Annotated in this window: 61 protein-coding genes and 1 pseudogene (1 of these 62 only partly in view); 26 read left to right on the top strand and 36 right to left on the bottom strand. The window is 73.4% G+C overall.

Annotation, left to right across the window (positions count from 1 at the left end; translation table 11 throughout):
* Positions 1–92: 92 nt before the first annotated feature.
* From ACN26Y_RS10490 to ACN26Y_RS10460, 7 genes are all read right to left on the bottom strand, one after another.
* The gene (locus ACN26Y_RS10490; RefSeq protein ID WP_422734665.1) at positions 93–1,277 is read right to left on the bottom strand and encodes an ABC transporter permease; all 1,185 of its coding nucleotides are present in this window, start codon (positions 1,275–1,277) and stop codon (positions 93–95) included.
* Positions 1,274–2,173: an ABC transporter ATP-binding protein gene (locus ACN26Y_RS10485; protein WP_422734664.1), complete on the bottom strand. Its 900-nt coding sequence runs from the start codon at positions 2,171–2,173 to the stop codon at positions 1,274–1,276. Before ACN26Y_RS10485 ends, ACN26Y_RS10490 begins: the two co-directional genes overlap by 4 nt.
* A complete protein-coding gene (locus tag ACN26Y_RS10480) occupies positions 2,170–3,570 on the bottom strand; it encodes an efflux RND transporter periplasmic adaptor subunit (RefSeq protein ID WP_422734662.1) in 1,401 nt (466 codons plus the stop codon). Before ACN26Y_RS10480 ends, ACN26Y_RS10485 begins: the two co-directional genes overlap by 4 nt.
* 34 nt (positions 3,571–3,604) lie before the next feature.
* On the bottom strand, positions 3,605–5,029 hold the full coding sequence (locus ACN26Y_RS10475) for a hypothetical protein (protein WP_422734661.1): 1,425 nt from the start codon (positions 5,027–5,029) through the stop codon (positions 3,605–3,607).
* Positions 5,030–5,249: 220 nt separating this feature from the next.
* Positions 5,250–5,819, bottom strand: a complete 570-nt coding sequence (locus ACN26Y_RS10470; protein WP_155330112.1) for a TetR/AcrR family transcriptional regulator — start codon at positions 5,817–5,819, stop codon at positions 5,250–5,252.
* On the bottom strand, positions 5,812–6,612 hold the full coding sequence (locus tag ACN26Y_RS10465; RefSeq protein WP_155330111.1) for an alpha/beta fold hydrolase: 801 nt from the start codon (positions 6,610–6,612) through the stop codon (positions 5,812–5,814). The genes ACN26Y_RS10470 and ACN26Y_RS10465 overlap by 8 nt, the downstream gene beginning before the upstream one ends.
* 111 nt (positions 6,613–6,723) lie before the next feature.
* The gene (locus tag ACN26Y_RS10460; RefSeq protein WP_155330110.1) at positions 6,724–7,644 is read right to left on the bottom strand and encodes a proline dehydrogenase family protein; all 921 of its coding nucleotides are present in this window, start codon (positions 7,642–7,644) and stop codon (positions 6,724–6,726) included.
* Positions 7,645–7,864: 220 nt separating this feature from the next.
* Between ACN26Y_RS10460 and ACN26Y_RS10455 the strand changes: the two genes are divergently transcribed.
* Entirely contained in the window at positions 7,865–8,452 is a 588-nt protein-coding gene (locus ACN26Y_RS10455) for a CGNR zinc finger domain-containing protein (protein WP_155330109.1), read from the top strand.
* A gap of 48 nt (positions 8,453–8,500) precedes the next feature.
* On the opposite strand, the gene ACN26Y_RS10450 is transcribed toward ACN26Y_RS10455, so the two are convergent.
* Positions 8,501–9,307 (bottom strand): sugar phosphate isomerase/epimerase family protein, encoded by an 807-nt coding sequence (locus ACN26Y_RS10450; RefSeq protein ID WP_155330108.1) that lies wholly within the window; start codon positions 9,305–9,307, stop codon positions 8,501–8,503.
* A gap of 74 nt (positions 9,308–9,381) precedes the next feature.
* Entirely contained in the window at positions 9,382–10,326 is a 945-nt protein-coding gene (locus tag ACN26Y_RS10445) for a Ppx/GppA phosphatase family protein (protein ID WP_155330107.1), read from the bottom strand.
* A gap of 74 nt (positions 10,327–10,400) precedes the next feature.
* On the opposite strand from ACN26Y_RS10445, the gene ACN26Y_RS10440 reads away from it, so the two are divergent.
* From ACN26Y_RS10440 to ACN26Y_RS10430, 3 genes are read left to right on the top strand one after another with little or no spacing between them, the layout of a single operon-like run.
* On the top strand, positions 10,401–11,210 hold the full coding sequence (locus tag ACN26Y_RS10440) for a hypothetical protein (protein ID WP_155330106.1): 810 nt from the start codon (positions 10,401–10,403) through the stop codon (positions 11,208–11,210).
* Between the two features lie 45 nt (positions 11,211–11,255).
* Positions 11,256–11,456: a CopG family transcriptional regulator gene (locus tag ACN26Y_RS10435; protein WP_155330105.1), complete on the top strand. Its 201-nt coding sequence runs from the start codon at positions 11,256–11,258 to the stop codon at positions 11,454–11,456.
* On the top strand, positions 11,456–11,839 hold the full coding sequence (locus ACN26Y_RS10430) for a type II toxin-antitoxin system death-on-curing family toxin (RefSeq protein WP_155334023.1): 384 nt from the start codon (positions 11,456–11,458) through the stop codon (positions 11,837–11,839). The genes ACN26Y_RS10435 and ACN26Y_RS10430 overlap by 1 nt, the downstream gene beginning before the upstream one ends.
* 94 nt (positions 11,840–11,933) lie before the next feature.
* Here the strand turns inward: ACN26Y_RS10430 and ACN26Y_RS10425 are convergent, their stop codons facing one another.
* Entirely contained in the window at positions 11,934–12,617 is a 684-nt protein-coding gene (locus tag ACN26Y_RS10425; protein ID WP_155330104.1) for a response regulator transcription factor, read from the bottom strand.
* Between the two features lie 22 nt (positions 12,618–12,639).
* Positions 12,640–13,929 (bottom strand): sensor histidine kinase, encoded by a 1,290-nt coding sequence (locus ACN26Y_RS10420; RefSeq protein WP_155330103.1) that lies wholly within the window; start codon positions 13,927–13,929, stop codon positions 12,640–12,642.
* 201 nt (positions 13,930–14,130) lie between these two features.
* Here ACN26Y_RS10420 and phoU point away from each other — a divergent pair, with 201 nt between their 5' ends.
* Positions 14,131–14,781, top strand: a complete 651-nt coding sequence (gene phoU / locus ACN26Y_RS10415; RefSeq protein WP_155330102.1) for a phosphate signaling complex protein PhoU — start codon at positions 14,131–14,133, stop codon at positions 14,779–14,781.
* A 68-nt stretch (positions 14,782–14,849) separates the two neighbouring features.
* On the opposite strand, the gene ACN26Y_RS10410 is transcribed toward phoU, so the two are convergent.
* Positions 14,850–15,617, bottom strand: a complete 768-nt coding sequence (locus ACN26Y_RS10410) for a phosphoglyceromutase (protein ID WP_155330101.1) — start codon at positions 15,615–15,617, stop codon at positions 14,850–14,852.
* 150 nt (positions 15,618–15,767) lie between these two features.
* Between ACN26Y_RS10410 and ACN26Y_RS10405 the strand changes: the two genes are divergently transcribed.
* Positions 15,768–17,123 (top strand): MDR family MFS transporter, encoded by a 1,356-nt coding sequence (locus ACN26Y_RS10405; protein WP_155330100.1) that lies wholly within the window; start codon positions 15,768–15,770, stop codon positions 17,121–17,123.
* A 93-nt stretch (positions 17,124–17,216) separates the two neighbouring features.
* Entirely contained in the window at positions 17,217–18,515 is a 1,299-nt protein-coding gene (locus tag ACN26Y_RS10400) for an MFS transporter (RefSeq protein ID WP_155334022.1), read from the top strand.
* 513 nt (positions 18,516–19,028) lie between these two features.
* Here ACN26Y_RS10400 and ACN26Y_RS10395 read toward each other — a convergent pair.
* From ACN26Y_RS10395 to mshA, 4 genes and pseudogenes are all read right to left on the bottom strand, one after another.
* Entirely contained in the window at positions 19,029–19,397 is a 369-nt protein-coding gene (locus tag ACN26Y_RS10395) for a hypothetical protein (RefSeq protein WP_422735007.1), read from the bottom strand.
* 552 nt (positions 19,398–19,949) lie between these two features.
* Positions 19,950–20,246 (bottom strand): annotated as a pseudogene (locus tag ACN26Y_RS10390) (hypothetical protein); the annotation flags it as partial.
* An 80-nt stretch (positions 20,247–20,326) separates the two neighbouring features.
* Entirely contained in the window at positions 20,327–20,905 is a 579-nt protein-coding gene (locus ACN26Y_RS10385; RefSeq protein WP_155330098.1) for a YbjN domain-containing protein, read from the bottom strand.
* 44 nt (positions 20,906–20,949) lie between these two features.
* Entirely contained in the window at positions 20,950–22,299 is a 1,350-nt protein-coding gene (mshA, locus tag ACN26Y_RS10380) for a D-inositol-3-phosphate glycosyltransferase (RefSeq protein WP_422734660.1), read from the bottom strand.
* A gap of 171 nt (positions 22,300–22,470) precedes the next feature.
* On the opposite strand from mshA, the gene ACN26Y_RS10375 reads away from it, so the two are divergent.
* Together ACN26Y_RS10375 and ACN26Y_RS10370 are read left to right on the top strand one after the other, a co-directional pair.
* Positions 22,471–23,235: an SDR family NAD(P)-dependent oxidoreductase gene (locus ACN26Y_RS10375; RefSeq protein WP_422734659.1), complete on the top strand. Its 765-nt coding sequence runs from the start codon at positions 22,471–22,473 to the stop codon at positions 23,233–23,235.
* A complete protein-coding gene (locus ACN26Y_RS10370) occupies positions 23,235–24,029 on the top strand; it encodes a class I SAM-dependent methyltransferase (RefSeq protein ID WP_422734658.1) in 795 nt (264 codons plus the stop codon). The genes ACN26Y_RS10375 and ACN26Y_RS10370 overlap by 1 nt, the downstream gene beginning before the upstream one ends.
* A 4-nt stretch (positions 24,030–24,033) precedes the next feature.
* Here ACN26Y_RS10370 and ACN26Y_RS10365 read toward each other — a convergent pair whose 3' ends face one another.
* A complete protein-coding gene (locus ACN26Y_RS10365) occupies positions 24,034–25,128 on the bottom strand; it encodes a UDP-N-acetylmuramate dehydrogenase (protein ID WP_422734657.1) in 1,095 nt (364 codons plus the stop codon).
* A 70-nt stretch (positions 25,129–25,198) separates the two neighbouring features.
* On the opposite strand from ACN26Y_RS10365, the gene ACN26Y_RS10360 reads away from it, so the two are divergent.
* The 8 genes from ACN26Y_RS10360 (at position 25,199) to ACN26Y_RS10325 (ending at position 33,181) form a co-directional block, all read left to right on the top strand.
* Complete coding sequence (locus ACN26Y_RS10360) at positions 25,199–25,960, top strand: maleylpyruvate isomerase family mycothiol-dependent enzyme (RefSeq protein ID WP_422734656.1); 762 nt, start codon at positions 25,199–25,201, stop codon at positions 25,958–25,960.
* A gap of 217 nt (positions 25,961–26,177) precedes the next feature.
* Positions 26,178–27,485: an extracellular solute-binding protein gene (locus ACN26Y_RS10355; protein WP_155330092.1), complete on the top strand. Its 1,308-nt coding sequence runs from the start codon at positions 26,178–26,180 to the stop codon at positions 27,483–27,485.
* A gap of 72 nt (positions 27,486–27,557) precedes the next feature.
* Positions 27,558–28,562 (top strand): carbohydrate ABC transporter permease, encoded by a 1,005-nt coding sequence (locus tag ACN26Y_RS10350; protein WP_155330091.1) that lies wholly within the window; start codon positions 27,558–27,560, stop codon positions 28,560–28,562.
* Complete coding sequence (locus ACN26Y_RS10345; protein ID WP_155330090.1) at positions 28,559–29,392, top strand: carbohydrate ABC transporter permease; 834 nt, start codon at positions 28,559–28,561, stop codon at positions 29,390–29,392. The genes ACN26Y_RS10350 and ACN26Y_RS10345 overlap by 4 nt, the downstream gene beginning before the upstream one ends.
* On the top strand, positions 29,389–30,759 hold the full coding sequence (locus ACN26Y_RS10340; protein WP_422734655.1) for a GH1 family beta-glucosidase: 1,371 nt from the start codon (positions 29,389–29,391) through the stop codon (positions 30,757–30,759). Before ACN26Y_RS10345 ends, ACN26Y_RS10340 begins: the two co-directional genes overlap by 4 nt.
* Before the next feature lie 17 nt (positions 30,760–30,776).
* On the top strand, positions 30,777–31,784 hold the full coding sequence (locus ACN26Y_RS10335) for a LacI family DNA-binding transcriptional regulator (RefSeq protein WP_422734654.1): 1,008 nt from the start codon (positions 30,777–30,779) through the stop codon (positions 31,782–31,784).
* Between the two features lie 101 nt (positions 31,785–31,885).
* Entirely contained in the window at positions 31,886–32,287 is a 402-nt protein-coding gene (locus ACN26Y_RS10330) for a RidA family protein (RefSeq protein ID WP_155330087.1), read from the top strand.
* Positions 32,288–33,181, top strand: a complete 894-nt coding sequence (locus tag ACN26Y_RS10325; protein WP_155330086.1) for a GNAT family N-acetyltransferase — start codon at positions 32,288–32,290, stop codon at positions 33,179–33,181.
* A gap of 1 nt (position 33,182) precedes the next feature.
* Here the strand turns inward: ACN26Y_RS10325 and ACN26Y_RS10320 are convergent, their stop codons facing one another.
* Together ACN26Y_RS10320 and ACN26Y_RS10315 are read right to left on the bottom strand one after the other, a co-directional pair.
* Positions 33,183–33,428 (bottom strand): flavin reductase, encoded by a 246-nt coding sequence (locus tag ACN26Y_RS10320; protein WP_155330085.1) that lies wholly within the window; start codon positions 33,426–33,428, stop codon positions 33,183–33,185.
* Positions 33,425–33,664 carry a hypothetical protein gene (locus ACN26Y_RS10315; RefSeq protein ID WP_155330084.1) on the bottom strand — a complete coding sequence of 80 codons (240 nt, stop codon included), beginning with the start codon at positions 33,662–33,664 and terminating at the stop codon, positions 33,425–33,427. Before ACN26Y_RS10315 ends, ACN26Y_RS10320 begins: the two co-directional genes overlap by 4 nt.
* Positions 33,665–33,895: 231 nt before the next feature.
* Here ACN26Y_RS10315 and ACN26Y_RS10310 point away from each other — a divergent pair, with 231 nt between their 5' ends.
* Positions 33,896–34,090, top strand: a complete 195-nt coding sequence (locus ACN26Y_RS10310) for a helix-turn-helix transcriptional regulator (protein WP_422734653.1) — start codon at positions 33,896–33,898, stop codon at positions 34,088–34,090.
* A gap of 6 nt (positions 34,091–34,096) precedes the next feature.
* Here the strand turns inward: ACN26Y_RS10310 and ACN26Y_RS10305 are convergent, their stop codons facing one another.
* Positions 34,097–34,612: an O-acetyl-ADP-ribose deacetylase gene (locus tag ACN26Y_RS10305; RefSeq protein WP_155330082.1), complete on the bottom strand. Its 516-nt coding sequence runs from the start codon at positions 34,610–34,612 to the stop codon at positions 34,097–34,099.
* A 1-nt stretch (position 34,613) separates the two neighbouring features.
* Complete coding sequence (locus ACN26Y_RS10300; protein ID WP_155330081.1) at positions 34,614–35,405, bottom strand: EI24 domain-containing protein; 792 nt, start codon at positions 35,403–35,405, stop codon at positions 34,614–34,616.
* Positions 35,406–35,515: 110 nt separating this feature from the next.
* Here ACN26Y_RS10300 and ACN26Y_RS10295 point away from each other — a divergent pair, with 110 nt between their 5' ends.
* Entirely contained in the window at positions 35,516–36,514 is a 999-nt protein-coding gene (locus ACN26Y_RS10295) for a helix-turn-helix transcriptional regulator (RefSeq protein WP_422734652.1), read from the top strand.
* Positions 36,515–36,538: 24 nt separating this feature from the next.
* On the opposite strand, the gene ACN26Y_RS10290 is transcribed toward ACN26Y_RS10295, so the two are convergent.
* The gene (locus tag ACN26Y_RS10290; RefSeq protein WP_155330079.1) at positions 36,539–37,459 is read right to left on the bottom strand and encodes an SDR family oxidoreductase; all 921 of its coding nucleotides are present in this window, start codon (positions 37,457–37,459) and stop codon (positions 36,539–36,541) included.
* A gap of 76 nt (positions 37,460–37,535) precedes the next feature.
* Here ACN26Y_RS10290 and ACN26Y_RS10285 point away from each other — a divergent pair, with 76 nt between their 5' ends.
* Positions 37,536–38,228, top strand: a complete 693-nt coding sequence (locus tag ACN26Y_RS10285) for a nucleotidyltransferase domain-containing protein (protein ID WP_155330078.1) — start codon at positions 37,536–37,538, stop codon at positions 38,226–38,228.
* 42 nt (positions 38,229–38,270) lie between these two features.
* On the opposite strand, the gene ACN26Y_RS10280 is transcribed toward ACN26Y_RS10285, so the two are convergent.
* The 6 genes from ACN26Y_RS10280 to ACN26Y_RS10255 all read right to left on the bottom strand — a co-directional run bounded on the left by ACN26Y_RS10280 (position 38,271) and on the right by ACN26Y_RS10255 (position 43,183).
* The gene (locus tag ACN26Y_RS10280; protein ID WP_155330077.1) at positions 38,271–39,746 is read right to left on the bottom strand and encodes a PhoX family protein; all 1,476 of its coding nucleotides are present in this window, start codon (positions 39,744–39,746) and stop codon (positions 38,271–38,273) included.
* A 122-nt stretch (positions 39,747–39,868) separates the two neighbouring features.
* On the bottom strand, positions 39,869–40,606 hold the full coding sequence (locus tag ACN26Y_RS10275; protein ID WP_422734651.1) for an alanyl-tRNA editing protein: 738 nt from the start codon (positions 40,604–40,606) through the stop codon (positions 39,869–39,871).
* Positions 40,607–40,617: 11 nt separating this feature from the next.
* Positions 40,618–41,505, bottom strand: a complete 888-nt coding sequence (locus ACN26Y_RS10270; protein WP_155330075.1) for an alpha/beta fold hydrolase — start codon at positions 41,503–41,505, stop codon at positions 40,618–40,620.
* A complete protein-coding gene (locus tag ACN26Y_RS10265) occupies positions 41,502–41,816 on the bottom strand; it encodes a DUF2516 family protein (RefSeq protein ID WP_155330074.1) in 315 nt (104 codons plus the stop codon). The genes ACN26Y_RS10270 and ACN26Y_RS10265 overlap by 4 nt, the downstream gene beginning before the upstream one ends.
* A gap of 69 nt (positions 41,817–41,885) precedes the next feature.
* Positions 41,886–42,575: a hypothetical protein gene (locus tag ACN26Y_RS10260; RefSeq protein WP_155330073.1), complete on the bottom strand. Its 690-nt coding sequence runs from the start codon at positions 42,573–42,575 to the stop codon at positions 41,886–41,888.
* The gene (locus ACN26Y_RS10255; protein ID WP_155330072.1) at positions 42,572–43,183 is read right to left on the bottom strand and encodes a helix-turn-helix domain-containing protein; all 612 of its coding nucleotides are present in this window, start codon (positions 43,181–43,183) and stop codon (positions 42,572–42,574) included. Before ACN26Y_RS10255 ends, ACN26Y_RS10260 begins: the two co-directional genes overlap by 4 nt.
* A 113-nt stretch (positions 43,184–43,296) precedes the next feature.
* Here ACN26Y_RS10255 and ACN26Y_RS10250 point away from each other — a divergent pair, with 113 nt between their 5' ends.
* Entirely contained in the window at positions 43,297–44,094 is a 798-nt protein-coding gene (locus tag ACN26Y_RS10250) for an alpha/beta fold hydrolase (RefSeq protein WP_155330071.1), read from the top strand.
* 161 nt (positions 44,095–44,255) lie between these two features.
* Here ACN26Y_RS10250 and ACN26Y_RS10245 read toward each other — a convergent pair whose 3' ends face one another.
* The 4 genes from ACN26Y_RS10245 to ACN26Y_RS10230 all read right to left on the bottom strand — a co-directional run bounded on the left by ACN26Y_RS10245 (position 44,256) and on the right by ACN26Y_RS10230 (position 47,800).
* Positions 44,256–45,215, bottom strand: a complete 960-nt coding sequence (locus ACN26Y_RS10245) for an asparaginase (RefSeq protein WP_155330070.1) — start codon at positions 45,213–45,215, stop codon at positions 44,256–44,258.
* A 93-nt stretch (positions 45,216–45,308) separates the two neighbouring features.
* Positions 45,309–46,151: a 3-keto-5-aminohexanoate cleavage protein gene (locus ACN26Y_RS10240; protein WP_155330069.1), complete on the bottom strand. Its 843-nt coding sequence runs from the start codon at positions 46,149–46,151 to the stop codon at positions 45,309–45,311.
* Positions 46,152–46,262: 111 nt separating this feature from the next.
* Positions 46,263–47,375, bottom strand: a complete 1,113-nt coding sequence (locus ACN26Y_RS10235) for a YgfZ/GcvT domain-containing protein (protein ID WP_155330068.1) — start codon at positions 47,373–47,375, stop codon at positions 46,263–46,265.
* The gene (locus ACN26Y_RS10230; protein WP_155330067.1) at positions 47,372–47,800 is read right to left on the bottom strand and encodes a Fur family transcriptional regulator; all 429 of its coding nucleotides are present in this window, start codon (positions 47,798–47,800) and stop codon (positions 47,372–47,374) included. Before ACN26Y_RS10230 ends, ACN26Y_RS10235 begins: the two co-directional genes overlap by 4 nt.
* A gap of 68 nt (positions 47,801–47,868) precedes the next feature.
* Here ACN26Y_RS10230 and ACN26Y_RS10225 point away from each other — a divergent pair, with 68 nt between their 5' ends.
* Positions 47,869–48,723: an aminotransferase class IV gene (locus ACN26Y_RS10225; protein ID WP_422734649.1), complete on the top strand. Its 855-nt coding sequence runs from the start codon at positions 47,869–47,871 to the stop codon at positions 48,721–48,723.
* A 33-nt stretch (positions 48,724–48,756) separates the two neighbouring features.
* On the opposite strand, the gene ACN26Y_RS10220 is transcribed toward ACN26Y_RS10225, so the two are convergent.
* Complete coding sequence (locus tag ACN26Y_RS10220; RefSeq protein WP_155330065.1) at positions 48,757–49,350, bottom strand: FABP family protein; 594 nt, start codon at positions 49,348–49,350, stop codon at positions 48,757–48,759.
* A 34-nt stretch (positions 49,351–49,384) separates the two neighbouring features.
* Complete coding sequence (gene mtfM / locus ACN26Y_RS10215; RefSeq protein WP_267897534.1) at positions 49,385–49,489, bottom strand: small membrane protein MtfM; 105 nt, start codon at positions 49,487–49,489, stop codon at positions 49,385–49,387.
* Positions 49,490–49,513: 24 nt separating this feature from the next.
* On the opposite strand from mtfM, the gene ACN26Y_RS10210 reads away from it, so the two are divergent.
* From ACN26Y_RS10210 to ACN26Y_RS10200, 3 genes are all read left to right on the top strand, one after another.
* Positions 49,514–49,876 carry a DsrE family protein gene (locus ACN26Y_RS10210; RefSeq protein WP_155330064.1) on the top strand — a complete coding sequence of 121 codons (363 nt, stop codon included), beginning with the start codon at positions 49,514–49,516 and terminating at the stop codon, positions 49,874–49,876.
* 83 nt (positions 49,877–49,959) lie between these two features.
* Positions 49,960–50,340, top strand: a complete 381-nt coding sequence (locus ACN26Y_RS10205; protein ID WP_422734648.1) for an SCP2 sterol-binding domain-containing protein — start codon at positions 49,960–49,962, stop codon at positions 50,338–50,340.
* Positions 50,337–52,394: a glycogen debranching N-terminal domain-containing protein gene (locus ACN26Y_RS10200; protein ID WP_155330062.1), complete on the top strand. Its 2,058-nt coding sequence runs from the start codon at positions 50,337–50,339 to the stop codon at positions 52,392–52,394. Before ACN26Y_RS10205 ends, ACN26Y_RS10200 begins: the two co-directional genes overlap by 4 nt.
* Before the next feature lie 58 nt (positions 52,395–52,452).
* Here the strand turns inward: ACN26Y_RS10200 and ACN26Y_RS10195 are convergent, their stop codons facing one another.
* Entirely contained in the window at positions 52,453–53,310 is an 858-nt protein-coding gene (locus tag ACN26Y_RS10195) for a hypothetical protein (RefSeq protein WP_422734647.1), read from the bottom strand.
* A gap of 149 nt (positions 53,311–53,459) precedes the next feature.
* The gene (locus tag ACN26Y_RS10190) at positions 53,460–53,939 is read right to left on the bottom strand and encodes a winged helix-turn-helix domain-containing protein (RefSeq protein ID WP_422734646.1); all 480 of its coding nucleotides are present in this window, start codon (positions 53,937–53,939) and stop codon (positions 53,460–53,462) included.
* A 252-nt stretch (positions 53,940–54,191) separates the two neighbouring features.
* On the opposite strand from ACN26Y_RS10190, the gene ACN26Y_RS10185 reads away from it, so the two are divergent.
* Positions 54,192–54,660: the beginning of a S8 family serine peptidase gene (locus ACN26Y_RS10185; RefSeq protein WP_422734645.1), read on the top strand. Its footprint extends 3,902 nt past the window's final position; only the first 469 of its 4,371 coding nucleotides appear in the window; the start codon lies at positions 54,192–54,194; its stop codon lies beyond the right edge, outside the window.

The raw sequence follows: 54,660 nt of genomic DNA, 5'->3' as shown, positions 1-54,660 counted from the left end.
AATTCGCACGGGTGTCCGACCGCCTGTTACATCGTTTACCGGCTTCGCGGGCCGCTCGTCCCGGATCGCGGCACCTTGTCCGGGTCGCGGAGTCACTCTGAGCGCAGGGCCACCACGGGATCGAGCCGCCCGGCGCGTTGGGCCGGCACCACGCCGAACACGATCCCCACCGCCGCCGAGACGCCGAACGCCAGCGCCAGCGACCACCACGTCACCGCGGCCGGGATCGGCGACACGGCGGCCACGGTCAGGGCCGTACCGACCCCGAGGGCCATGCCGGTCAGACCGCCGATCGAGGTGAGCAGCACCGCCTCCAGCAGGAACTGCACGCCGATGTCGCGCGGCCGGGCGCCGACCGCCTTCCGCAGCCCGATCTCCCTCGTCCGCTCGCGGACCGAGACCAGCATGATGTTGGAGACACCGACGCCGCCGACCAGCAGCGAGATGCCGGCGATCGCGGCCAGCACCCCGGTGAGGATGCCCAGGATGTCGCCGAGGACACCGAGGATCTGCTCCTGGGTGACAGCGCTGAACTCGGTCCCCGGGTGCCGGCGGCTCAACTCGGCGACGATCCGCGCGCCCAACTCGTCGATCCGCTCGCGGTCCGGCGCCTTCACCGCGATGCCGTCGACCCGCTGCGTGCCGTAGAGCCGCTGCGCGGCGGTGACCGGCACGTGGACCTCGTCGTCCCGGTCCACGCCGAGGCTCTGGCCGAGCGGGGCGAAGACCCCGATCACCCGGAACCGGACCCCGGAGACGGTGACCTGCTGCCCGACCGGATCGCGGTCGGGGAAGAGCGCCCGCGCCACCGACGCGCCCAGCACCGCCACCCGGCGGCTGGTGTCCACGTCGGACCCGGTCAGGTAGCGGCCCCGGGCCAGCTCGCGGGTGAACACGGACGGGGTGGTCTCCAGGACGCCCTGGACCGTGCTGAAGTCCGACCGGGCGCCCGCCCGGACGGTGGCGCCGGAGGCCACTGTGACGGCCACCCGGTCGGGGTCACCGACCACCCGGGACACCGCGTCGACGTCGTCCAGGGTCAGCGGGGAGAGCGCGGGCGCGGAGCCCACGTCGATCCGGCCGGGTACGACCAGCAGCAGGTTCGAGCCCAGCCCCTCGACCTGCTGCTCGACCGTCTGCTTGGTCCCGGTGCCGATGGCCACGAGGATCACCACCGAGGCGACGCCGATGATCACACCGAGCATGGTGAGGGCGCTGCGCAGACGGTTGGCGCGCAGCGCGTCCAGCGCCACCCGCCAGGCCTCGGCCAGCCTCACCGGGCGGCCCCCTCGCCGGCCGGCACACCGGGCCCCCCACCCGCGGGCGCCGCACCCGCGCGGCGCCCGGTGGCGCCGGCGGCGCCACCGGTGCCACCGGACGGGTGCCCCGGACCGCTTCCGGACGCGGACCGGGACTCCGCGCTGGGAGCGGGCACCAGTGTGTCAGGCGCCCCGGCGTCTCCCGACACCGGTGGATCATGACGCTCGTCGGCGCTGTCCGCCACGACCACCCCGTCGCGCATCGCGATCCGCCGGCGGGCCCGCGCGGCCACCTCGTTGTCGTGGGTGACCATCACGAGTGCCACGCCGGACTCGGCGTTGAGCCGTTCCAGCAGCCCCAGAACGGCCGCGCCGGTGACGCTGTCGAGGTTGCCGGTCGGCTCGTCGGCCAGCAGCACCGTCGGATCGGTGACCAGGGCGCGGGCGATCGCCACCCGCTGCTGCTCGCCGCCGGAGAGCTGGTTCGGTCGGTGGTCGAGGCGGTGCCCGAGGCCGACCCGGCCGAGCATGGCGGCGGCCCGCTCCCGCCGCTGCCGGGCGCCCACCCCGCGGTAGACCAGGGGCAGGGCCACGTTGTCCACCGCGGAGGTACGGGGCAGCAGATGGAACGCCTGGAAGACGAAGCCGATGGTCTCGTTCCGCAGCGCGGCGAGTTCCCCGGCGGAGAGGCGGCCCACCTCCCGGCCACCGATCGCCAGGCGGCCGGCGGTCGGCCGGTCCAGCCCGCCGAGCAGGTGCATGAGGGTGGACTTGCCGGAACCGGACGGCCCGACCAGCGCCACGTAGTCGCCCGGCGCGACGGTCAGCGAAACCCCGCGCAGCGCCGGCACCGAGACGCCGTCGAGCTGGTACGTGCGCGACACGTCCACGGCCTCGATCGCCGGGGCGGTCATCCCAGCTCCTGGCCGTCGCGGACCTGGTCGGCGCCCCGGACCACGACCCGATCGCCGGCCTGCACCCCGCGGACGATCTGCACCAGGTCCTGGCCCTGGACCCCCACCGTCACCGCGGCCCGCTCGGCCCGGCCGTCGCGTACCACCCACACCACGTCCCGCCCGTCGGCGGAGAAGACGGCCGACGCCGGCACGGTGACCGCGTCGGTGGCCTCCCGTACCTGGAGGCGGACCACCGCGTTCATGCCGGGTCGCGGGATCGGCGCCGGCTCGCCCTCGCCGAACCGGCCCGCGCCGAGGGCCAGCCGCACCCGGTAACCCACCCCACCACGGGCCGACGTGGTGGGCAGGACGTCGACCGAACGGACCGTCGCCTCGTACGTGGCGCCGGGGACCGCGTCCAACTCGACGGTCGCGGCCAGCCCCGCCTTGACCAGCAGGACGTCGGTCTCGTCCACCTCGGCGAGCAGCCCGAGCTGGCCGGTGTCGACGATGGTCAGCACCGGCGTTCCGGCGGTGACCAGGCCGCCCACCGGGACGGCGACGTCCACACCGGGCGGCGGGCCGGCCGGCACGGGCCGGAGCGCCGACGGGTCCAGGCCGGTCGCCGCACCCCCGCCGAGCAGCCCGGCCAGCGCGTCCGGCGGGACACCGCCCCCGGTGGTCGTGCCGCCCGCCTGGAGGACACCGCCGATCGGGGCGCGCAGCGTCAGCGCGTCGACGGTCGCCTTCGCCAGGTCGTACGCCTGCTGGGCCTGGAGCCACTGGGCGGTGGCGAGCGCGCCGACGGCCGCGTTGAGGTTGCTCACGCCGCGCTGCACCGCGCGCACGGCGCGGTCGGCGGCGCGCGCGGCGCTCTCGTACCGCTGCTGGGCGTCCCGGACCTGGAGCAGCAGCGCCTCCCGCAGCTGCGGGTCACCGATCTTCGCCGCCGCGGCGCGGGCCGCCGCGTACGTCTCGTCGGCGGCGCGGTCGGTGCCCCGCAGCCCCCCGGTCAGGTCACCCCCGCCACCACCGCGCCCGGCCCGCCTCGCGGCGGCGAGCGCCTCGCGGGCCTGGCGGAGCCGCTCCTCGGCCTGCGGTGAGTCGATGACGGCGAGCACCTGCCCGCGCCGGACCCGCTGGCCGGGCTGCACGCGGAGGCTCGCCAGCGTCCCGTCGGCGGCGGCGGTGAGGGTGGCGGCGGCGCGGGCGGTCACGGTGGCCGGCGCGTCGACGACCTCGGCGACGGCGGTCCGGCCGGCGGCCGCCAGGGCGACCGGTGATTCCTTTCCACCGCACGAGGCGGCGGTGGTGCCGGTCAGGACGACGACCGCGAGGAGAGCGGTGAGCAGGCGGGGGCGGAAGCGCGTGGCTGCGGGCAGCCGCGGCGGGTCGGGGCGGCGCACGAGCCCCATGCTACGAGGGCACGTCGACGGACGACGATGCGGTTCAGGTGACGGAGCGGGCGTACCCGACGCACTCGTCGTGCAGGACGCTCCAGGGGGTGTCGAACACCTCGTCGGCGGCCTCGTCGAGCGACCGTCCCTCGTGCGCCACCACCCGGAAGAATGCGAGCAACCGCTCGATGCCGAACCGGTCCACCAGGTGCTGGACCGCCAGGTAGGCGAGCCCGTAGCTGCCGGAGACCCGGTCGGCCGGTGCGTTGTGAGCCGGCGCGAGGCGGTCGAGCCGCCCGGACCAGTCCCCGGTGACCAGCCGCCGGACGTCCGCCAGCCCGTCGTACCGGTCGACCGGCCGGCCGTCGACGCCCGCGTACTCGGCCACCCCCTCGACCAGCCACCACGTCCGCGCGCCCGGATAGCCGGCCTCGGGCATGGTGGCGGCGTGGGTCAGCTCGTGGCGGAGCAGGTCGTCGAGTCCGGTCTCGGTGGCGCTGTCGGCGTTCAGCACGACCTCGTGGTGGCCGCCACCGACGGTGACCGCGTACCCCGCCGTCCAACCGGCCCGGCCGCCGCCGTACCAGCGCTTCCACTCGGCGCGCCCCGCGTGGAAGATCCGGTACCGGTCCGGCGTCCGCCCGTCGACGGCGTAGGTGTCGGCGATCCGGGCGGCTGCTTCGGCCCGCGCCAACAGGTCGGGCAACCGCTTACGCTGCGCCGGCGTGGTGGCGACGACGGTACGCTCGCCGACCGCCACGACCAGGTCGCTGACCTCCCACGGCCGAGTGCCGGCCGACCTCGACGCGGAGGGCTCGACGGCGAGCAGCCGGGGTTGCGCGGCGTCCCGCCAGCGGGTGGCGGCCAGCACCGGGCTGGTCCGGCAGTCCGGCACGGCGAAGCAGTACCGGAACTCGACCATCACCCGCCACTCGCCCGGCCGGCCCTCGACCGGCGTCGGCAGGCCGTCCGGCCGGGCCTGCCAACCGGTGACCCGCAGCGCCCGCAGCGCGGTGAAGCGACGCCGCAACTCGGCCTGGACGGCCGGCTCGGCGACGGCCAGCCAACCCGCCCAGTCGCCGCGGAGCAGGGCGGCCGACTGGCGGTCGAGCTGCGCGTCGACCCGCTCGGCGAACTGGCGGGCGACGACGGTCGCCGGGTCGACGGCCGCCACGGCGGGCACGTTGCTGCCCCGCCCATCGGCCACCAGCGCCACCGGCAGGCCGCAGGCCAGCAGCACCACCACGGCCGCCAGCGCCGTCCACAGCGCCCAGCGGCGCGACCGGCGCGGTGACGTCAGGGGTACGGCCACCGGCGCCCGCTCCGCGCCGTCCCCGGCCGCGCCCTCCCCGGGCGGGGCCGGCACCCGGAAGGCGGGTTGCGGCGGGTCGGGTTCTCCCGACCCGGCGTTGCCTTGGCATGCCGCATCCGGCACGGCCGCCGCCGCGCCGTCGGTCACGGGTGTGCCCTCAGTCACCGCCGAAGGGTACGGCCCCGTCAGCCGGCCCCGCGAGCATGTCTCACCCCCGCCCGGGCGACCCTCCCTCGCCGCCTTTGCTCTGCTTCAACCCGCGCAACAGGTTCCGGCGGATCCCATTGCGTTGGTTGAAGCAGAGCAAAGGGAACGGGCAGAAGGTGTGACGCCGAGGACGCCCCACACCGGCCACCGGCTCCCACCGAGGGCAGCGCGAGACGGGTCAGCGCGTCGGCCAGGAGCGGAATGCGGCGTCGAGACCGTCGAGCAGCCGCTCGAACGAGCGGTCCACGTCCTGCGGCAGCCCGAACCCGCCCGCCGCCTCCAGGGACACGAAGCCGTGCACGGCGCTGCGGAACATGCGTACGGCGTCGACGGCCGGCTCGCCGGTCACCCCGTACCCCCGGAGGACGGCGTAGACGACGCCGACCGCGCGCTCCCCCGCGGCCCGGTGCTCCGGATCCGCCGGGTCGGGCACCCGCTGGGCCGCCGGATAGCGGCCGGGGTGCCGGCGGGCGTACGCGCGGTAGGCGGTGGCGACCGCGCGGAGCGCGTCGGCGCCGGCGTGCCCGGCGGCGGCCGCGGTCATCTCGTCGGCGAGTTCGGCGGTGGCCAGCGCGGAGAGGCGCTGGGCGAGCGCGTCGGCGCCCCGGACGTGCTTGTAGAGGCTCGGCAGCGCGACGCCGAGCCGGGTGGCCAGGGCGGCGAGGGTGAGCCGGTCGTGGCCGACCTCGTCGGCGAGCCGGGCCGCCTCCCGCACGACGGTGTCCGGGGTGAGGCCGGCCCTAGGCACCGGCGGTCACCGCCAGGAACTCGACGAGCGGGGCGGCGGTCGCCTGCGGGCTGTCGGCGTGCGGGTAGTGGCCGGCGTCGTCGATCATCCGCGCCTCGGCGGTGGCGAAGAGCCGGCGGGCGGCGCGCGCCTCCGCGCCCGGGTCGGGGAAGTCGGGGTCCCTGGTCCCCATCAGCACCAGCACGGGTTGCCGGACCTGCGGCGCCCGGGCGGTCCAGTGCGGCTCGACGGGCACGATGACGCCGCGGGTCGCGGCCATCCGGCCGGGCTCGCGAAGCGTGGCCACCATCGCCTTCCGGTACGCGGTGTCGTCGGCCGGCCGGCGCACGGGGAAGAGCGTGCGGTGGAACGCGCCGAACAGCCGCGGGCTGCGCAGCACCGCGAACTGGGCCAGCCGCAGCACCGGGTTCAGCTTGGCCTCACCGACGAACGCGCCGATCTGCACGATGCCGTTGACCAGCTCCGGGGCGTCGGTGGCGGCGAAGACCACGGCCGCCGCGCTGGACGAGCTGCCGACCAGGGTGGCCGGTCCGCCGCCGAGGTCGCGGACGACCGCGAGGAGGTCGGCGCCGACCTCGGCGGGGGCGTACGTGGGCCAGCCGGTGCTGGACGCGCCGTGCCCGCGCACGTCCGCGGCCGCCACCCGGTAGCCCGCCTCGACCAGCAGCGGCACGAGGTGCCGGAACGCGCCGCGATTTTCCCCCATGCCGTGCGAGAGCACGACCAGCGGGCCCTGCCCGTGCACCTCGTACGCGATCCGTCCGCCCGGGCGCCCCACAAAGCTAACAGTCATAGCTAGAAGGCTAATGCCATTAACCACCGCCCGTCAAGCGACCCTCGGAAAAGACGGACGGGCCGGTGGCGACCAGGAGGTCACCACCGGCCCGTCGACGGTGTCGCGACGCTACTTCTTCGACGCCAGGGCGCGGGCGAAGAACGCCAGGTTGGCGGGGCGCTCGGCGAGACGGCGCATGAGGTAGCCGTACCACTCGTCGCCGTAGGGGACGTAGGTGCGCACGGTGTAGCCCTCGCCGACGAGACGCTTCTGCTCCTCGGGCCGGATGCCGTACAGCATCTGGAACTCGAACCGCTCCGGGCCGCGGTCGAACCAACGGGCCCGGTCCTCACCGATCGCGATCAGCCGGGGATCGTGGGTGGCGAGCATCGGGTACCCGTCACCGGACATCAGGATGTTCAGGCAGCGGACGTACGACTTGTCCACCTCGCGAACGGACTGGTAGGCCACCGACTCGGGCTCCTTGTACGCGCCCTTGCACAGCCGCACCCGGGAGCCGGCGCCGGCCAGCTCGCGGCAGTCCGACTCGGTGCGCCGCAGGTACGCCTGGAGCACCGCCCCGGTCGACGGGTAGTCCTTGCGCAGCTTGGCGAGGATGTCCAGCGTCGAGTCGGTGGTGGTGTGGTCCTCCATGTCCAGGGTGACCGTGGTGCCCGCCGCGTCGGCCGCCGCGCAGATCGCCCGCGCGTTGTCGTACGCGAGCTGCTCGTCGAACATCTGGCCCAGCGCGGAGAGCTTGACGCTCACCTCGGCGGCCGGGGTGAGGCCGGCGGCGGAGAGCATCCCCAGCAGCTTCAGGTACTCGTCCCGGGTGGCGTTCGCCTGCTCGGGGGTGACGGTGTCCTCGCCGAGGTTGTCGAGGGTGACCGCGAGACCGTCGTCGACGAGTACGCGGGTCGCGCGCAACGCGTCGTCGGTCTTGGCGCCGGCGACGAACCGGCGTACGACGTCCCGGGTGAACGGGGCCGTCGCGACAAGCCGCTCGACCTGGGATGACCGGGAAGCGGCGAGGATGACGGAACGGAGCATGAGCTGAGCGTAACGCCAGCACGGCGAGCCGCGCCGGTCGGCGGCCGGGGGTGTGGCGGGGCACCCACGGCGGCGTTAACAAGGGTCCCTTCCACCTCACGAAGCGATAAGAGGGGGCCCTTCCTTGCACCTGCGAGTCTGATCACCGACGGCTACGCGTGGCTCCTGCCGCGCTACATCGACGCGCCACGCGGCTCGTGAGTCGTCTACCGTTGGTGGGGTGAACTTCGACGCGTACGCCCGGACCGGCGTTGATCTCGTCAACGCGCGGCTGGACGACCTCGACGCCCTGCGGGCCCTCTTCCCCGACGACAACGCGTGGATGCGCGACGAGGTGTCGGAGCGGGACCTCGCGATCTTCCGGCGGGCGCAGAAGCGCCTGCGCGACGTCTTCGAGTACGGCACCTCCGGGCGGGACGCCCAGGCGGTGGCCGAACTGAACACGCTCCTCGAGGCGTACCCGGTGCAGCCCCGCATCTCCGGCCACGACTCCAGCGACTGGCACATGCACGTCACCAGCCGCGGCGCCTCGGTGAGCGCGGAGTACCTGGCCGGTGCCGTCTGGGGCCTGTCGGTCTGGCTCTGCGAGTACGGCAGCGCCCGGTTCGGGGTGTGCGCCGACGAGCGCTGCGGCAACGTCTACCTGGACACCTCGTCGAACTGCTGCCGGCGGTTCTGCTCCGAGCGCTGCGCCACCCGCTCCCACGTGGCCGCGCACCGCGCCCGGAAGCGGGCGGCGGTCGGCGAGCAGGTCCCGGTGGCGGCCCAGCCCACCGCCCCGGCCGACTCCCTGACGCCGGTCAGCTGACCTCGACGTCCCGTCCGGCCGGCAACCGCCGGCCGGGCTGGTCGACGCTCAGGCGTCGACCGGGGACGGGGTGCCGAGGTGCTGCCGGGCGAACTCGAGCGCGGCCCGCAGGTCGGCCTCGCGGTCGGCGCGGCTCTTCGCCCCCCGGGTCGACACCTCCACCGCCACCGAGCCGGTGAAGTTCCGGCCGGCCAGGGACCGCAGCAGCTCGGCGCACGGCTGGGTGCCCCGGCCCGGCACCAGGTGCTCGTCGCGTCCCTCGCCGGTGCCGTCGCCCAGGTGGACGTGCGCCAGGCCGGCGCCCATCCGGTCCGCCATCTCCAGCGAGTCGGTGTGCGAGGCGGCGCAGTGGGACAGGTCGAGGGTGTACGACGGGTAGCCGGTCTCGGTCGGGTCCCAGCCGGGCACGTACGGGACGAACTGCCGGCCGGCCATCCGGACCGGGTACATGTTCTCCACCGGGAACCGCAGCCCGCCGAACCGCTCGGTCACCTCGTGCAGGCCCTCGGCGAAGGTGCGCGCGTACTCCCGCTGCCAGGTGAACGGCGGGTGCACCACCACCGTCGGGGCGCCGAGGGTCTCGGCCAGCTCACCGGAGCGTCGCAGCCGCTCCCACGGGTCGGCGCTCCACACGCGCTGGGTGACCAGCAGGCACGGGGCGTGGACGGAGAGCACCGGCACGCCGTAGTGCTTGGCGAGCCCGGCGAGCGCCCCGGCGTCCTGACTCACGGCGTCCGTCCAGACCATGACCTCGACGCCGTCGTAGCCGAGCGCCGCGGCGAGCTGGAACGCCGCCGCCGTCCGCTCGGGGAAGACCGACGACGTGGACAGGAGCACCGGGACGCGGGAAGTCACACCGTCGAGGGTAGCGGGCGTCGATGGGACCTTCAGGACGAGTGTCCGCAAACTCCGCAGCGGCTCCGCGCACGTCACATCGGCGCGAGCTGATCCAGCCGGCGCAGGATGACGCCCTCCCGCAGCGCCCAGGGGCAGACGTCCAAGGCGTCGACGTCGAGGCGGCGCATCACCGCCTCGGCGACGACCGCGCCGGCGAGGAGCTGGTGGGCGCGGCCCACACTGACCCCCTCCAGCTCGACGAGCTGCGCCGGGGGGATGTGCCGGATGAAGCCGAGCACCTGCCGCAACCCGGAGCGGGTCAGTTGGCGGCGGACCCACAACCCCGCTCCGGAGGGGGCCGCCCCGGCGAGCCGGGCCAGCGTACGGAAGGTCTTGGAGGTGGCGACCGGCCGATCCCAGCCCACCTCGGTCAGCTGCTCGACCACCTTGTCGAGCCGGCCGTCCACGTACGCCCGCAGCTCCTCCACCAGCTCGGCCGACGGCGGCGCGGCGCTGTCCGGGGAGACCCGCAGGCGGTCGCGGGTGAGCCGGCCGGCCCCCAGCGGCAGCGAGACGGCGGCGTCCGGCTCCTCGTCGATGCCGGCCGCGATCTCCAGCGAACCGCCGCCGATGTCCAGCACCAGCAGGCGCCCCGCGGACCAGCCGAACCAGCGCCGCACCGCGAGGAAGGTCATCCGGGCCTCGTCCGCACCGGAGAGGACCTCCAGGCGTACGCCGGTCTCGTCGCGGACCCGGGCCAGCACCTCGGAGGAGTTGGTGGCGTCGCGGACCGCCGAGGTGGCGAATGCCATCAGGTCGTCGGCGTCCAGCCCCGCCGCGGCCTCCTTCGCCGTGGCGACCGCCTTCACCAGGGCGTCCGCGCCGGCGTCGGTGAGCGCGCCGTCCGGGCCGATCTGCTCGGCCAGGCGCAGCACCGCCTTCTCGGAGTGCGCCGGCCAGGGGTGGGCGCCCCGGTGGGCGTCGACCACCAGGAGGTGCACCGTGTTGGACCCGACGTCGAGGACACCCAGTCGCATGATGAGAACACTAGGGCCAACACGTTCGCCCGGCTCGCCGGCCCGGCCGCGACTCCGCGCGTACGCTGGGCCGGGTGACAGGGCAGATCGAACTCCACGTGCTGGTGGACGACCCGGCCGACCCCCGCAGCCGCGAGGTCCCGCTGGACTTCCCCCGCGAGTGGATCGAGTTCGTCGACCCGGCCGACGAGAAGCACGTGGTCCGGGCCGACCTGACGTGGCTGCTGTCCCGCTGGACGTGCGTCTTCGGTCGCGGCTGCCACGGCATCATCGCCGGCCGGGCCGCGGACGGCTGCTGCTCGCACGGCGCGTTCTTCACCGACTCGGACGACGAGAAGCGGGTCCGCGCCGCGGTGAAGCGGCTGACGCCGGAGACCTGGCAGCACCACCGGCGGGGCTTCAAGAACTGGACCGCCGACGACACCGTCGACGGCAAGACGCCGGCCCGCCGGACGGCCACCCGGGACGCGGACGGCCCGTGCGTCTTCCTCAACGACGCCGACTTCCCGGCTGGGGGCGGCTGCGCCCTGCACGCGCAGGCGCTGCGGGACGGGGTGCACCCGCTGGAGTACAAGCCGGACGTCTGCTGGCAGCTGCCGATCCGCCGGGACCAGGAGTGGGTCAAGCGGACGGACAACACCAAGGTGCTGGTGTCCACGCTGGGGGAGTTCGACCGCCGGGGCTGGGGCGCCGGTGGGCACGACCTGGACTGGTGGTGCACCTCGTCGACCGACGCGCACGTCGGCACCGAGCCGATGTACGTCTCGTACGGTCCGGAGCTGACCGCCCTGATCGGCGCCGCCGCGTACGCCAGGCTCGCCGAGCTGTGCGCGGCCCGGCTGCGCCAGGGCCTCGTCGCCCCCCACCCGGCCGACCCGACCTGACCCAGGCGACATGATCTTGGTAGCACTCTTGCTACCATCTTGGTCATGGCCATGACGCTCCGGCTGGACGACGATCGCGAACGTCAACTCCGTCTCGTAGCCGACGAGGAGGATCGGTCGATGCACGCCGTCGTCGTGACCGCGATCGACGACTACCTCGCCCGGCGAAACGCTCGACAGTTCAGCGACCTCGCCGACGAGGTCATCGAGCGCCACGCCACTCTCCTGGCCCGCCTGGCCGAGTGATGACGGAGACGTACTACCCCACTCTCGCCGACGTTGCCGGGATAGCTCGAAAGCTGGGTGTCGGCGTCCGGGACGTGGGCCTCGTCGAATCGGCCGTCGCGCGACCACAGACGAGCGTGTTCGGCGCCGACGCCTACCCCGACCTCTGGACCAAGGCGGCGTCGCTGCTGCACTCGCTGGTCAACAACCACCCGTTCCTGGACGGCAACAAGCGGATCGGCTGGATCGTGGCGATCACCTTCCTGCTCCAGAACCGCGTCGTGACCGTCGCCCAACTGGACGGGGTTGACCAGGACGTGGCATACGACCTGGTCATTAGCGTCACGGAAAGTCGACTGACGGAGGTCGACGACATCGCCGCCGCCCTGCGCAAGCTGTTCTGACTGCGCTGGGCACTCGGTCTTCGAGGTGAGCCCGTCCGCTGACGGAACGGGGGCCCGCGCGATCGGCGCGGGCCCCCGTTCCGGGTCCGTCAGGTCACGGCTCGAACTTGTAGCCCAGGCCGCGGACCGTGACGATGTAGCGCGGAGCGGACGGCTCCGGCTCGATCTTGGAGCGCAGCCGCTTGACGTGCACGTCCAGGGTCTTCGTGTCGCCGACGTAGTCGGCTCCCCAGACCCGGTCGATGAGCTGGCCCCGGGTGAGCACCCGGCCGGCGTTGCGCAGCAGCAGCTCCAGCAGCTCGAACTCCTTGAGCGGCAGCTGCACGGCACCGCCGTCGACGGTCACCACGTGCCGCTCGATGTCCATCCGGACCGGGCCGGCGGCCAGCGTCGGCGCCCCCGACTCGGTCGCCTCGGCGCTCTGCCGGCGCAGCACCGCCCGAATGCGGGCGACCAGCTCCCGCGGCGAGTACGGCTTGGTGACGTAGTCGTCGGCGCCGATCTCCAGGCCGACCACCTTGTCGATCTCGCTGTCCCGGGCCGTGACCATGATGATCGGCACGTGCGAGCGCTGCCGGAGCTGGCGGCACACCTCGGTGCCCGACATCTCGGGCAGCATCAGGTCGAGCAGCACGATGTCGGCGCCGGTCCGGTCGAACTCGGTGAGGGCGGAGGGGCCGGTCGCGGCGACGGAAACCTCGAAGCCCTCCTTACGGAGCATGTACGACAGGGCGTCCGAGAACGACTCCTCGTCCTCCACCACCAGAACGCGGCTCAACGGAAGATTCCTTTCATTGCTGTCAGACCTGCCGGGGCTCGGCCGAACCGGCCTCGATCCCAGCGGAGGGCAGTGTCGCCAGGAGGTCGTCCGGTGGACGGGCGGGCAGCCGGAGGGTGAACGTCGACCCCCCACCAAGAGTGCTCGACACCTCGACCCTTCCGCCATGGTTGCTGGCGATGTGCTTGACGATGGCGAGCCCGAGACCGGTGCCGCCGGTGGCACGGGACCGGGCCTGGTCGGCGCGGTAGAAACGCTCGAAGATCCGGTCGACGTCGGTCGGGGCGATGCCGATGCCCTGGTCGGCGACGGCGATCGTGACATGGTCGTCGTCCGCCCGGGCGGTGATGCGGACGGTGGTGTCCTCGCCCGAGTAGTTGATGGCGTTCTCGACCAGGTTCGACACCGCCGTGGCGAGTTGGGTGTCGCTGCCGTACATGGTCAGGCCCCGCTCGCCGTCGACCACCACGTCGATCCGACGGGAGCTGGCGCTGGTCCGCGTACGGTCGATGACCTCGGCGACCACCCAGTCCACCGCGACCGGCTCGGGAGCCGGCTGCGGCTCGGCGCCCTGGAGCCGGGTCAGCTCCAGCAACTCCTGCACCAGCCGCCCCAGCCGGGTGGACTCGTGCTGGATGCGCTCGGCGAACCGGCGCGCCGCGACCAGGTCCTCGGAGAGCTCCGGTTGCCCCTCGCCGCCGGGCTCGGTGGCGTCCAGCAGCGCCTCGGCCAGCAGTTGCAGGGCACCGATGGGGGTCTTCAGCTCGTGACTCACGTTGGCCACGAAGTCGCGCCGGACCCGGGCGACGCGGTGCGACTCGGTCACGTCGGCGGCCTCGACCGCGATGTAACCGGCACCGAGCCCCATCGCCCGCAGGTGCACGCCCAGCGGGTTCTCCCCCGCGTTGTCGCGCCCCCGGGGCAGGTCCAGCTCGATCTCGCGCCGTACGCCGGTGCGCCGGACCTGACCGGCGAGCGTACGGATCAACGGGTGGGCGGCGATCGAACCCGGCGAGGCGCCCGTACGGAGCAGCCCCATCGCGCGGGCCGCCGGGTTGACCAGGACGGGCACGTCGTCGGGGTCGAGCACGACGACACCGGCCCGGAGGGAGTCGATCGTCCGGCGGCCGAGGCCGGACTGCGGATCCTCGGCGATCGCGCGCCTCCCCCTGCTCCAGAGGAAGCCGGACCAGCGGCTCCCCGTCGAGGCGGCACGGACGCCCAGCGCCGGGACGAGCCGGGACAGCAGCACCCCGGCCGCCAGCCCGGCCACCACGCCCACGGCCACCGCGACCGTCACCGCCCACTCCACGCGGCGATCGTAGGGTCATTGTTAACCTGGCGACCTCCCAGAACGGGACGAACCCCCCTCGCTTCCGGGAAAGTTCACCGATGCGTCCGGCGTCGTTCACCTGGGTTCATCTGCGGTCCGCCCGTCCGACCTACCGTGGGCCGCGCACCTGACTGCCACCCCGCCGGCACCGGCCGGCGGCACCGACCACAGGACGTGATCATGCGCGAGGAGTTCCGGGCCGATCTGCAGCTCGTCAGCCAGCTGCTGGTGGACATGGCGGAGGGGGTCCGCGCCGCGATGCGGCAGGCCACCCGGGCCCTGCTCACCGCCGACCGGGCGGCTGCGGAGACGGTGATCCAGGGGGACGCGGAGATCGACGACCTCTACCGCCACGTCGAGGAGCGGGTGTGCGACCTGCTCGCCCGGCAGGCGCCGGTCGCGTCCGACCTGCGGATGATGATCACCGCGCTGCACGTCGCCGCCGACCTCGAGCGCATGGGCGACCTGGCCGACCACGTGGCGAAGACGGCGCTGCGGCGGCACCCGTCGCCGGCCGTACCGGCGGAGCTGCGGCCGATCTTCACCGACATGGCCGGCATCGCGGACCGGATGGGCGCGAAGATCGCCACCGTGCTGGCCAAGCCCGACGCCGACCTGGCGGCCGAACTGGACCGCGACGACGACGCCATGGACGACCTGCACAAGGGCCTGTTCGGCGTGCTGCTCGGCGACGACTGGCCGTACGGGGTGGAGACCGCGATCGACGCGACCCTCCTGGGGCGCTTCTACGAGCGCTTCGCCGACCACGCGGTGAACGCCGGCGAGCACGTCGTCTACCTGATCACCGGCGAGTCGACACCCTCCGCCTGAGGCGCAAGGAAGGGCCCCCTCCTAACGCCTGGCGTTGTAGAGGGGGCCCTTGTTAACACTCGAACGCGTCAGCGGCCCTGGTTGGCCACCGCGGCGGCGGCCGCCTTCGCCGCCTCCGGGTCGAGGTAGGTGCCGCCCAGCTTGTGCGGTCGCAGCTCGGAGTCGAGGTCGTACCGCAGCGGGATCCCGGTCGGGATGTTCACCTTGGCGATCTCCTCGTCGCTGATCTGGTCGAGGTGCTTGACCAGGGCGCGCAGCGAGTTGCCGTGCGCCGCCACCAGCACCGTCCGACCGGCCAGGATGTCCGGCACGATCGAGTCGTACCAGTACGGCAGCATCCGCTCGACGACGTCCTTCAGGCACTCGGTGCGCGGCATCAGCTCGTGCGGCAGCAGCTTGTAGCGCGGGTCCCCGACCTGCGACCACTCGTCGTCGTCCGCGATGGGCGGCGGCGGCGTGTCGTACGAGCGGCGCCACAGCATGAACTGGTCCTCGCCGTACTCGTCGAGGGTCTGCTTCTTGTTCTTGCCCTGCAGGGCGCCGTAGTGGCGCTCGTTGAGCCGCCACGACCGGCGTACGGCGATCCACTGCCGGTCGGCCGTGTTCAGCGCCAGCTCGGCGGTGCGGATCGCCCGCCGCAGCAGGCTGGTGTGCACCACGTCCGGCAGCAGGTCGTGCTCGCGCAGCAGCTCACCGCCGCGGCGCGCCTCCGCCTCGCCCTTGGCGGTCAGGTCGACGTCGACCCAGCCGGTGAAGAGGTTCTTCGCGTTCCAGTCGCTCTCGCCGTGCCGCAGCAGGACCAGCGTCCCGACGGTGGGCCCATCGCTAGCAGTCATGCCGATCATCCTGCCGCACCGGCGTCCGGCCCGCGCGCGAAGGGTCGTGACGACCACCACGTGGAAATTCCGGTGACCACCGCCCGGCGGCGACACTAGGTTGTAAGGCGCTGCGATGACACCGGTCATTACGAATACGGGGGCGCCGACGTGCGGACGATGCGGGGTTGGTTACAGGACACGGCCGGCGGACTGCCCCGGACCTTCTGGTACCTGTGGGCCGGCACCCTGATCAACCGGCTCGGCTCGTTCGTCCTGGTCTTCCTCGCCATCTACCTGACGCAGGCGCGGGGCTTCTCCGCCTCCCAGGCCGGCCTGGTGCTGGGCCTCTGGGGCGTCGGCGGCGCGGTCGGCACCACCGTCGGCGGCACCCTGACGGACCGCTGGGGCCGCCGCCCGACCCTGCTCACCGCCCACCTCGGCGCCGCGACCATGATGCTGGGTCTCGGCTTCGCCCGGGACCTGTGGGCGGTCGGGCTCGGCGCCCTCCTGCTCGGCCTCTTCGCCGAGGCGGCGCGTCCCGCGTTCGGCGCGATGATGATCGACGTCGTTCCGGAGAAGGACCGGCTGCGCGCGTTCTCCCTGAACTACTGGGCGATCAACCTCGGCTTCGCCTGCGCCGCCGTACTCGCCGGCGTCGCGGCCGAGGCGGGCTACCTGCTGCTCTTCGTGGTCGACGCCGCCACCACCCTGGTCACCGCGATGATCATCTTCCTCAAGGTCGGGGAGACCCGCCGGCCGGTGGTGGCCCTCGCCGGACGGCCGGCGGCACCGGTCGGGGCGCTGCGCACCATCCTGGCCGACCGCGTCTACCTCGGTTTCGTAGCGTTGAACCTCTTCAGTGCCCTGGTGTTCCTCCAGCACATCTCGATGCTGCCGATCGCCATGGGCGACTCGGGTCTCAGCCCGGCCACGTACGGCTCGGTGATCGCCCTGAACGGGGTGCTGATCGTGGTGGGCCAACTCTTCGTCCCGCGGCTGATCAAGGGGCGCAGCCGCTCGCACGTGCTCGCCGTGGCGGCGGTGGTGATGGGCGTCGGGTTCGGCCTGACCGCGTTCGCCGGGACCGCCTGGTTCTACGGCCTGACCGTGCTGATCTGGACCGTCGGCGAAATGCTCAACTCGCCGTCCAACGCCACCCTGATCGCCGAACTCTCCCCCACCGAACTGCGGGGCCGCTACCAGGGCGTCTTCTCGCTGTCCTGGCAGGTGGCCGGTGCCGTCGCGCCGATCCTCGGCGGCCTGGTCCGGGAGCAGGCGGGCAACACCGCGCTGTGGCTGGGCTGCGCTGTGATCGGTGGGCTGATGGCGGTGGCGCACCTGATCTCGGGGCCGGCCCGTGAGCGTCGCGCCACCGCCCTCCGCACGGCGGCGCCGGTGGTCCCGGCCGTCGCGCTCCGCCCGCCCGCGCCGGAGGCGGCCGAGGCGGCGGCGACCGCACCGGCCGCTCCGCTCCCGGGCGCGGCCGACGGGGGTACGCGCACCAGCACGGTCACCACCGGTTGAGGCGTGACGCGCGACACGCTGGCGCGGGCGGGTTGACCTTCCTACGGTCGGGAACGGTTCGCTCAGGAAACCAAACTGTTCGGAGGGCACGTGCTGCGCCGCTGGCTGCACGACACCGCCGGCGGGCTTCCCGCCACCTTCTGGTACCTCTGGGCCGGCCTTCTGATCAACCGCGCCGGCGCCTTCGCCATGCTCTTCCTCTCGCTCTACCTCACCGCGGCACGCGGGGCGAGCGAGAGCCTGGCCGGAGCGGTGGTCGGGGCGTACGGGCTGGGTGGAGCGGCCGGCGTCCTGCTCGGCGGGGTGCTCGCCGACCGCTGGGGGCGGCGGGCCACCCTGCTCGCCGCCCACCTGGCGACGACCGCGCTGATGGTCGCGCTCGCGTTCAGCCGGCACCTGCTGGTCATCGCGGTGCTCAGCGCCCTGGTCGGGGTGGCCCACTCGATGCCCGGCCCCGCCTTCGTCGCCGCCATCGTCGACGTGGTGCCCGAGGAGCGCCGGTCGCGGGCCTTCAACCTCCAGTTCTGGGCCTTCAACCTCGGCATGGCGGTCGCGTCGCTGCTCGCCGGCGTCCTCGCCGAGGCGAGCTTCCTCGCGCTCTTCCTGGTCGACGCCGGGGCGACCCTGATCGCGGCACTGGTGATCGCCGCGAAGGTGCCCGAGACGCTGCCGGACGCCCGCCGCGCGCGCCGGCCGGTGGATCATCTCGGGCGGGCGGACCAACTCAGGCGGGCGGACCGGCCCGGGCGGGTACGGCGGCCGGGGCTGCACACGGCGCTGACCGACCGGGTGTTCCTGGCCTTCGTCGGGCTGACCTTCGTGCTGGCCGTGCTGACCATGCAGACCTCCACGATCATGCCGCTCGCCATGCGGGCGGACGGGCTGCGCCCCTCGGCGTACGGCGCCGTGGTGGCGCTCGGCGGGGTGCTCATCGTGGTGGGGCAGCTCTTCGTACCCCGGCTGATCGACCGGCACCGCAAGGACCACGTGCTGGCCGTCTCGACGGCGCTGCTGGCGGCGGGTTTCGCGGCCCTCGCCGTCGCCGACGACCTCTGGGTCTACCTGGCCGCGGCGGTGGTCTGGACGGTGGGCCAGATGCTCGCCGCCCCGCCCAACGCGCAGATCAACGCCGACCTGGCCCCGCCCGAGCTGCGGGCCCGGTACCAGTCGGTCTTCTACCTCGCGTTCCCGGCGGCGTCGTTCGTCGCGCCCACCCTCGGCGGCGTGAGCCTCCAGTACCTCGGCGAGCGGCACTGGCTGATCGTCGGCGCCCTGGGCCTGCTCGCCGCCGGCTGTCACCTGCTCGCCGGCCCGCCGCGCGAGCGCCGCGTCGCCGCCCTGCGCCGGACCCTGGCGGCCCGCCGCGAGCCCGCCCTGGCGACGGACCGCTGACCGCCCCTCCCGCGCCGCCGCCCTAACCTGGCGGCGCAACTTCGGGGAAAGAGTGGCCTCGACGCGCTCGCAGGGCACTCTTTCCGGAAGTTGTCCGGATCTTGGCAGGCGCGAGGGGGTGATCGTCGCGGCTGCCCGCACGCGCGAAACGCCCACCACGACGACATCGTGGTGGGCGTTTCGCGCGTATGACCGGCGGCGGCGGGCGGCACTCACCCCCGTAAGCGGCACCCGCTCGCGCCGCCGGTCCAAACAGGTGGCCACCGTCCCCCAACGGTGCTGGTCCACCCGTCCCCCGCACCTCGCTCGTTGCACGGATCTGATCGATCCTCCGCTCCCCCGAACGGAACCGAGCGCAGCGCGGTGCAATAAAGTTAGTTCGCCCGGATTGCGGATTCAACCTGAACCGGCTGTCTCGCCGGTCACAGCACCGGTGTCCCACCCGGGGTGTCCGCTGTCACGGGTCCTGCTGTGGCCAACAGCGCATACCCGTGACTCATTCCCGCAAACACCTCAGGCGTCTTCCCGATCGGGTGACTCGGTCCGGAAGAAGTTGCTCTGCCGGCCGTCCCGCATCTGCTCCTGGTAGATCAGGTTCAGCTTCCGCTGGTCGAAGGTCTGGAACCACTCCTCCCACGTGATCTCCCGTACCCGGCTGCTCTCGCGGTAACCCGGCATGTTGAACGTCAGCACGCCGGCGCGGCCCTCCCGTTCGGTGCCCGCGATCGTGGCCGGTCTCGCGTTGCGCTGCTGGGCCCACTGTCGGATGACGGCGTGGTTGGTGGTGACCAGGCTGCGGCCGGGTCGCTCGGGCCGGTCGGCCGGCGAGGAGATGACCTGCGACGACAGGACCGACCGGGACGTGGTCCGCCCGGTCCGCACCCCCGTGCCCCGGCCGGACGGGGCCGCTGCCGCCTTCGTCGCGGGCGTGGTCTTCGCCGCCGCGGTCTTCCTCGCGGGCGCCGTCTTCTTCGCCGCCGTGGTCTTCCTCGCCGGTGGCGCCTTCTTCGCCGCCGCCGTCTTCCTCGCGGGCGCCGTCTTCCTCGCCGGTGCCGCCTTCTTCGCCGCCGCCGTCTTCCTCGCGGGCGCCGTCTTCTTCGCCGCCGCCGTCTTCCTCGCCGGTGGCGCCTTCTTCGCGGCCGCCGTCTTCCTGGCCGGCGCCGCCTTCTTCGCCGCCGCCGTCTTCCTCGCGGGCGCCGCCTTCTTCGCCGGTGCCGCCTTCCTCGCGGCCGCCGCCTTCTTCGCCGGTGCCGCCTTCCTCGCGGCCGCCCTCTTCACCGCCGTCGTCTTCTTCGCCGGCGCCGCCTTGCGAGCCGCGGCCCTCTTCACCGCGGCCTTCTTCGCGGGCGCGGCCTTGTTGGCGGGCACGGCCTTCGCGCGGGCCGGTGCCGCCTTCGCGGTACGCCCGGCCGCCTTCTTCGTCGCCGCCGCGCGGCCCGCCGACGCCTTCGTGCCGGCCGCCCGGCCGGCGGGGCCGGTGCTCGTCCGGGCCGCCCCGCCACCGCGCCGCGCCGACCGCAACGCCTTCGCCAGGGTCTTCACCAGTTCCGGCTTGCGCAGTGCGGAGACGCCGGACACGCCGTGCCGGCGCAACTGCCCGCGGATCTCGTCCACCTTCATGCGGGAGATCGCGGTCTCGGAGATGTCCGGTGTGTTCGGGGTCTGGTTCCCCGCCTGCCGTCCGGTCCGGGTCGCAGTCCCACCGCGACCTGAGCTGCTTCGCTGAGCCATGGGACGCTCACGCTCCTCGACAGTCCGTCCTCGGCACGCGGCGGGTCCCAAGTGCCGCACCGCGCGGTGCGGCATACCCGTCAGGACCGGTCCGAACCTCCGGCGGCCGGGCCGGTACCCGCGGCGGCCGGGCCGTTGTCTGCGGCAACCGGGCCAGTGCTCGCGGCGGAGGGTTCGAAGAGGTGCGCGAACGCGGCGAGGTTCGCGGTCGATTCGCCGCGCTTGACCCGCCACTCCCATTCCCTGCGGATCGAGGTGCCGAAGCCGATCTCCAGCATCGTGTCGAAGGACTCGTCGGCGTACGTCAGCACCACTCCGAGCAGCCGGTCAAGCTCGTCGGCGTCGACGCCCGCCGGGTTGACCCGGCCGGTCAGGTAGACGTCGCCGACGGCGTCGATGGAGAAGGAGACCGCGTACATGCGGGCGTTGCGCTGAAGCAGCCACGCCCAGAGCTCCTCGCGGCGCTCGTCCGGCTGGCGCATGACGAACGCTTCGACCCGCAGGGCGTGCTCGCCGACGATCAGGTTGCAGACCGTCTTGAGCTTGTGGGTGCCGGGCAGGGTGACCGCGTACGAGTTCAGGCCGGTGGACTCCCAGGCCAGGTCCCGCTCGTCGCAGACCGACTCGATCAACGCCCCGAGATCGCTCTTCCCGCTCATCGCACCACTCTACGGTCGCCCCGACCGCCCCGCGCGGCACCGGTTCACCAGGAGCAGGTGACCAGCTCGGACGTCAGGCGGGCGCGCTGCTCGGACATCGCCTCGCCGTAGACGTCGAGCAGGCCGGCGACGGTGCGGTCCCAGGAGAAGTTGCGGGCGTGCCGTTCCGCGGCCCGGGCCAGCTCCGCCCGGCGGCCCGCGTCCGGCAGCAGCCGCGCCAGCGTACGGGCCCAGTCGACCGGGTCGTGGCTGCTCACGAGGACGCCGCTCACCTGGTCGCGGACGGCGGTGACCAGGCCGCCGACCGCGGCCGCCACGACGGGCGTGCCGCAGGCCTGCGCCTCCAGCGCCACCAGCCCGAAGCTCTCGTTGTACGACGGCACCGCCACCAGGTCGGCGGCCCGGTACAGGGCGGGCAGGGCGTCACCGGTCCGCGGCGGCAGGAAGCGCACCCGGTCGGTGACGCCGAGCGAGGCGGCCAGCTCGATCAGTGCGGTCGGCCGGTCGAGCCCGCTGCCGCTGGGGCCGCCGCAGATCACCACGGTCATCTCGTCGGCGAGCGCCGGTTCCCGCTCCCGCAGGGCGGCCACCGCGCGGATCAGCACGTCGGGTGCCTTGAGCGGCTGGATCCGGCCGACGAACGCCACCACGTACCCGCCGGCGGGCAGGCCGAGCTGGCGGCGGGCGTCCGCGCGGGCCCGCTCCCGGTCACCGGCGGCGGGCCGGAAGCGGGCCAGGTCCACGCCGGGCTCCACGACGGCGACGCGGGTCGGGTCGGCGTCGTACCGGTCGATGAGGTCGCCGGCCTCCACCTTCGTGTTGGCGACCAGGCGGTCGGCCTCGGCGACGACCTGCTCCTCGCCGATGACGCGGGCCTTGGGCTCCGGCCGGTCCCCGACCGCGAGCTGCGCGTTCTTCACCTTGGCGAGGGTGTGCGCGCTGTGCACGAGCGGCACGCCCCAGCGTTCCTTGGCGAGCCAGCCGACCTGACCGGAGAGCCAGTAGTGCGAGTGGATCAGGTCGTAGTGGCCCGGTGGGCGGGAGGCCTCGGCGCGCAGCACCCCGGCGGTGAACGCGCAGAGCTGGCCGGGCAGCTCCTCCTTGGTCAGCCCCTCCAGGGGACCGGAGGTGATGTGCCGGACGTGGACGCCGGGCACCATCTCGACCACGGGGGGCAGGTCGCCGGAGGTCGCCCGGGTGAAGATCTCCACTTCGACGTCCGCCTCGGCCAGCCGCCGGGCGACCTCGACGATGTAGACGTTCATCCCGCCGGCGTCGCCGGTGCCCGGCTGGTGCAGCGGTGAGGTGTGCACGGAGAGGGTGGCGATGCGGCGGGGCCGCGGCCACGGGCGGGCACCTCGCTGACGACCGACACCGGTGTGCTGTTCCGCCACGTCCCGCTCCCTCTGTCACGGTTGTTGCCGTTCCGCACGACCGGCGCTTCTCGGTCAACCCCGACGCCGGATGTCATCTTCCCGATCGGGGATCGGTAATGCCTCCCGGCGGCCCCGGGCGTGACGGACCTCATCACGCCACCGGCCCCGGCCGGGGGTGAGAATGAGCGGATGACCTCAGTCGCCGTCGTCACCGGAGCGTCCAGCGGGATCGGTGCGGCAACGGCCCGCCGCCTCGCCGCCGAGGGTTTCCACGTGCTGGCCGCCGCGCGTCGTACCGACCGGCTCGCCGACCTGGTCGCGGAGATCGCGGCCGCCGGGGGCTCGGCCACCGCGGTGGCCTGCGACGTCACCTCCGGCGAGTCGGTGGCCGGGCTCGCCGCGGCGGCCGCGGCGGCGCCCGGGCCGGTCACCCTGCTGGTGAACAACGCCGGCGGTGCGCGCGGCCTGGACCCGGTGGAGAGCGGCTCGGTCGGTGACTGGCAGTGGATGTACGACGTGAACGTGCTGGGCACCCTGCGGGTGACCCAGGCGCTGCTGCCCGCCCTGGAGTCCTCCGGCGCCGGGACGATCGTCGTCGTGTCGTCGACCGCCGGTTTCACCGTGTACGAGGGCGGGGGCGGCTACGCGGCCGCCAAGCACGCGCAGACCGCCGTCGCCGGCACGCTGCGGCTGGAGTTGTGCGGCCGGCCGGTCCGGGTCGTCGAGATCGACCCCGGGATGGTGCGGACGGACGAGTTCTCGCTGGTCCGCTTCGACGGGGACACCGACCGGGCGGCCGCCGTCTACGCCGGGGTGCCCGACCCGCTGGTCGCCGACGACGTGGCCGACTGCATCGCCTGGTGCGCCACCCGCCCGCACCACGTCAACGTGGACCGGCTGGTGGTCCGCCCGCTGGCGCAGGCGGCCCAGCACAAGGTGCACCGGGTGGGTTGATGGCAGGGTCGGCGCGGCGGCCGCAGGGCGTCGTCACCCGGGGGACGACCAACCCCAACCGGCTGCGCCGGGTGGACAACTGGATCGTCGACGCCTGCGGGGACGCTCTCCGGACCGCCGAGGACCCGCTGGTCGTGGACCTCGGCTACGGCGCCACCCCGGTCACGGCCGTCGAACTGCGGGCCCGGCTGGCCGCCGCGGTCCGCGCCGACGTGCGGGTGGTCGGGCTGGAGATCGATCCGGTACGCGTGGCCGCCGCCCAGCCCGCCGCCGACCCGCCGTGGCTCGCCTTCGCCCGGGGCGGATTCGAGCTGGCCGGGCTCCGTCCCGCCCTGGTCCGCGCGTTCAACGTGCTGCGCCAGTACGACGAGGGCGAGGTCGCCGGTGCCTGGGCGACGATGACCGGGGCGCTCGCCCCGGGTGGCCGGCTGGTCGAGGGGACCTGCGACGAGCTGGGCCGGCTCGGCGCGTGGGTGCTGCTCGACGCGGACGGCCCGCGTTCGCTGACCCTGGCCGCGAAGCTGGCCACCCTGGAGGGTCCCGCCCAGTTCGCCGAACGCCTGCCGAAGGCGCTGATCCACCGCAACGTGCCCGGCGAACCCGTGCACGCCCTGCTCACGGCCCTGGGGGCCGCCTGGCGGTCGGCGGCCCCGTTCGCCCCCTACGGCCCCCGCCAACGCTGGCTCAGGACCGTCACCGCCGTCCGCGAGGCCGGCTGGCCGGTCCTCGACCGGCCAGCCGACTGGCGGCACGGCCGGTTGACTCTGCCCTGGGACGCCGTAGCGCCGCGCTGACGGGTTACAGGGCGCAGTTCACCAGGACGGGTTCCGGGTGCAGGGTCACGCCGAAGCGGGACTCCACGCCGGCGCGGATCTCGCGGGCCAGCGCCACCAGGTCCTCGGTCCGGGCGGTGCCGCTGCGGTGGGTCAGGGCCAGCGTGTGCTTGGTGGAGATGGTGACGGCGCCGTCCGGACCGGGGTGGCCCTTGCCGTAGCCGGCCTTGTCGATCAGCCACGCCGCGCTGACCTTCACCGTGTCCCCCGCGCCGGGCCAGGACGGTGGTTCCCCGATGTCGGCGGCCCGTTCCCGCAGGCGCTGGTACGCGGCCCGGTCGAGCACGGGGTTGGTGAAGAACGACCCGACCGACCAGGTGTCCGGGTCGGCGGCGTCGAGCACCATGCCCTTGCCGGCCCGCAGCCGCAGCACCGTGGCCCGCGCGTCACCCAGCGGAACCCGGTCACCGACGTCGACGCCGAGCGCCCGGGCCAGTTCGGCGTACCGGACCGGGCCGGACAGCGGCGACCGCGCGAGCCGGAAGTCGACCGACAGCACCACCCACCGGTCGCTGTACTTGAAGATGCTGGACCGGTACATGAAGCCGCAGTCGGCGGCGGCGATCCGGTCGGTGGTGCCGGCGACCCGGTCGTAGACCTGCACGCCGGTGACGGTCTCGGCGACTTCCTGCCCGTACGCGCCGACGTTCTGGATCGGGGTGGCGCCGGTGGAGCCGGGGATCCCGGAGAGGCACTCGAGGCCGGACCAGCCGTTGGCCACCGTGGTGGCGACGAAGTCGTCCCACGGCTCGCCGGCCTCGACGCGTACGGTCACCGTGTCGGCGTCCTCCGCGACGACCTGGACGCCCCGGGAGCGGACCAGCACCACGGTTCCGGGGAAGCCGGCGTCCCCGATCACCACGTTGCTGCCTCCGGCGAGGATCAGGATCTTCTCGTTCCGCTCCCCCGCTTCCCGGACGGCGTGGATGATCTCGTCGGCGGTGGTGGCCGTGACCACGCGGGTGGCCAGGCCGCCCAGGCGCAGTGTCGTGTACGGCGCCAGGTGGCACCCGGCGTCCGGTTCGGCGCCAGTTGTCGGCTGGGTATGGACGTCTGACACGCCCCTCACCCTAGGCTGAGGGGTAGCCGCGGCACCCACTGGTAGCCGGGTCACCCCCGGGAGGATGGCGATGAGCAGACTGCACGGCACGAAGGACTTCTGGATCGGGGCACTCCGGGCGGAGGGCGGGGCGTTCGCCGCGGCGGTCGCGGAGGCGCCGCCCGAGACGCCGGTGCTGTCCTGCCCCGGGTGGACGGTGGCCGACCTGACGCTGCACCTCGCCGGGATCTACCGCTGGGTGCACGGCGTCGCGGGGACGCCCGGCACCACCGCGCCGGCCGATCGTCCCCGGCCGGTAGAGGCGGGGCCGGGCGATGCTCCGCTCCAGCTCTGGCAGCAGGCGTACGACCAGCTCATGGCCCGCTTCGACACGCTGGACCCGGAGGCGCCGGCGTGGAACTGGGCTCCCCAGCCGAAGAAGGCCGGGTTCTGGCCGCGTCGGATGGCGCACGAGACGGCCGTGCACCGCTGGGACGCCCAGCTCGCCATCGCCGCCGGTGAGCCGATCGAGGCGAAGCTCGCGGCCGACGGGGTGAGCGAGGTGCTGGACACGTGGCTGCCCGCCGGGCGGCGCCGGCCGGGCGGGCCCTGGCACGGGGTGGTGCACCTGTCGGCTCCGGACGCGGCGCAGGAGTGGTTCCTGCGGCTGCGCGGCGAGGGCGTCGCCCTGCTGGACACGGCGACCATCTTCGACCACGACGACCACCACGCCCGCGTCCACGTCGTCGGCACGGCGAGCGATCTGCTGCTGGCGTTGTGGGGCCGGGTCAGCTTCGACACCCTGACCGCCACCGGTGACCGGCACCTCCTGGACGGCCTCCGCGTGGGCTGACCTTCCGCCGTCCGGTAGGGCGCGACCTTCTCCGAAAGAGTGGCTGTTCCGCGCGGAACGTCCACTCTTTCGCCGTGTACGGCTTCCTGCGGCGTGGGGCCACGGGGTTGAGAGAGCGCTCTCTTGACAGTGGGCGCAGCGCCGGGCGAGGCTGTGAGAGAGCGCTCTCTCAGTTTCCACCGACCACCACCCACCCGACCTGAGAGGGGTCCGAGACATGGGTGCCACCTCGCGCCGCCGCCTCGCGGCGGTCGCCTTTCTCACCGCCACCACCCTGCTCGCCACCACCGCCTGCGGCGGGAACGGCGACGACGCCGGTGACGGCACGGTCACGCTGACCGTCGACGTGTTCGGCCAGTTCGGCTACGACGAGCTGTACAAGGAGTACATGGCCGCCAACCCCGGCGTGAAGATCGTCGAGCGGGGCACCGGCGGCAACCTCGACGAGTACTCGCCGAAGCTCACCCAGTGGCTCGCCGCCGGCAAGGGCGCCGGTGACGTGGTCGCCATCGAGGAGGGCCTGCTCGTCGAGTACAAGGCCAACCCGGGCAACTTCGTCAACCTGCTCGACCACGGCGCGGCCGAACTGAAGGGCAACTTCCTCGACTGGAAGTGGAACGCCGGCCTCACCGCCGACGGCAAGCAGCTCATCGGCCTCGGCACCGACGTCGGCGGCATGGCGATGTGCTACCGCAAGGACCTGTTCGCCAAGGCCGGCCTGCCGACCGAGCGGGACGCCGTGTCGGCGCTCTGGCCGACCTGGCAGGACTACGTCCGCGTCGGCGAGCGGTTCACCGCGGCGAAGACCGGGGCGTCGTTCCTGGACGCCGCCACCAACACGTTCAACACGATCGTGCTCCAGACCGCCGGCAACAGCTCGGGCTACCACTACTACGACACCGGCGACAACCTGGTGGTCGACACCAACCCGGCGGTGAAGCAGGCCTGGGACACCACCATGGACATCATCGACTCCGGCCTGTCCGGCAAGTACGGCGCGTGGTCCGAGGAGTGGGTCTCCGCGTTCAAGCAGGCCAAGTTCGCCACCATCGCCTGTCCGGCCTGGATGACCGGCGTCATCGAGGGCCACGCCGGCCCGGCGGCCAAGGGCAGGTGGGACATCGCCCGCGTCCCCGGCGACGGCGGCAACTGGGGCGGCTCCTACCTCGCCGTACCGAAGCAGAGCAAGCACCGGGACGAGGCGGTCAAGCTGGCCACGTTCCTGACCAGCGCCAAGGGCCAGATCGGCGCGTTCAAGGCCAAGGGACCGCTGCCGTCCTCGCCGCAGGCGCTCGACGACCCGGCCATCGCCGGGGCCACCAACGCGTACTTCTCCGACGCCCCGGTGGGCCAGATCTTCGCCGCCGGCGCCAGGAGCCTGAAGCCGGTCTACATGGGCCCGAAGAACCAGGCCGTCCGCACCGAGGTGGAGAACGCCGTCCGCACCGTTGAGCTGGGCCAGCGCAGCCCGGAGCAGGGCTGGACCGACGCGGTGACGAACGCGAAGAAGGCCGCCGCCAAGTAACCGCTCCCCGCTGCCCCACCGGCCCGAACCCGGCCGGTGGGGAGCGGGCGGCGTGGAAAGGAGTACCCGGGCATGAGCGTTCAGCTTGACGCCCGGCCGCCCGTGGCGGCGGCACCACCCGTGCGGCCCACCCGCTCCTACCGGCTCAGCCGGTTCGACGCGCGCTGGTCGCCCTACCTCTACATCGCCCCGTTCTTCCTGCTCTTCGCGGTCTTCGGGGCGTACCCGCTGGCGTACACGCTCTGGGTATCCCTGCACGAGTGGGACCTGCTCGGCACCGAGCCGACCTTCGTCGGCGCGGAGAACTACACCCGGCTACTGGCCGACCCGGACTTCTGGCACGCGGTCGTCAACACGCTGGGCATCTTCGTCATCTCCACCGTGCCGCAGCTGCTCGCCGCGCTCTGGCTGGCCAACCTGCTCAACCGGCAGCTCCGCGCCCGGACCGGCTGGCGGATGGCCGTGCTGGTCCCCAACGTCACCTCCACCGCCGCGGTGGCGATCGTCTTCGGGGTGCTGTTCGGCCGCGAGTTCGGCATGGTCAACTGGCTGCTCGACCTGGTCGGCGTCGACGCGATCGACTGGAAGGCCAACCGCGTCGCCTCCTGGGTCGCCATCTCCACGATGGTGGACTGGCGGTGGACCGGCTACAACGCGCTGATCTTCCTCGCCGCCATGCAGGCCATCCCCCGCGACCTGTACGAGTCGGCGGCGATCGACGGGGCGAGCCGGGCCCGACAGTTCTGGTCGATCACCGTCCCGCTGCTCCGCCCGACGATCATCTTCGCGGTCATCATCTCCACCATCGGCGGGCTCCAACTCTTCACCGAGCCCCGCCTCTTCCACGCCGGGACCAACGCGATCCGCGGCGGGCCGTCCCGGGAGTCCCAGACGGTGACGATGTACATGTTCGAGAACGCGTTCGCCCCGTACTACAACTTCGGGTACGGCTCCGCCGTGGCGTGGCTGCTGTTCGCGCTCATCGCCGTCGTGGCGGTGGTCAACGTGCTGATCATCCGCCGGCTCGGCACCGACGCGGGACCCCGCACGGGCGGCCGGAAGGGAGGCCGGGGATGAGCCGGCTCTGGCGGGCCAGCCCGCTCACGTACGGCGCCCTGGTGGTCGCCGCGTTCTCCTCGATCTTCCCGATCTGGTGGATGTTCGTCGTGGCGAGCCGGTCCAGCGACGCGATGGGCCAACTCCCGCCACCGGTCACCCCCGGTGGCAACCTGGGCGCGAACATCTCCCGGCTGTTCGCCAACACCGACGCGTACTTCCTCACCGGACTGATCAACTCGGCGATCGTGGCGACCACCGTCACCGTGTCGGTGGTCTTCTTCTCCACCCTGGCCGGGTTCGCCTTCGCGAAGCTGCGGTTCCGGGGGCGCAACGCCCTGCTCATGGTCATCATCGCGACGATGATGGTGCCCACCCAGCTCGGCGTCATCCCGTTGTACCTGCTGATGACCAAGTTGAACTGGAACGACCGGCTGCCGGCCGTGATCGTCCCCGCGCTGGTCACCGGGTTCGGGGTGTTCATGATGCGCCAGTACGCGGCGCAGGCGGTCAGCACCGAGCTGATCGAGGCCGCCCGGGTCGACGGCTGCGGCACGGCCCGCATCTACTGGAACGTGGTGCTGCCGGCGCTCCGCCCGGCCGCCGCGGTCCTCGGCCTGCTGACGTTCATGACCACCTGGAACGACTTCCTCTGGCCGTACGCGGTGCTCAACGACCCGGAGAACCCGACCGTGCAACTGTCGTTGCGGGCCCTGTCCGACGGGTACTACCAGGACATGTCGCAGGTGTTCACCGGCACGGCCATCGCGACGCTGCCCCTGCTGCTGGTCTTCGTCCTGTTCGGCCGCCAGATCATCGGCGGGATCATGGAAGGTGCGGTCAAGGCGTGAGTGAGCTGCGATTTCCCGAGGGCTTCCGCTGGGGCGCCGCCACCGCGGCGTACCAGATCGAGGGCGCGGTCCGCGACGACGGCCGCGGCCCGTCGATCTGGGACACCTTCAGCCGTACGCCGGGCAAGGTCCACCAGGGCCACACCGGTGACGTCGCCTGCGACCACTACCACCGGTACGCCGACGACGTGGCCCTGATGGCGGAACTCGGGCTGCGGACGTACCGCTTCTCGGTGGCCTGGCCCCGGATCCAGCCCGACGGCACCGGACCGGTCAACCCGCGCGGCCTGGACTTCTACGACCGGCTGGTGGACGCGCTGCTCGCCCGGGGCATCGACCCGCTGGTCACGCTCTACCACTGGGACCTGCCGCAGGCGCTGGAGGACCGGGGCGGCTGGACCGCGCGGGAAACCGCCGAACACTTCGCCACGTACGCCACCGTCGTGCACGCCCGGCTCGGCGACCGGGTGCGCACCTGGACGACGCTCAACGAGCCGTGGTGCTCGGCCTATCTGGGATACGGCAACGGGGTGCACGCACCCGGGGTGCGGGACGCGGGCGCGGCCTTCACCGCCGTACACCATCTGCTGCTCGGGCACGGCCTCGCGGCCCGGGCCCTGCGGGCGGCGGGCGCGGCGACCGTGGGGATCACGCTGAACACCGGCGACATCCGCCCGGCCGACCCGGACCGCGCGGCGGACGCCGCCGCGGTCCGCCTGGTCGACGGCCTGCAGAACCGGATCTTCCTGGACCCGCTGCTGCGCGCGGCCTACCCGGACGACGTGCTGGACCACGCCGCACGGATCGTCGAGCCGACGTTCCTCCGGGACGGGGACGAGAAGCTGATCGCGGCGCCGATCGACCTGCTCGGGGTGAACTACTACTCGCCCACCTACGTCGCCGGGCGGCCGGGCGGCGCCGGGAACGAGGCGTACCCGGGCACCGACGGCGCGGTCGAGTTCCTGCCGCCCGCCGGCCCGCTCACCGACATGGGCTGGATGATCGAGCCGGCCGGGCTCACCCGGCTGCTGGAACGCCTCGCCGCCGACTACCCGGGAGTGCCGCTGCTCGTCACCGAGAACGGAGCGGCGTACCCGGACAAGACCGGGAACGACCCGGCCGGGGCGATCGTCGACACCGACCGGATCGCGTACCTCGACGGGCACCTGCGCGCCGCGCACGAGGCCATCGCCCGGGGGGTGGACCTGCGCGGCTATCTCGTATGGTCGTTGCTGGACAACTTCGAGTGGGCCGAGGGGTACCGGAAGCGGTTCGGGATCGTCCACGTCGACTACCTGACCCAGCGGCGCACACTGAAGGCGAGCGCCCGCTGGTACCAGGAGGTGATCTCCCGGAACGGGCTGTGACGAGCGGGGGTACGGCGATGACGACGGCGCAACGACCGACGCTCGAGGCGGTGGCCCGCCGGGCGGGTGTCTCCCGGGCCACCGTCTCCCGGGTGGTGAACGGCTCCACCACCGTCGCCGAGCCGATCCGCGAGGCCGTACGCCGCGCGGTCGCCGAACTGGGGTACGTGCCGAACCTGGCCGCGCGCAGCCTGGTCACCCAGCGGACCGACTCCATCGCGCTGGTCATGCCCGAGGCGGCGACCCGGGTCTTCTCCGACGACCAGGTCTTCCCCGGCATCATCCGAGGGGCGGCCCAGGAACTGGAGGCGGCCGACAAGCAGCTGGTGCTGATGCTGGCCGGCTCGCCGGCCGGGCACGAGCGGGTGGAGCGGTACACCACCGGCCGGCACGTGGACGGGGTGCTGTTCGCCTCCCTGCACGGTGCCGACCCGCTGCCCGGCCGGCTGGCCCGGCTGGGCATCCCCGTGGTGTGCAGCGGTCGTCCGCTCGGCGACGAAGACGTGCCGTACGTGGACGTCGACCACGTCGGCGGGGTGAGCCGGGCGGTGCGGCACCTGATCGACAGCGGACGGCGGCGGATCGCCACCATCGCCGGCCCGCAGGACATGGTGGCCGGTATCGAGCGGCTCACCGGCTACCGCGAGACGGTGGCCGCCGCCGGCCTACCCGAGATGATCGCCCTCGGTGACTTCACCCGCGAGTCCGGGGCGGCCGCGATGCGGCAGCTCCTCGCCGAGCAGCCGGATGTGGACGCGGTCTTCGCCGCGTCCGACCTGATGGCCCACGCCGCCATGCGGGCGCTGCGCGAGACGGGACGGCGGGTGCCGGACGACGTCGCGGTGATCGGCTTCGACGACATCGAGACCGCCGCGTACACCGAACCGCCGCTCACCACCGTCCGTCAGCCGATCCAGGAGATCGGGCGGCAGATGACCCGGCAACTGCTGCGCCTGGCCGCCGGCGACCCGATCGACCCCGCGGTAATCCTCCCCACGGAGCTGATCCTCCGCGAGTCCGCGTGAAAGGAAGGGCCCCTTCTTAACGCCTCCGGTAGAGGAAGGGCCCCCTGTTAACACCTCGAAATTGGGTCGAGCGTCCGCCGGGGCGGGGCTAGCGTCGGGCCGTGCCCCATCTCCTTCACGTTCCCGCGCTCGCCGGTGCCGAGTACGCCTACGTCGCCACGGTCGAGCCGCCGGCGCGCCTCGTCTTCACCGCCGGCGCGTGCCCGCTGGACACCGACGGCCGTACCGTCGCCCCCGGTGACCACGTCGCCCAGGCACGGCAGGTGATGGCCAACCTGGAGACCGCGCTCGCCGCGGCCGGCGCCGGCCTCGCCGACGTCGTCAAGACCACGGTGTACGTCGCGTCGGCGCACCGCCCCGACCTGGTGGCGGTCTGGCAGGTCGTCCGGGACGCCTTCGGCGACCACGACCCGCCCAGCACCCTGCTCGGCGTGGCCGTCCTCGGCTACCCGGACCAGCTCGTCGAGGTCGAGGCCGTCGCCGCCGTACCGGTGGAGGGCTGAGTGCGCGTCCGCCCCGCCGTCCCGGACGACGCGCCCGCCGTCGTCGCGCTGCGCACCCACGTCCTGCCGTTCCTGGTGCGCGGTGTCCCGTCGACCCGGCAGATGATCGCCCAACCACCGAGAGACCAGCACTGGACGGCGTTCGTGGCCGAGGTCGACGGCGAGGTCGTCGGCTGGGTGTCGGCGTTCCGCAACGCCGGGTCGAGCCGGCCGGTGGGCGAGATCTCGCTGCTGCACGTCCATCCCGAGCACCGGAGACGCGGCATCGGCGGCGCGCTCCTGGACACCGCCCTGGACCACCTCGCCCCGCTCCGGCTCCCGCTGCTGCGCGGTCGGACGATGCCGGAGGCGCTGCCGTTCGCCCGGCGGCGCGGTTTCACGCCGAGCCGGGAGGAACGCTTCTCCGCGCTGGACCTCGGGTCGCTGCCGCCGCTGCCCGCCGCTCCCCCCGGGGTGCGCCTGCTCTGCCTGGCCGAGGTCGACCCGCGCCGGGTGTACGAGGTGGAGCTGGCCGCCTCCGCCGACGAGCCCAACGACATCGCCTCCGACGCCATGACGTACGAGCACTGGCGGGCCGACACGTGGGACAACGTCGGCCTGGACCGCGAGGCGAGCACGGGCGTCGAGGTCGACGGCGTCCTGGCCGCGATCAGCCTGGTCAAGCGGGACGGCGCGCGGATGTGGTCGGACTACACCGGCACCATGCCGGAGCACCGGGGACGCGGGCTGGCCAGCGCCGCGAAGATCGCCGCCCTGCACCGGGCCGCGGCGAACGGGGTGACCGTCGCGTACACCGGCAACGACGAGGCGAACGCCCCGATGCTGGCGATCAACGAGCGCCTCGGCTACCGCCCGGTCGCCTCCCAGTGGAGCTGCCTCCGCGAGACGGCCTGACTTACCGAGCGCGGGCCCAGTAGATGAAGCGGTCGGCCAGGTTGTTCGGCAGGGTGCCACCAAACTCGACGAGATGTTCGGCGGCCTCTGTCTTCAGGGTGGCGAGGTAGATCAGCAGGGCGGTGCGATCGTTCCGGTACTCGCCGAGGAGGCGCAGCTTCGCGGGTGAGCAGGGCCAGGCGATACCGCAGGCGGAACAGCGCCAGGTCGGCCGAGACGGGAGATGCTCCACGCGGCGGCGGGTCACCCCACCCTCCCCGGCTCGATCGCCGTCACCGCGTCGAGCCGTACGGCGGCGTACCGCTCACGAACGGCGAGCGACCAGTCCGGGCGGACCTCTCGCCCCTTGAGCTGCGCCCAGATCGCGCCGTCGATGACCTGGCTGCTGATGATCTCGGTGATGACCAGGGTCAGGGTGCCGGTGCCGAACTTGTAGGCGTCCTCACGAACCCGGATCGTCCGACCGACCGCGATCGACGTCACCTCCGCCGGCTCCCCTCAACCGGCACCGATGCGAACCGGTCAGGGCACGGGGCCGGGAGGCCACACGAACAGCGACGCCACAGCGTGCGCCAGGTCCGGCGGTGGCGTGGGGCGAGCGGCACAGGTTTGCAGGTAGGGCGTACGGGCATACGCCCACGTTGACTCACTGTTGACAGGTAGTCAACCCCTCCGGTGGCAAGTTGCCTACCCATGTCACCGGAAGGTCCGCCCGTGCGGGTCATGGCGTTAGCAGAGGTCGCTGATCACCTTGGCGTCTCCCGCCAGCGCGCCGCGATCCTGGTCGACCGACCGGACTTTCCCGCCCCCATCGACACCCTGACGGTCGGCCGCATCTGGGACGCCGCCGAGGTGCGCGCGTACGCGGAACGACGAGGCCGGCGCCTGGCCGACGAGGAAACGCAGTAGTGCGGATCAGCCCTCGTCGGTGACCCGCCGGGCCGTGGCGTACGTGTCCGCGCCGAACAGGACCAGCCGCGCCTCGGTGACGTGCGCCGGGGTGGCGGACCGCAGCACCGACAGCGCCTGGCGCACCGCGTCCTCCAGCGGCCAGCCGTACACCCCGGCGGAGATCAGCGGGAACGCGACGGTCGCCGCGCCCAGCTCGTCGGCGACCCGCAGGCTGTTCGCGTAGCAGTTACGCAGCAGTTCCGAGCGGTCCTCGGTGGCCGACCAGACCGGCCCCACCGTGTGTACGACCCAGCGCGCGGGCAGGTCACCGGCGATGGTCGCCACCGCCTGCCCGGTCGGCAGCCCGCGCCCGTACCGGGTGGCCCGCAGTTGCCGGCACTCGGCCAGGATCGACGGGCCGCCCCGGCGGTGGATCGCGCCGTCCACTCCCCCACCGCCCAGCAGCGACGAGTTGGCGGCGTTGACGATCACGTTCACCCGCTGGGCGGTGATGTCGCCCTCGACCAGGGTGATCTCCATGTCAGCCCTCCGTCGGCTGGCCGAGCACACGTCGGGCCAGCAGCGTCGCGCCGGCGACGGCGGCCGGCATGAGCAGCACCGCGCCGAGCGGGATCAGGAAGCAGACGAAGACCGCAGTCCCGAAGCCGAGGACGGTCGGCCGGTCCGCCCGCAGGGCGGCGCGGCGGTCCGGCAGCCGCTTGCCGCGCCGCTGGAACGGCGCGCCGGTCAGCTCCATCGCGAGCAGCCAGCCGCCGACCGCCGCGCCGAGCACCGGCACCACGGTCTGGCCCACCACCGGGATGAAGCCGGCGGCGAACAGGGGTACGCCGAACAGCACCGACAGCCCGACCAGCCGCAGCGAGTCGACGACGCTGCGGCGCAGCGACGACCAGAACGGCACGTCGACGGCGTTCGGCGTACCGCCGAGGCGCTCCTCCACCCGCTCGGAGATCTTCTCGTAGAACGGGTCGCCGATGACCAGGGTGACGGCGGTGAAGGCGACCACCGCGAGCAGGCCACCCAACCCGAGCAGGGCCAGGCCGGCCGCCACCCGGACCAGGCTGCGCCAGGTGGTCGACCAACCGTCGGCGAACGGCGTGATGAGCGCCGCCAGGTCGTCCACGAAGTACACCAGCGTGGCGAACGCGGTGACGAAGAGCGCCCCGGAGATCAGCGCCGGCACGACGCCGAGCAGCATCAGGCCGGGGCTGCGGACGTACAGGCCGAGCCCGCGCAGGAACAGCCCGACGCCGGCGAGGAACCGACCGGCGGCCCCGGTCACGGGGGCGCCGAGATCACGGGGTGTGCTCACGGTCGCCGAGCCTAGCGCCCGCCGGCGCACGGAAGCCGTCCACCTGTTAACAGGGGTCCCTTCCTCTACCGGAGGCGTTAACAGGGTGCCCTTCCTTACACAATGGGCGGGTGCGGGCGGCGCGGTTGATCTCGTTGGTGTTGCTGCTGCAGTCGCGGGAGACGATGACGGCGGCGGAGCTGGCGCGCGAGCTGGAGGTCTCCGAGCGCACCGTCTACCGCGACGTGCTGGCGCTGTCCGCCGCCGGGGTGCCGGTCTACGCCGACCGGGGTCGCGCGGGCGGCTACCGGCTGCTGGGCGGCTACCGGACCCGGCTGACCGGGCTGACCCGGGACGAGGCGGAGGCGCTCTTCCTGGCCGGGCTGCCGGGACCGGCCGGCGACATGGGGCTGGCCGACGCGGTGGCGTCCGCCGAGCTGAAGGTGCTCGCCGCGCTGCCGCCGAGCCTGCGCGACGCGCCGGTCCGCACCGGGCAGCGGTTCCACCTGGACGTGCCGGGCTGGTTCCGCGAGGCCGGGCCGCCGCCCTGGTTGAGCGAGCTGGCCGGCGCGGTCTGGCGGGACCGGGCGGTCCGGCTGCGCTACCGGCGCGGCGACCGGGAAGTCGAGCGGGAGGCGCACCCGTACGGGCTGGTCCTCAAGAGCGGCGTCTGGTATCTGGTCGGCCGGGTCGGTGACGCGTACCGCACGTACCGGGTGGACCGGGTCAGCCACGTCGAGGTGGGCGCGGGGACCTTCGACCGGGACGCCGGCTTCGACCTGGCCGCGTACTGGCGGGAGCAGGCCGAGGCGTTCCTGCGGAGCATGCTCCGGGCCGAGGTGACGATCCGGTTGAGCCCCGCCGGCCTGCGCCGGCTCCGCTTCCTCGCCGACGCTCCCTTCGGGTACGACGAGGCGCTCGCCGCCGCCGGCGAGCCCGACGGGCAGGGGTGGGTGGTGACCCGGCTGCCCGTCGAGTCGCCCCAGGTCGCGTACACCCAGTTGCTCGGGATGGGACCGGAGGTGGAGGTGCTCGATCCGCCCGAGCTGCGGGCGTGGCTGGCCGACGCCGCCCGGCGCAGCGCGGCGCTCTACGCGGACGAGGCCGGCGACGCGGGCGGCCCGGGGTGACGCCGGGCCGCCCGCACGCACCGGTCAGCGGTAGCCGGTCACGTCCGCCGGCCGGTCCCTCTCGACCACCTCTGCGATGTAGCGGTAGGCGTCCGGCCGGCTGCCGTCGACGTCGGTGAACCCGTACACCTGGGACAGCTCCCCGGCCGAGACAGAGGCCTGGTTCCAGCGGGCCCGGTCCTCGTCGGCGGCCAGCGCGGCGACCGCGCGCCCGACGAAGGCCGGGGTCTCCGAGATGAGGAAATGCGGGTCCTTGGCGGCGCCGTCCCGCCAGTTCTCCTCGGTGACGCCGAAGTGCTCCAGCATCGCCTCGGACCGGATCCACCCCGGGGTCAGTGCGACGGCCGTGCCGCCGTGCGGCTTCAGCTCGTGCCCCCAGGCGAACGCCAGCCGGGTCACCGAGACCTTGGCCAGGTCGTAGAAGACCGACAACCGGTACCGGTCCTCGTTGAACGCCTTCGTGCCGTCACCCATCTCGACGACCAGCCCGCCCGGGCGGCGGATCAGCAGCGGGAGCGCGAAGTGGCTGGTGATGATGTGCGTGTCCACGGCGAGCCGCAGGGCCCGGAAGCCGTCGTCGAGCGGCTGCTCCCAGACCGGCTTCTCCCAGGTGATCAGCGGGTCGGCGCCCCAGACGTCGTTGACCAGCACGTCGAGCCGGCCCTGTTCGGCGTCGATCCGCTCGACCAGCGCGCGGACCTCGTCGGGGACCAGGTGGTCCACCCGTACGCCGATGCCGGTGCCGCCGGCGGCGGTCACCAGCTCGGCGGTCTCCTCGATGGTCTCCGGGCGGTCCATCTCCGAGCGGCCGGTGGTGCGGCTGCTGCGGCCGGTGGCGTACACGGTCGCGCCGGCGGCGCCGAGCTGCACGGCGATCTGCCGGCCGGCGCCCCGGGTCGCGCCGGCGACCAGCGCGACCTTCCCTGTCAGCGGTTTCGTCGTCATGCGTCCGACCCTGTCAGGAAAACCTGACATCCGAAGTCCGGTTTCGTGACCGGGTGTCGTGCGGCATGCTCGCCGGATGCACCTGCTGCTCTCCGGGATCGTCGGCTCGGTCGCGTACGGGCTGGCCGGGCCGGGCTCCGACGTCGACCGGATCGGCGTGTTCGCCGCGCCCACCGTCGCGTTCCACGGCCTGCACCCGCCGAAGGAGTCCGTGGTCACCACCCACCCGGACGTCACCCTGCACGAATGCGGGAAGTACGCAAAGCTGGCGCTCAGCGGCAACCCGACCGCCACCGAGCTGATGTGGCTGCCCGACGACTGCTACGAGACGCGGACGGAGTTCGGCGAGCGGCTCATCGCGATCCGGTCGGCGTTCCTGTCCGCGCCGCGGGTCCGCGACGCCTTCCTCGGGTACGCGTCCCGGCAGTTCCGCAAGCTGGAGTCGCGCGGCGACGGGACGTTCTCGTCCGACGTGCGGCGGCGCACCGCGAAGCACGCCCGGCACCTGGCCCGGCTGGTGCACCAGGGCCGGCATCTCTACGCCACCGCCGTGCTGGAGATCCGGCTCGCGGATCCACAGTGGTACCGGTCCTTCGGCGAGCGGGTGGCCGGCGGTGACATCGAGGCGGCCCGGGCGCTGCTGGCGGAGGCGGAACGCGACTTCGACGGCATCCGGACGCCGCTGCCGGACCGCCCGGACGAGGCGACCGTGGAGCGCTGGCTGCTCGACGTCCGCGCCGCCCACCTGCCCGCCGAACTGCGCGGCTGACCCGGTCGTGGGGGTGGAACCGCCACCCCCACGACCGGTGGTTCAGACCCCGATCCGGTGCCAGGGGCCCCAGATCGCGAACGTCATGCCCCGGCTCGCCTGGATGTTGACGAACAGGGTGTGCCCGTCCGGGCTGAACGTGGAGCCGGCGAACTCGTCGTTGGACCGGTCCGCGCCGGTGCTGCTGACCAGCCGGTTCAGCGCGATGTCGAACAACTCGCCACGGGGCGTGAGCCCGCGCAGGTAGTTGTCGTTCACGTTGTCCTCGCAGACCACCAGGGTGCCGCGCGGGCTGGTGGTCACGTTGTCCGGGAAGTCCAGCACGTCCGGCCCGGGCGACTCGTACACCAGCCGCAGCACCTGCGACCGGCAGTGGTACGCCCACACTTGGCCGTGCCCGTTGCCGTACCCGTCGGCGATCGGGCCGGTCGAGGTCTCGGCGGGGCCACCGCCCTGGGTGGCGGTGAAGTACACGACGCCGTCGTCGTACGCCGACCCCTCCAGCCGGGAGAAGTAGGCGGCGCCCCGTTCCCAGCCCTGCCGGGAGACGTACGTCAGCGCCTGCTCGTTGGTGGTGGGCGCGACCTCGCCCGGCGTGTACGGGAACCGGGGTGCCGGGTCGTCGATGTCGACCCACTCCACCCGGTACGCGGCGTGCCGCGGCTGCGCCGCGGCGAGGTCCAGGTTGGGTCGACCGCGCACCGCGAGCATCTGGAGGCGGCCACCGTCCATCAGCCGCCCGCACGACCTCGGGTGCCGGGGCGGGGTGTAGCGGTAGAAGCCGGAGGGGAAGCCGAAGTTGTCCTCGGTGAGGTACAGGTGCCCGCCCCGCGGGTCGTACGCCACCGACTCGTGGGCGAAACGGCCGGCGGCGGTGATCGGCTGTCCGTCCGACCGCCCGTCGACGGGTACCTCGTAGATGAAGCCGTGCGGTTGGGTGAGCGGCACGTTGGAGGTGCCGGTGAAGTCCGGGCCGACGTCCGGCCCGTTGACCGTCTCCTCGCAGGTGATCCAACTGCCCCAGGGCATGACGCCGCCGGAGCAGTTCATCATCGTGCCGTTCAGGCTGGTCCAGGAGCGGCGGACCTCGCCGTACCGGGTCACCTCGGTCGTGGTGGTGCCGCCCTGCGCCATCGGGTCGTACGCGGTGGACGCGTCGCCGAAGGCGGGGCCGGGGTTGTTCACCTCGTGGTTGCGGACCAGCCGGACCGTGCCGCCACGGCCACGGAACGCGCCCATGCCGTCGTGGCGGCCCGGCAGCCGGGTGCCGTCGTCGAGGACCACCGGGAACTCGGTGTCGTGGAACGACCGGTACTGGAAGCCCTCGGGCAGGTGCAGGCGGACCGTGCCGTCGCGCAGGTCCGGCACCGGCCCGAGAACCGGGTCGGGTGCCGGACGCCGGCCGACCGCGCCGGCCTCGCCACGCGCCACGAACCCGAGGAACGGACCGCCGAGGACGGCGCCGCCCGCCGCGGCGGCCGCGCCGCGCAGCAACGTACGCCGGTCAAGATCAGGCATCGGGGGACTCCTTTGTCGCCGGGGCCCCGGCCGGCGAGGCCGGGGACCGATCCTTCGGAGATCCTCGCCACCTGTTCACCTGATGGCAACCTTTCGACAAGATCGCCATTACGCGTACGTCCTCAGTCGACCAGCCGGACGCGGACCCGGCGGTTCGCGCGGCCCTTGCTCTCCACCTTGACCACCTGGACCTTGCCGATCTGCGCGGTGGAGGCCACGTGGGTGCCGCCGTCGGCCTGCACGTCCAGCCCGACGATGTCGACGATCCGCACCTCCTGCTCGTCCGGCGGGATCAGGTTGGACTGGGTGCGGATGATGTCCGGCAGGACGAGGGCCTCGGCCCGGGGCAGCACCCGGACGGCCACCGCCCGGTCCGCGGCGACCTCGGCGTTGACCAGTTCCTCGATGCGGGCCTTGAAGTCCGGCGGCACCTCGGGGAGGTTGAAGTCCATCCGGGCTTCCCCCGCTTCCATGTTCCCGCCGGTGACGAGCGCGCCGAAGTCGCGGAAGACCACGCCGCAGAGCACGTGCAGGCCGGAGTGGGTGCGCATCAGCCGGGTGCGCCGCTCGTCCTCGACGGCGCCGGTGACGGTCGTGCCGGGCGGCGGCAACGGGTCACCCTCGGCCGGGATCAGGTAGAGGTCGTCGCCCTTGCGGGTGCCGACGATGCGGGTCTGCACGCCCTGCCAGAGCAGGACGCCGTGGTCCGGCGGCTGCCCGCCACCGCCCGGGTAGAAGGCCGAGCGGTCGAGCACGATGCCCTGCTCGGGGTCGGCGAGCAGGACGGTGCACTCCCACTCCCGCAGGGTCGGGTCGGCGAGGTCGAGCCGGTGCGTACGGCCGTGGTGTGTGACTCCCATGCCACCGCAGGCTACTCGTTGAGGAAGCCCGACACGCGCTCCCGCAGGTCGGCGCGGTCGGTCCAGAGGACGCCCGGCCGGTCGTACACGTGCAGGGTGGCCCGGGGAAGCGCCGCCGCGAGCTGCTCGGCGACCTCGACCGGGTGCAGGTCGTCGCCCGCGCACCCGATCACGAGGGCCGGCGCGGTCACCGCGGCCAGCGCACCGGCGTCCCGCAACGGCACCGAGTCGGGCAGGCTGGCCAGGCCCGGCGCGAGACCGTCCCGCAGCAGCTGGTCGAGGCGCTGCCGCAGGTACGCCCAGCCGGCGGGCGTGTTCCGCACAGCCGGCGGCAGCTCCACCTGCACGACGTCCGCGACCGTGGCCGCGTCGCCGCTCTCGACCGCGTCGAGCAACGCGGTGAGCCGTTCCCGGGCCACCTCGCCGCGCGGCCGGTCGAGCACCGCCGGCAGGAAGAAGACCAGCCGCTCGAACCGGTGCGGGCTCTCGATGAGCAGGCGGCTGAGCGCACCGGCGCCCAGACTCGCGCCGAACGCCCGGGTGGCGCCGCCGAGGTCGGCGACCGCGCGCAGGTCGCGGGCGAGGTCGGTGTAGCTCCACGGGCCGGCCGGCGCGTCGGAGCGGCCGTGACCGCGGAACTGGAAGAAGATCTTGCGGCCGGCCACGCCGCTGCCGAACGGTCGGGTGGTCGCGATGCCGTTGCCCAGCCCGTGCGCGAACACCGTGACCGGGTCACCGGCGCCGGTGACCAGCTGTTCCAGGCGTACGCCGTGCGGGGTGGTGACCAGGTCCGTCTCCGGCTCGGGCAGGGCCGGACGGCCGGTGCGGGGAGCTCCCGGGCCGGGGCCCCAGGTGCGGGGACCGCCGTCCGGCGGTGGGGGCCAGCGGAAACCCCTCACCAGGATCCTCGGCCGTCGCTGAGGTCGCGCAGGCCGACCCGAACGTCGAGCAGGTAGATGAGCCCGGCGGCGATGCCGATCAGTCCGAAGAGGCTGATCGGGCCGAAGCCGAGCAGGGTCAGCACGAGGCAGACAGCGAGGATCGCGACCCAGCCACCCTTGGGCAGGGTGCCGATCGCGGTGAACCCGTCGGACCGTTGCGTGATGGCGTGCACCAGGGCTACACCCTGGACGATCAGCGCGAAGACGAGCAGGATCAGCTCGATCACGTCACGGACGGCGAAGGCGAAGATCGGCGTGGCAGTGGCCATGACGGCAAGCTTATGCCGGTGACCCCGGGTACGTCCGACAGGACGTACCCGGGTCACTTCTCCGGCAGGTCACTCGGCGGCCGGGCGGGTCCGCTTCGTGGCGCGCGGCAGCTTCGCCGACGGGGTGGCCGGCTTGGCGGTGGCCCTGGTGGCCCGCTTCTTCACGGCGGCCGGCTTGGCCTCGGCCACCTCGGCGACCTCGGCCGGGGTCGGCACCTCGGCGGCGGCCGGCGCGGCGGTCGCACCCTCGGTGGCGTCGATGTCGGCGTTCACGGTCTCGGCGGCCTCCAGCACGCCGGCGCCGACGACCCGCTCACCACGGGCGACCAGCGCACCGTACGCGGCGAGCGCCCGCTCCTGCGCGGCGTGCGCGCCGGCGACCACGACGGCGGCGTTGCGGACGGCGACCTCGCGCAGCTTGTCGAGGTCGGCCACCTCACGGAGCCGGTTGAGGTCGGCCGCCTCGCGGACGCGCTTGAGGTCGGCGGCCTCGCGGAGCCGGCTGAGGTCCAGGTCGGTGGTGGCCTTCTGGCGCAGGCCCTCGGCGGTCACCGTCGCGGTACGCAGCGTCTCGTCGGCCTTCTGCCGCAGCTCGACGCCGGTGACGACGGCCTTGCCGCCGAGGTCGGCGACGACCCGGGTGCCCAGGCCGCCCACCACGGCGGGAAGCTTGCGCAGCTGCTGGTACGCCAGCTCGCCCGCGCCGGCGGCGGCGTAGAGCGGGGCCGGGATGCGGTTGGTCTTCGGCTGGGTGGTCATGACTTCTCCTCCTCGGCCGCACCGGCGGCCTTCGGGGCCGCCCGGCGGACGGCCTTCTTCGCGGGGGTCGGGGCGGGTGCGGAGCCGGACTCCGTGACGGCGACCGATTCGATGACCGCCTCGGTGGGCGTGCCCTCCGGTGTCGTCGGCCCGGTGGCGGCGGCGTTGGCCAGGTCCGGAGCCGATCCGGGCGGCGTCGCGGGGCCCGCCACCTCCTCGGTGGTGGTCGGTGTCGCGCCGCCGGCGGCCGCGGTCGCCTCGGCGAGCCGCGCGTTCTCCCGGCGGAACGTCTCGTAGATCTGCGTGAGCGACTGCTTCTGCGCCATGGTGAGGTCCGGGTCGACGGCGATCGCCGCCAGGACCCCCTGCCCCTCCTTGTCGTCCAGCAGCCCGGCCCGCAGGTACATCGCCGGCGTCGACACCCGCAACGCGCTGGCGAGCTGCTGGAGCACCTCGGCGCTGGGCTTGCGCAGCCCACGCTCGATCTGACTCAGGTACGGGTTGCTGACCCCCGCCTGCTCGGCGAGCTGCCGGAGCGAGATCTTCGCGTTCCGGCGCAGGTCACGAATGAACCCGCCGACGTCGGGAAGGTCTTTACCAGTAGCCATACCTCGACGTTATCTCCCAGTGCTAGCTCCTGCAAGCGGAACGCTAGCCAGAGTTAGCAGCGTCTCAGCAATCCCCTTGCGCCCCCGCCGTCCGGATCCCTACCGTGCCCGCGATGGCTGAGATCATGGTTAACGGGGCACGACTCGCGTACGACGTCGCCGGCGATGGCACGCCCGTCGTCCTGTTGCACGCCGGAATCGCCGACCGCCGGATGTGGCGGGCGCAGGTCGACGCGCTGGCGTCCCGGCATCGGGTGATCGCACTCGACCTGCGCGGTTACGGCGAGTCGGAACTGCCGCCCGCGCCCTTCGCCCACCACGACGACGTCGTGGGGCTGCTGGACGCACTGGGCGTCGAGCGCGCCGCCCTGGTGGGCTGCTCGTTCGGTGGCGCGGTGGCGATCGACACCGCCCTCGCCCACCCGGACCGGGTGACGGCGTTGGCCCTGCTCGGGACGGCGGTCTCCGGCAACGAGTGGTCCGCCGAGGCAGACGACCTGTGGGACATCCTGATCGGCGACCTGGACGACGACGACCTCCCCGCCAACGCCGCCGCCGAGGTGCGGTTCTGGGTGGTCGGCCCCGGTCGCCGCCCGGAGGACGTCGACCCGGACCTGATCGCCCTCGCGCACCAGATGGACCTGCGGGCCCTCGCCGCCGAGCAGGCGCTCAGCGCGGTGGACGTCGCCGACCTCGACCCGCCCGCCATCGGCCGCCTCGCCGAACTGCGGATGCCCGTCCTGGTCACCGCCGGGGCGGACGACGTCCCTGACATCAGCCGACTGGCCGACCGGATCGCCGCCGAGGCACCCCGGGCGATCCGCCTACCGGACGTGCCGGACGCCGCCCACCTGCTCCCGCTCGAGCGCCCGACCCCGGTGACGGCCGCCCTGCTCGACTTCCTCCCCTGACCACCCCGGGCCCACCCACCACCCGTTGCTATCGCCCGTTGGCGCCACCTATCGCCTGTTGATCATGAAGCTGGCGGGTGAGTTGATCGCCGGACCACCCGCCACCTTCATGATCGACGCAGGGGCCGGCGGGGGCCGGGGGGGGCGGGGGGCCGGGGGGGTTACCAGACGGGGCGGGTGGAGCCGACCGGGAGGCCGCCGCCGAACAGGGGTACCTCGGCGAACTCCTCCAGTACCGGCGCGGCGACCCCGAGCCGGCGCAGCGCGGAGACCAGCACGGGCATCCGGGCGCGGCCGGCACCGTCGTCGATCTTGAGTGCCACCGCCCCGACGCCGGGCACCGCCGCCGCGATGACGCCCTCGGCACCGACCTTGGCGAGCAGCCCCGGCACCCCGCGCATCAGCCGGGTGTCGTCGGCCTGCGTACCGCCCACGATCTCGGGGTGGGTCCGCATCGCATCGGCCACCACACGGGGCACCGACCCGGGCTCGGCGCAGACCAGCCGGAGGTACGCCGTCGCGAGGCCGGTCAACGACACGGCGAGCACCGGGGCGCCGCACCCGTCCACACCGGTCGCCGCCACCGGCTCGCCGGTGAACTCCTCGACCGCCTCCCGCAGCCGCTGCTGGAGCGGGTGCTCAGGCCGCCAGTAGCCCTCCAGCGGCCACCCCGCGGCCCGGCAGGTCAACAGCATCCCGCTGTGCTTGCCGGAGCAGTTCATCTGCGTACGCGTGGGGCCACCGCCGGCCCGCAGCACGGCGGCACGGGCGTCGTCGCCGACCGGCAGGTCCGGCGGGCAGTGCAGTGCCGACTCGTCGAGCCCGGCCCGCGCCAGCAGCGCGCCGACCCGGGCGAGGTGGAACTCCTCGCCCGCGTGACTGGCCGAGACGAGGGCCAGGTCGGCCGGGTCGGTCAACGGCAGACCGGCGCGGACCATGCCGACCGCCTGCATCGGCTTGTTCGACGAGCGGGGGAACACCGGAGAGGTCACGTCCCCGGCGGCGGCCACCGGCCCCCCGGCGGCGTCCAGCACCACCACCGACCCCCGGTGCACGCCCTCCACGAACCCGGACCGGACCACCTCGGCGAGCGGCACGCCGCCCTCGTACGTCTTTCCCACGACGTGGACGGTACCGCCCGCCGATCACGGTCGCCGGGCGGGTGACCAGGTACGCGACGCGGGGGCGTACAGGGATGCTCGTCCCGCCGCCGCTTACCGGCCGGCCGCGGTCACACCGAGCAGCCCGCGGGCCTCGGCGGTGGTGAGCGGCGGGCGCTGGGCAAGCTGGGCGAAGCCGACCGCGCGCGCGACGAGCTGCATGTTGGACTCCACCGGCTGGCCCTTGGCGTACGTCACCGTGTCCTCCATACCGACCCGCAGGTGCCCGCCGGCCGACAGCGAGGCGAGCAGCACCGGGATCGTGCTGCGACCGATGCCGGTCGCCGAGAACGTCGTCCCCTCCGGCAGGTCGCGCAGCATCTGCTGGGCGGCGACCAGCGTGGCCGTGGTGCCCGGCATGCCACCGGGGACGCCCATGACGAAGTCGACGTGCACGTGCCCGCCGGCCGGCAGGCCGTACTTCCCGAGCAGGCGCTGGAGGGCGGTGAGGTGCCCGAGGTCGAAGATCTCGTACTCGGGGACGATCCCCCGCGCCTGCATCCGGGTGTGCAGTTCGACGATGAACTCCCACCGGTTCAGGAAGACGTCGTCGCCGAAGTTGACCGTGCCCATCGTGCAGGAGGCCATGTCCGGGCCGGCGTCGAGGACGGCGAGCCGGTCGGCCTCCGGGTCGGTCACCGCACCCCCGGAGGAGAGCTGCACGACGAGATCGGTGCTGTCCCGCAGAGCCGCCACGGTGTCACGCAGTCGGCCCTGGTCGAGGGTCGGCTTCGCCGCGTCGTCCCGGATGTGGACGTGGATCACGGCGGCGCCGAGCGCCTCGCACTCCTTGGCGGTCAGCAGCAGCTCGTCGAGGGTCACCGGCAGCGCCGGCACCTCCGCCTTGGCCGACTCCGCGCCGGTCGGGGCAACCGTGATCAACGTACCTGTCGTCATGCCCGGATCCTAGACGGCGGCCCCGGTGCCGGTCGACAGGAAGTTTTCCGGCGTAATGAGCGTTAGGAAGGGGCCCTTCCTCTACCGGAGGCGTTAAGAAGGGGCCCTTCCTTACATCGGGTCTATCGCGGCGGCGGTTTCGTTGATGAGCAGTCGGGCGTCGTCGGGGACGTTGCGCTTGACCACCGCCAGGGCGACCTGGCCGAGCTCGTGGTGCAGCACGGCGGTGCCGACGAAACCGACCGCCCGGCCGTCGAGGGTCACCGGCGTCCCCGCGGCCGGCGGTCGGTCGGTGGTCACCCCGTCGAGGTGCAGGAGGACGAGCCGGCGTGGCGGCCGGCCCATGTTGTGCACCCGGGCCACCGTCTCCTGCCCCCGGTAGCAGCCCTTCTCCAGGTGCACGGCCGGCGCGACCAGATCCACCTCGGCGGGGATGGTGCGGTGGTCGGTGTCCACCCCCACCCGGGCCCGGCGGGCCGCCACCCGCACCGCCTCGTACGCCCAGAGGCCCGCCACCGGCACCCCCGCGCCGCGCAGCTCGGCCACCACCTGCGCCATCGCGGCCCGGGGCAGCAGCAGGTCGACACCCGACGGCACCCGACGCGCCCACCCGCCCACGGGCAGTGGGCGGACGTCGTAGAGCACGGTGGGCCGGGGCGGCACCGCGCCGGCGTGGAACTTGGGGCCCGGCACCGCCAGCACGTCGGGCGCGGCGAGGCCGCTCACGCCCAGGGTCGTCAGGGCGGCCGGCGCCTCCGGGCCGACCAGCGAGAGCAGCGCGTGGTCCGGCGTCACGTCCCGCGGGTCGACCTTGCTGAAGAAGCGCATCCGCTCCAGGTACGCGAGCAGCCCGCCGGTGGCTCCGGGCTCGGTGTCCAGCCAGGTGGTGACGCCGTCCTCGGCGACCATCGCGTGCTGCTCCACGTGCCCGTGCGGGGAGAGCACCAGCAACTCGGTGCCCTGCCCGGCGGCCAGTTGCCCGAGGTGCTGGGTGGTGAGCGTGTGCAGCCAGCCGGTCCGCTCCTCACCGGGGACCGCGATCACCCCCCGGTGGGAGCGGTCGACCAGGCCGACGGCGCTCTCCAGCGTGCGCTGCTCGCGCAGCGGGTCGCCGTAGTGTGCGGCCACCCCCCGTACGCCGGCCGCCGCGTGCGCCGGCTCCGGCTGGTCGCGGCTGGCCTCGTCGATGCTCTCGACGGCCACCGCACCCTCGATGTCGATCATTCCCGGTCCCCGTTCCGGCAGCGTCCGCAGACACCGAAGAGCGACACGTGGCCGATGTCCACACAGAACCCCCGCTGCTCGGCGAGCTGGTCGGCCAGCGGGCGCAGCAGGTCCGGATCGATCTCGTCGATCGCGCCGCACTCGCGGCAGACCAGGTGCACGTGCTGGTCCTCACCGGCCGCGTGGTACGTCGGCGAGCCGTGCGAGAGGTGGGTGTGGGTCACCAGGCCGAGCCGTTCCAGCAGCTCCAGCGTGCGGTAGATGGTGGTGATGTTGACCCCCGCGGCCACCTCACGGACGGCCGTGTGGACCTGTTCCGGTGTGGCGTGGCCCAGGTCGAGCACCGCCTGGAGGACGAGCTGCCGCTGCGCCGTCAGCCGCAGGCCACGGGCCCGGAGCAGTTCCGCGAGGGAGGTTTCGGACACCGTCCGATCATAGTTCGCCCACGCGCGGAACCCCGGCCACCACCGCACAGGCCCTATGCTCGGCGGTCATGGTGGCGGCGAGAATGGCGGTGCTCGGGCGCGGCCGGGTGCCGGTGGGGGAACCGGTGCTGCGCGGCGACGACCTCGGCGTCCTGCGCGGCGACGGGCTCTTCGAGACGATGCACCTGCGGTCCGGGCGGCCCTGGCTGCGGGAGGCCCACCTGGAGCGGATGGCCCGGTCGGCGAAGGCGGTGGAGCTGCCCCTGCCCCCGGCCGAGGCGCTGGTCGCCCTGCTCGACGAGGTCGCCGCCGGCTGGCCCGTCGACGTCGAGGGGGCGCTGCGGCTGGTCTGCACCCGGGGGCCGGAGGGCGGCGGGCCGCCCACCGTGTACGCGACGCTGGCGCAGGTGCCGGCGTCGGCGCGGAACGCCCGACGGGACGCCGTCACCGTGGCGACGCTGCCGCTGGGCGTGCCGGCCCGGGCCCGGGCCGACCTGGACTGGCTGCCCGCCGGGGTCAAGTCGACGTCGTACGCGGTGAGCACCGCCGCCCGCCGCTGGGCCTCCCGGGCGGGCGTCGACGACGTGCTCTGGATCTCCTCCGACGGGTACGCGCTGGAGGGCCCGATCGCGAACGTCGTGTGGCTGGCCGGGCACGTCCTGTGCACGGTGCCGGCCGCCGGCACCGGCATCCTTCCGGGCACCACCGCCGCCTGGCTGCTGGCCCACGCCGACGAGGCGGGGCTGGGCGCCGACGAACGGATGGCGACGCCGGCCGACCTGGACGCCGCCGAGGGCGTCTGGTTCACCTCGTCGGTCCGGGGCCTGGTCGAGGTCCGTGCGATCGACGGAGTCGACCGGCCCCGGTCCGCGTACACCGCGCGGTTGCAGGCCCTGGTGGGTTTCCCCGTGCCGCCGGCCTGAGCCGGGGTCCGTGGCCCGGACCCCGGCCGGTGCTCAGCCGCCGACGCGGATCAGCCGGGCGGAGAGGTGTGGGGAGAGGCCGTGACCGACGGCGGCCATCTCCTGGGCGTACAGCAGGGCGCCCTCGACGATGCCGAACAGGCGGTGGCCGGCGGTGACCTCCTTGGCGGTGGAGGTGCGGACGACGGCGTCGGTCACGAACTCGATCTGCGTGCCCGTGCGCTTGCCGATGTGCAGCTCCATCACGCCGGTGGGCGTGGTCATCAGCGCTTCCAGCTCGTCGGTCGCCCGGTCACCGGCGAGCACCGGCCGCCACCAGCCGACCTCCCGCCCGCCGGGGCGGACCGGCCGGCTCTGCTCGTCCAGGAGCCAGGCGCGGGACTCGTAGAACAGGAACGGCCGGCCGTCGTGGCTGATCCGGATCTCCTGCGCGAAGTCGAAGTCCTCGATCGTGGGGTAGCCGCCCCGACCGCGCCCCCGCCACACCCCGATGTACGGCAGCAGGCCGTCCAGCGTCGGGTGCAGCTTCGGACCGACCCGCAGGTCGTGGCTCTCCTCGTAGGGGTACGGGTCGACCGGCGGCGCGTTCAGCCACGGCGGTGGCTGCAGGGGATTCTCGTCGCTCACCGGTTCACTCCGCCCTTCCCCGTCGGCGCAGACTTCACCAACGGCCTCTCGATATGCGTACGGCAAGGTAGACCAGGCCACCGGCGAGCGCGCCCAGGCCGGCGACCAACAGGCTGACGAACCCAATCTCGGTGACCATCGGCGACCATCCTATGCTGGCGTCATGGCCCGTACTCTCGTCGTCAAGGCCACTGCGGGCGCCGACGCCCCGGAGCGGTGCGCGCAGGCGTTCACGGTCGCGTCCACCGCGGCCGCGGCCGGGGTGGACGTCTCGCTCTGGTTGACCGGCGAGGCCACCTGGTTCGCGCTGCCCGGGCGGGCACAGGAGTTCGCGCTGCCGCACTCGGCGCCGCTGGCGGAGCTGCTGCACGTGATCCTGACCACTGGCCGGGTGACGGCCTGCACCCAGTGTGCGGCGCGGCGCGACATCGGCCCGGGCGACGTGCTGCCGGGCGTCCGGATCGCGGGCGCGGCGGTCTTCGTCGAGGAGACCATGGCCGAGGACGCCAGGGCGCTCGTCTACTAGGGCCGGGCTCCGGGCGACGGATACCGGCGAGCGCGCGCAGCGGAACCGACCCGACAACTCGGGCTAATGCCTACGATTCGGATGTGACCGACGCGACGGAGCGATTCTTCGAATCACTGCCGGCGCGTGCCCCGGAGATCCTGCGCGGCCTGGTCAGCGGGACGCTCCAGATCGAACTCAGCAGCGGTAACCGCACCGAGCACTGGCGGGTCCAGATGCAGCCCGGCGCGATCGAGGTGAGCCGCCACCGCGGGCCGGCCGACGCGATCTGGTACAGCAGCGAGGACCTGTTCGACCGGCTCGTCACCGGACGCGCCCAGGGCATCTCCGCGGTGCTGCGCAACGAGTGCACGTTCAGCGGGAACGTGGTGCTCTTCCTCGCCTTCCGCCGCTTCTTCCCGAACCCGCCGGGCACGCGGGACCCTCGTGAGGTGGCCCGTGAGCAGGCCGGGCGGCTGCCGTGAAGCAGCTCATCAGCATCCTGGACGGCAACACCTTCCTGGTCAGCGACCGGCGCGGGGACATCGAACCGTCCCTGGACTTTCCCACCGGGCTCTTCTCGTTCGACACCCGGTTCCTGTCCACCTGGCTACTCACCCTCGACGGGGAGCGCCTGCACGCCTTGTCGGTGGATGACGCGGCGTCGTACCAGACGCGGTTCTTCCTGGTGCCGGGCGCGCCGACCCACTACGTGGACGCGAAGGTGTCGGTGATCCGCAGCCGGGCCATCGGCGGCAGCATCGACGAGGAGCTGACCGTCCTGAACCACTCCGGCGAGGAGATGGAGTTCAGCCTCCGGATGGACATCGGCGCCGACTTCAGCGACCTCTTCGAGATCAAGAACGTCCGCCAGAAGCACGGCCACACCACCGCCGCCGTCGGCGAGAACGAGCTGCGGCTCGTCTACCGGCGGGAGGCCTTCCACCGGGAGACGGTGGTCTCGACCAGCGCGCCCGGCGAGATCGACGTGGCCGGGATGACGTTCCGGATCCGGATCGCGCCGCACGGGGAGTGGACGACCCGGCTGCACGTGGCCACCATCATCTACGGCGCCCGGGGCGAAGACATCCGAACAAACCTGCCGTCGTACGGGGGAATCCGCAACCCGGCCGCCATCGAGGCCGAGCAGAACGAGCTGATCGAGCGGGCGCCGAAGCTCGGCTGCGACTGCGAGCCGCTCGCCGGGGCGTACCGGCGCAGCCTCAACGACCTGGCGGCCCTCCGCTACGAGTCCATCTCCCTCGGCGCCCGGCTGATCTCCGCCGGCCTGCCCTGGTTCATGACCCTCTTCGGGCGGGACAGCATCTTCACCGCGTTGCAGGTGGTGCCCTTCCTGCCCGACCTGATTCCGTCGACGATCATGCTCCTCGCCGGTCTCCAGGGGCACCGGTTGGACGATTTCCGGGACGAAGAGCCGGGAAAGATCCTGCACGAGCTGCGGTACGGCGAGACCGCCGGCTTCGAGGAGCAGCCCCACTCCCCCTACTACGGCTCCGCCGACGCCACGCCGCTGTTCGTGATCCTGCTCGACGAGTACGAACGGTGGACCGGCGACGCCGAGTTGATCATCAAGCTGGAGTCCAACATCCGCGCCGCCCTCGCCTGGATCGACACGTACGGCGACCTGCTCGGGACCGGCTACGTCTGGTACCGGACCCGCAACCCGGACACCGGACTCGCGAACCAGTGCTGGAAGGACTCCTGGGACTCGATCTCGTACCGGGACGGCCGCCTGCCGGGCTTCCCCCGCGCCACCTGCGAACTCCAGGGGTACGCCTACGACGCGAAGATGCGGGGCGCCCGGCTGGCCCGCCGGTTCTTCAACGACCCCGCGTACGCCGACCGGCTGGAGCGGGAGGCCGCCGAACTGAAGATGCGGTTCAACCGGGACTTCTGGATCCCGGAGAAGGAGTACTACGCGCTCGCGCTCGACGCCGACGGCCGCCAGGTGGATGCGCTCAGCTCGAACATCGGCCACCTTCTGTGGAGCGGCATCGTGGACGAGTCGCGCGCCGGGCGGCTCGCCCAGCACCTGCTCGGTCCCCGGCTCTTCTCCGGCTGGGGCGTGCGGACGCTCGCCGACGACCAGGGCCGGTACAACCCGATCGGCTACCACGTCGGGACGGTCTGGCCGTTCGACAACTCGATCATCGCCTGGGGGCTGTGGAAATACGGCTTCCACGAGGAGGCGGGGCTCGTCTGCGAGGGGATCCTCGCCGCCTCCCGGTTCTTCGCCGGCCGGCTGCCGGAGGCGTTCGCCGGCTACGACCGGGACCTCACCGACTACCCGGTGCAGTACCCCACCGCATGCAGCCCGCAGGCCTGGTCGGCCGGCACCCCGCTGCTGCTGCTGCGGATCATCCTCGGTCTGGAGCCGCAGGGGGATCACCTCATCATCGACCCGAACGTGCCGGAAGGCATGGGCCGGGTCGAACTGCTCGACATCCCGGGCCGGTGGGGTCGGGTGGACGCCCTCGGCCGCAGCCGCGGCCCGCACGACTCCAGCCGAGGCCACTGACCCGTCGGGCGGTGTTCCGCCCGGACGGCGCGGTCAGCCGGTGGAGGCGGCGGCGCGGTCAACCGGCGCAGCCGGTGGAGGCGGCGAGCCGAAGCTCCTCGCCGGTGGCGTCGGCGACGACGATGTCCGGGCCGCGCCGGTAGGCGTACGCCTCGGGGGTGTCGACGAGGACGGCGCCGGCGGCCAGCGGCGCCAGCGCGGCCAGCGACACCGGCTCGGAACCGGCGTCCATCCAGCGGGTCCAGGCCTTCCCGCCGTCGGGGCAGCGGGCCACGACCGCCCGCGTGGCGTCGGTCGCCGGCCGGCCCAGGGCGCGTGACGCCTCGTCCAGAGCCGGGCCGGCGGCGGGCAGCGGCAGCGGCAGCGAGTCCACGAACTCCACGTCGGCCGGGCGGCAGCCGGTCGCCACCGTGAACCGGACCCGGCCGGGGCCGGCCACCTCGCCCTCGACCAGGACGAAGTCACCCGCGTCGGCACGCAGCCGGGGGCCGTCCACGCTGTCCCGCACCCCGGCCCGCCAGGGCTCGGGAAGCGCGTCGGCGACCCGGTCCAGCAGGGGCCGTTCCCCGCCCTCGGCGAGCAGCACGTCGACGCCGCGGGTCAGGTCGGCGCCGCTGCTGACCGGGGTGACCCGGCACCCCTTCTCGACCGAATCCGGCGTCATGACCCACGCCGCCGCGGGGCCGATCGCGGCGACGAGGCGGCCCACCGCGCGTTCGACCACCGGCGCGGCCTGGCCGATGGTGCGCTGCTCCTTCACGGTCGGCGGGTCGGTGCGGACCGACCACCACGTGAGCGCCGCCAGCAGCACCGCCCACGCCACGGTGGCGACGAGCAACCAACGCGCGGCGCGGCGGCGGCCCGGCGGGCGGGCGGAACCGGTCGGCGGGGCGTACCCGGGGTGGACGGCACTCACCGCGCCATCGTGTCACGCGCCGGCACGTCGCCCGCCGACGGCGTCACCCCGGCGGCCCGCCGGGGCTGGTGGAGAACCGACGCGATCGGCTGCGCGCCGCCCCCGGGCCGGCCCCGCGGCCGGGCGTCGCCGCCGACATCGCCACGCGGTCACCCGTCGGGGTCGCCCGGTGCGGGGACGAAGCGGTAGCCGACACCGCGCACGGTCTGCACCCGTGGGCCGTCGGGAAGCAGGCGCAGCTTGTGCCGGAGCCGCTTCATCGCCGAGTGCAGGATCGCCGTGTCGCCGAGGTACGCGCCGCGCCAGACGCAGGCGAAGAGCCGCTCGTAGCTCCAGAGCACGACCGGCGGGCTGACCAGCCGCGCCAGCAGCTCCCGTTCGATACGGGTCAGCGCCAGCGGGCACCCCCGCCAGGTGACCAGGTGCCCCGGCCCGTCGACGACCAGGTCACCGCAGGTCACCGGACTTTCCCCCGGCACCGGCACCGGCACCGGCGTCGGCGTCGGCGTCGATGTCGGCCCGGCGGGCGGCTCGGGAAAGAGCATCGCGCGCAGCTCGGCGAGGTCGGCGCAGCTCACGACCGGCCCCACCCCGTCGAGCCGGCGCAGCACGTGCTCGCGCACCGCCACGTCGGGGCTGACACAGACAACTATCGGGACTCCCCCACCGGACACGCTGCCTCCCGGCTGCCCGCGCTGACGTGAAACGCTCCCACCCGCCGACGCGTCCCGGCGGGGCTCGCGGTCAGCGTATGGCCAGAATCGCGCCCCGTCACTGACCAGGTACTGACCGAAACATTCCATTGATCGCCCTCTGTCGGCCTACGACCATGACTTCCGTGGGGCCGGAACCGCCCGGACCGCGGACGTCGGGAGGGAACAGTGTTCGTACGACCATCCACACGGTCCCGCCTGCGGCGGGTGGCCGTCACGCTCGGCGCGCTGGTGCTCGGGCTGACCGCCCAGCCCGCGCTCGCCGCGCCGCCGCCCGGCACCCCGGCCCGGGCGACCGTCGCGCCGGGGCTGCTCGACGGCCGTACCGCCACCGGTAGCACGACGTTCCTGGTGTACCTGCGGGAGACCGCCCCGCTCGCCGACACGGCGAAGCTGCGGGACGCGGACGGCCGGGCCCGCGCCGTGCACCGGCTGCTGACCGGTACCGCCGAACGCACCCAGCGCGACCTCCGCGAACTGCTGGACGGGCGCAAGGTGGAGCACACGTCGTACTGGATCGCGAACGCCCTCCGCGTCCGTGGCGACCGGGCCCTGATCGACGAGCTGGCGGGCCGGCCCGAGGTCGCCCGGATCGAACCCACCCGCAGCTACCCGCTGGTCCGGCCGACGCCGGCCA

Source organism: Micromonospora sp. WMMD558 (assembly GCF_049315255.1).
Taxonomy (GTDB): Bacteria; Actinomycetota; Actinomycetes; order Mycobacteriales; family Micromonosporaceae; genus Micromonospora.
Note: the sequence above shows the minus strand (reverse complement) of the source record. Positions and strands in the feature narration are given on the sequence as shown.

Bases quoted from the DNA above. Each gene is read 5' to 3' on its own strand.
- ACN26Y_RS10485 (WP_422734664.1), bottom strand. From the start codon at position 2,173: ATGACCGCCCCGGCGATCGAGGCCGTGGACGTGTCGCGCACGTACCAG.
- ACN26Y_RS10480 (WP_422734662.1), bottom strand. From the start codon at position 3,570: ATGGGGCTCGTGCGCCGCCCCGACCCGCCGCGGCTGCCCGCAGCCACG.
- ACN26Y_RS10465 (WP_155330111.1), bottom strand. From the start codon at position 6,612: ATGACTGTTAGCTTTGTGGGGCGCCCGGGCGGACGGATCGCGTACGAG.
- ACN26Y_RS10460 (WP_155330110.1), bottom strand. From the start codon at position 7,644: ATGCTCCGTTCCGTCATCCTCGCCGCTTCCCGGTCATCCCAGGTCGAG.
- ACN26Y_RS10445 (WP_155330107.1), bottom strand. From the start codon at position 10,326: ATGCGACTGGGTGTCCTCGACGTCGGGTCCAACACGGTGCACCTCCTG.
- ACN26Y_RS10435 (WP_155330105.1), top strand. From the start codon at position 11,256: ATGGCCATGACGCTCCGGCTGGACGACGATCGCGAACGTCAACTCCGT.
- ACN26Y_RS10430 (WP_155334023.1), top strand. From the start codon at position 11,456: ATGACGGAGACGTACTACCCCACTCTCGCCGACGTTGCCGGGATAGCT.
- phoU (WP_155330102.1), top strand. From the start codon at position 14,131: ATGCGCGAGGAGTTCCGGGCCGATCTGCAGCTCGTCAGCCAGCTGCTG.
- ACN26Y_RS10410 (WP_155330101.1), bottom strand. From the start codon at position 15,617: ATGACTGCTAGCGATGGGCCCACCGTCGGGACGCTGGTCCTGCTGCGG.
- ACN26Y_RS10385 (WP_155330098.1), bottom strand. From the start codon at position 20,905: ATGAGCGGGAAGAGCGATCTCGGGGCGTTGATCGAGTCGGTCTGCGAC.
- ACN26Y_RS10375 (WP_422734659.1), top strand. From the start codon at position 22,471: ATGACCTCAGTCGCCGTCGTCACCGGAGCGTCCAGCGGGATCGGTGCG.
- ACN26Y_RS10370 (WP_422734658.1), top strand. From the start codon at position 23,235: ATGGCAGGGTCGGCGCGGCGGCCGCAGGGCGTCGTCACCCGGGGGACG.
- ACN26Y_RS10360 (WP_422734656.1), top strand. From the start codon at position 25,199: ATGAGCAGACTGCACGGCACGAAGGACTTCTGGATCGGGGCACTCCGG.
- ACN26Y_RS10355 (WP_155330092.1), top strand. From the start codon at position 26,178: ATGGGTGCCACCTCGCGCCGCCGCCTCGCGGCGGTCGCCTTTCTCACC.
- ACN26Y_RS10350 (WP_155330091.1), top strand. From the start codon at position 27,558: ATGAGCGTTCAGCTTGACGCCCGGCCGCCCGTGGCGGCGGCACCACCC.
- ACN26Y_RS10345 (WP_155330090.1), top strand. From the start codon at position 28,559: ATGAGCCGGCTCTGGCGGGCCAGCCCGCTCACGTACGGCGCCCTGGTG.
- ACN26Y_RS10335 (WP_422734654.1), top strand. From the start codon at position 30,777: ATGACGACGGCGCAACGACCGACGCTCGAGGCGGTGGCCCGCCGGGCG.
- ACN26Y_RS10305 (WP_155330082.1), bottom strand. From the start codon at position 34,612: ATGGAGATCACCCTGGTCGAGGGCGACATCACCGCCCAGCGGGTGAAC.
- ACN26Y_RS10290 (WP_155330079.1), bottom strand. From the start codon at position 37,459: ATGACGACGAAACCGCTGACAGGGAAGGTCGCGCTGGTCGCCGGCGCG.
- ACN26Y_RS10285 (WP_155330078.1), top strand. From the start codon at position 37,536: ATGCACCTGCTGCTCTCCGGGATCGTCGGCTCGGTCGCGTACGGGCTG.
- ACN26Y_RS10280 (WP_155330077.1), bottom strand. From the start codon at position 39,746: ATGCCTGATCTTGACCGGCGTACGTTGCTGCGCGGCGCGGCCGCCGCG.
- ACN26Y_RS10275 (WP_422734651.1), bottom strand. From the start codon at position 40,606: ATGGGAGTCACACACCACGGCCGTACGCACCGGCTCGACCTCGCCGAC.
- ACN26Y_RS10265 (WP_155330074.1), bottom strand. From the start codon at position 41,816: ATGGCCACTGCCACGCCGATCTTCGCCTTCGCCGTCCGTGACGTGATC.
- ACN26Y_RS10260 (WP_155330073.1), bottom strand. From the start codon at position 42,575: ATGACCACCCAGCCGAAGACCAACCGCATCCCGGCCCCGCTCTACGCC.
- ACN26Y_RS10255 (WP_155330072.1), bottom strand. From the start codon at position 43,183: ATGGCTACTGGTAAAGACCTTCCCGACGTCGGCGGGTTCATTCGTGAC.
- ACN26Y_RS10250 (WP_155330071.1), top strand. From the start codon at position 43,297: ATGGCTGAGATCATGGTTAACGGGGCACGACTCGCGTACGACGTCGCC.
- ACN26Y_RS10240 (WP_155330069.1), bottom strand. From the start codon at position 46,151: ATGACGACAGGTACGTTGATCACGGTTGCCCCGACCGGCGCGGAGTCG.
- ACN26Y_RS10235 (WP_155330068.1), bottom strand. From the start codon at position 47,375: ATGATCGACATCGAGGGTGCGGTGGCCGTCGAGAGCATCGACGAGGCC.
- ACN26Y_RS10225 (WP_422734649.1), top strand. From the start codon at position 47,869: ATGGTGGCGGCGAGAATGGCGGTGCTCGGGCGCGGCCGGGTGCCGGTG.
- mtfM (WP_267897534.1), bottom strand. From the start codon at position 49,489: ATGGTCACCGAGATTGGGTTCGTCAGCCTGTTGGTCGCCGGCCTGGGC.
- ACN26Y_RS10210 (WP_155330064.1), top strand. From the start codon at position 49,514: ATGGCCCGTACTCTCGTCGTCAAGGCCACTGCGGGCGCCGACGCCCCG.